Annotated in this window: 59 protein-coding genes and 1 pseudogene (2 of these 60 only partly in view); 13 read left to right on the top strand and 47 right to left on the bottom strand. The window is 59.8% G+C overall.

All coding sequences use genetic code 11. The annotated features are described in order from the left end of the window. On the bottom strand, positions 1-408 hold the start of the coding sequence (locus ACQ4V8_RS09825) for a diacylglycerol/lipid kinase family protein (protein ID WP_010396353.1). Its footprint begins 507 nt before the window's first position; only the first 408 of its 915 coding nucleotides appear in the window; its start codon is at positions 406-408; its stop codon lies off the left edge, out of view. Between the two features lie 5 nt (positions 409-413). Then, positions 414-1,148: a phosphatase PAP2 family protein gene (locus tag ACQ4V8_RS09820; RefSeq protein WP_010396350.1), complete on the bottom strand. Its 735-nt coding sequence runs from the start codon at positions 1,146-1,148 to the stop codon at positions 414-416. A gap of 165 nt (positions 1,149-1,313) precedes the next feature. On the opposite strand from ACQ4V8_RS09820, the gene ACQ4V8_RS09815 reads away from it, so the two are divergent. Then, positions 1,314-1,538: a hypothetical protein gene (locus ACQ4V8_RS09815; RefSeq protein ID WP_010396348.1), complete on the top strand. Its 225-nt coding sequence runs from the start codon at positions 1,314-1,316 to the stop codon at positions 1,536-1,538. Between the two features lie 312 nt (positions 1,539-1,850). Here ACQ4V8_RS09815 and ACQ4V8_RS09810 read toward each other — a convergent pair whose 3' ends face one another. The 3 genes from ACQ4V8_RS09810 to ACQ4V8_RS09800 all read right to left on the bottom strand — a co-directional run bounded on the left by ACQ4V8_RS09810 (position 1,851) and on the right by ACQ4V8_RS09800 (position 5,621). Beyond that, positions 1,851-3,041 carry a DUF1501 domain-containing protein gene (locus ACQ4V8_RS09810; protein ID WP_010396346.1) on the bottom strand — a complete coding sequence of 397 codons (1,191 nt, stop codon included), beginning with the start codon at positions 3,039-3,041 and terminating at the stop codon, positions 1,851-1,853. A 21-nt stretch (positions 3,042-3,062) separates the two neighbouring features. Beyond that, on the bottom strand, positions 3,063-4,607 hold the full coding sequence (locus ACQ4V8_RS09805; protein ID WP_436571373.1) for a DUF1800 domain-containing protein: 1,545 nt from the start codon (positions 4,605-4,607) through the stop codon (positions 3,063-3,065). Between the two features lie 117 nt (positions 4,608-4,724). Beyond that, a complete protein-coding gene (locus tag ACQ4V8_RS09800) occupies positions 4,725-5,621 on the bottom strand; it encodes a LysR family transcriptional regulator (RefSeq protein ID WP_436571372.1) in 897 nt (298 codons plus the stop codon). A gap of 105 nt (positions 5,622-5,726) precedes the next feature. Here ACQ4V8_RS09800 and ACQ4V8_RS09795 point away from each other — a divergent pair, with 105 nt between their 5' ends. Further along, positions 5,727-6,740 carry a zinc-binding alcohol dehydrogenase family protein gene (locus ACQ4V8_RS09795; RefSeq protein ID WP_010396343.1) on the top strand — a complete coding sequence of 338 codons (1,014 nt, stop codon included), beginning with the start codon at positions 5,727-5,729 and terminating at the stop codon, positions 6,738-6,740. A 2-nt stretch (positions 6,741-6,742) separates the two neighbouring features. Here the strand turns inward: ACQ4V8_RS09795 and ACQ4V8_RS09790 are convergent, their stop codons facing one another. Beyond that, a complete protein-coding gene (locus ACQ4V8_RS09790) occupies positions 6,743-8,011 on the bottom strand; it encodes a glycerate kinase type-2 family protein (protein WP_010396342.1) in 1,269 nt (422 codons plus the stop codon). A gap of 141 nt (positions 8,012-8,152) precedes the next feature. Between ACQ4V8_RS09790 and ACQ4V8_RS09785 the strand changes: the two genes are divergently transcribed. Beyond that, positions 8,153-8,506, top strand: coding sequence for a YnfA family protein (locus ACQ4V8_RS09785; protein ID WP_070345455.1), 354 nt, complete (start codon positions 8,153-8,155; stop codon positions 8,504-8,506). Between the two features lie 6 nt (positions 8,507-8,512). Here the strand turns inward: ACQ4V8_RS09785 and ACQ4V8_RS09780 are convergent, their stop codons facing one another. Both ACQ4V8_RS09780 and ACQ4V8_RS09775 read right to left on the bottom strand, forming a co-directional pair. Continuing rightward, positions 8,513-8,914 (bottom strand): tellurite resistance TerB family protein, encoded by a 402-nt coding sequence (locus ACQ4V8_RS09780; RefSeq protein WP_029496258.1) that lies wholly within the window; start codon positions 8,912-8,914, stop codon positions 8,513-8,515. Between the two features lie 66 nt (positions 8,915-8,980). Continuing rightward, positions 8,981-9,943, bottom strand: a complete 963-nt coding sequence (locus ACQ4V8_RS09775; protein ID WP_070345456.1) for a TerC family protein — start codon at positions 9,941-9,943, stop codon at positions 8,981-8,983. 158 nt (positions 9,944-10,101) lie between these two features. Between ACQ4V8_RS09775 and nhaR the strand changes: the two genes are divergently transcribed. Continuing rightward, complete coding sequence (gene nhaR / locus ACQ4V8_RS09770; protein ID WP_010396338.1) at positions 10,102-11,001, top strand: transcriptional activator NhaR; 900 nt, start codon at positions 10,102-10,104, stop codon at positions 10,999-11,001. A gap of 52 nt (positions 11,002-11,053) precedes the next feature. On the opposite strand, the gene ACQ4V8_RS09765 is transcribed toward nhaR, so the two are convergent. From ACQ4V8_RS09765 to ACQ4V8_RS09755, 3 genes are all read right to left on the bottom strand, one after another. After that, a complete protein-coding gene (locus ACQ4V8_RS09765; RefSeq protein WP_010396336.1) occupies positions 11,054-11,548 on the bottom strand; it encodes a MarR family winged helix-turn-helix transcriptional regulator in 495 nt (164 codons plus the stop codon). A 197-nt stretch (positions 11,549-11,745) separates the two neighbouring features. Beyond that, on the bottom strand, positions 11,746-13,581 hold the full coding sequence (gene msbA, locus ACQ4V8_RS09760; protein WP_010396334.1) for a lipid A export permease/ATP-binding protein MsbA: 1,836 nt from the start codon (positions 13,579-13,581) through the stop codon (positions 11,746-11,748). 118 nt (positions 13,582-13,699) lie between these two features. Next, on the bottom strand, positions 13,700-14,083 hold the full coding sequence (locus tag ACQ4V8_RS09755) for a hypothetical protein (RefSeq protein WP_010396333.1): 384 nt from the start codon (positions 14,081-14,083) through the stop codon (positions 13,700-13,702). Between the two features lie 377 nt (positions 14,084-14,460). On the opposite strand from ACQ4V8_RS09755, the gene ACQ4V8_RS09750 reads away from it, so the two are divergent. Beyond that, complete coding sequence (locus tag ACQ4V8_RS09750; protein ID WP_436571371.1) at positions 14,461-15,426, top strand: ribonuclease Z; 966 nt, start codon at positions 14,461-14,463, stop codon at positions 15,424-15,426. After that, entirely contained in the window at positions 15,423-15,893 is a 471-nt protein-coding gene (locus ACQ4V8_RS09745; RefSeq protein ID WP_436571370.1) for a GNAT family N-acetyltransferase, read from the top strand. The genes ACQ4V8_RS09750 and ACQ4V8_RS09745 overlap by 4 nt, the downstream gene beginning before the upstream one ends. Before the next feature lie 88 nt (positions 15,894-15,981). On the opposite strand, the gene ACQ4V8_RS09740 is transcribed toward ACQ4V8_RS09745, so the two are convergent. Further along, complete coding sequence (locus ACQ4V8_RS09740) at positions 15,982-16,227, bottom strand: hypothetical protein (protein ID WP_010396329.1); 246 nt, start codon at positions 16,225-16,227, stop codon at positions 15,982-15,984. 299 nt (positions 16,228-16,526) lie between these two features. Here ACQ4V8_RS09740 and ACQ4V8_RS09735 point away from each other — a divergent pair, with 299 nt between their 5' ends. Then, a complete protein-coding gene (locus ACQ4V8_RS09735) occupies positions 16,527-17,909 on the top strand; it encodes an aminotransferase-like domain-containing protein (protein WP_436571412.1) in 1,383 nt (460 codons plus the stop codon). Positions 17,910-18,279: 370 nt separating this feature from the next. On the opposite strand, the gene ACQ4V8_RS09730 is transcribed toward ACQ4V8_RS09735, so the two are convergent. Continuing rightward, entirely contained in the window at positions 18,280-18,693 is a 414-nt protein-coding gene (locus tag ACQ4V8_RS09730; protein ID WP_070345461.1) for a BLUF domain-containing protein, read from the bottom strand. A 767-nt stretch (positions 18,694-19,460) separates the two neighbouring features. Between ACQ4V8_RS09730 and ACQ4V8_RS09725 the strand changes: the two are divergent. Then, positions 19,461-20,024 (top strand): annotated as a pseudogene (locus ACQ4V8_RS09725) (transposase family protein); the annotation flags it as partial. 418 nt (positions 20,025-20,442) lie between these two features. Beyond that, the gene (locus ACQ4V8_RS09720; protein ID WP_436571369.1) at positions 20,443-21,678 is read left to right on the top strand and encodes a tyrosine-type recombinase/integrase; all 1,236 of its coding nucleotides are present in this window, start codon (positions 20,443-20,445) and stop codon (positions 21,676-21,678) included. A 270-nt stretch (positions 21,679-21,948) separates the two neighbouring features. Here ACQ4V8_RS09720 and ACQ4V8_RS09715 read toward each other — a convergent pair whose 3' ends face one another. The 16 genes from ACQ4V8_RS09715 to ACQ4V8_RS09640 all read right to left on the bottom strand — a co-directional run bounded on the left by ACQ4V8_RS09715 (position 21,949) and on the right by ACQ4V8_RS09640 (position 37,435). Further along, positions 21,949-22,344 (bottom strand): hypothetical protein, encoded by a 396-nt coding sequence (locus tag ACQ4V8_RS09715; RefSeq protein WP_436571368.1) that lies wholly within the window; start codon positions 22,342-22,344, stop codon positions 21,949-21,951. Then, complete coding sequence (locus ACQ4V8_RS09710; RefSeq protein ID WP_436571367.1) at positions 22,341-22,676, bottom strand: ubiquitination-like system serine protease family protein; 336 nt, start codon at positions 22,674-22,676, stop codon at positions 22,341-22,343. The genes ACQ4V8_RS09715 and ACQ4V8_RS09710 overlap by 4 nt, the downstream gene beginning before the upstream one ends. After that, entirely contained in the window at positions 22,673-23,137 is a 465-nt protein-coding gene (locus tag ACQ4V8_RS09705; RefSeq protein ID WP_436571366.1) for a D-Ala-D-Ala carboxypeptidase family metallohydrolase, read from the bottom strand. Before ACQ4V8_RS09705 ends, ACQ4V8_RS09710 begins: the two co-directional genes overlap by 4 nt. After that, entirely contained in the window at positions 23,134-23,463 is a 330-nt protein-coding gene (locus ACQ4V8_RS09700; RefSeq protein ID WP_334686053.1) for a hypothetical protein, read from the bottom strand. The genes ACQ4V8_RS09705 and ACQ4V8_RS09700 overlap by 4 nt, the downstream gene beginning before the upstream one ends. Positions 23,464-23,771: 308 nt before the next feature. Beyond that, positions 23,772-23,927 carry a hypothetical protein gene (locus ACQ4V8_RS09695; protein ID WP_436571365.1) on the bottom strand — a complete coding sequence of 52 codons (156 nt, stop codon included), beginning with the start codon at positions 23,925-23,927 and terminating at the stop codon, positions 23,772-23,774. Between the two features lie 12 nt (positions 23,928-23,939). Continuing rightward, on the bottom strand, positions 23,940-25,169 hold the full coding sequence (locus ACQ4V8_RS09690) for a hypothetical protein (RefSeq protein ID WP_436571364.1): 1,230 nt from the start codon (positions 25,167-25,169) through the stop codon (positions 23,940-23,942). Beyond that, positions 25,169-25,999: a hypothetical protein gene (locus ACQ4V8_RS09685; protein ID WP_436571363.1), complete on the bottom strand. Its 831-nt coding sequence runs from the start codon at positions 25,997-25,999 to the stop codon at positions 25,169-25,171. The genes ACQ4V8_RS09690 and ACQ4V8_RS09685 overlap by 1 nt, the downstream gene beginning before the upstream one ends. A 4-nt stretch (positions 26,000-26,003) precedes the next feature. Continuing rightward, a complete protein-coding gene (locus ACQ4V8_RS09680) occupies positions 26,004-26,336 on the bottom strand; it encodes a hypothetical protein (RefSeq protein ID WP_436571362.1) in 333 nt (110 codons plus the stop codon). Next, entirely contained in the window at positions 26,333-27,973 is a 1,641-nt protein-coding gene (locus tag ACQ4V8_RS09675; protein WP_436571361.1) for a tail fiber domain-containing protein, read from the bottom strand. Before ACQ4V8_RS09675 ends, ACQ4V8_RS09680 begins: the two co-directional genes overlap by 4 nt. A 32-nt stretch (positions 27,974-28,005) precedes the next feature. Continuing rightward, positions 28,006-29,490 carry a hypothetical protein gene (locus ACQ4V8_RS09670; RefSeq protein WP_436571360.1) on the bottom strand — a complete coding sequence of 495 codons (1,485 nt, stop codon included), beginning with the start codon at positions 29,488-29,490 and terminating at the stop codon, positions 28,006-28,008. Continuing rightward, complete coding sequence (locus ACQ4V8_RS09665) at positions 29,487-34,658, bottom strand: tape measure protein (protein WP_436571359.1); 5,172 nt, start codon at positions 34,656-34,658, stop codon at positions 29,487-29,489. The genes ACQ4V8_RS09670 and ACQ4V8_RS09665 overlap by 4 nt, the downstream gene beginning before the upstream one ends. A 91-nt stretch (positions 34,659-34,749) precedes the next feature. Then, complete coding sequence (locus ACQ4V8_RS09660) at positions 34,750-35,115, bottom strand: hypothetical protein (protein ID WP_436571358.1); 366 nt, start codon at positions 35,113-35,115, stop codon at positions 34,750-34,752. Between the two features lie 79 nt (positions 35,116-35,194). Continuing rightward, the gene (locus ACQ4V8_RS09655) at positions 35,195-35,794 is read right to left on the bottom strand and encodes a KilA-N domain-containing protein (protein WP_436571357.1); all 600 of its coding nucleotides are present in this window, start codon (positions 35,792-35,794) and stop codon (positions 35,195-35,197) included. 125 nt (positions 35,795-35,919) lie between these two features. Next, positions 35,920-36,318, bottom strand: coding sequence for a hypothetical protein (locus ACQ4V8_RS09650; RefSeq protein ID WP_436571356.1), 399 nt, complete (start codon positions 36,316-36,318; stop codon positions 35,920-35,922). Next, on the bottom strand, positions 36,315-37,217 hold the full coding sequence (locus ACQ4V8_RS09645; RefSeq protein ID WP_436571355.1) for a Rha family transcriptional regulator: 903 nt from the start codon (positions 37,215-37,217) through the stop codon (positions 36,315-36,317). Before ACQ4V8_RS09645 ends, ACQ4V8_RS09650 begins: the two co-directional genes overlap by 4 nt. 41 nt (positions 37,218-37,258) lie before the next feature. After that, positions 37,259-37,435, bottom strand: a complete 177-nt coding sequence (locus ACQ4V8_RS09640) for a hypothetical protein (protein ID WP_436571354.1) — start codon at positions 37,433-37,435, stop codon at positions 37,259-37,261. A 129-nt stretch (positions 37,436-37,564) separates the two neighbouring features. Here ACQ4V8_RS09640 and ACQ4V8_RS09635 point away from each other — a divergent pair, with 129 nt between their 5' ends. The 4 genes from ACQ4V8_RS09635 (at position 37,565) to ACQ4V8_RS09620 (ending at position 39,754) form a co-directional block, all read left to right on the top strand. Next, positions 37,565-37,864 (top strand): Arc family DNA-binding protein, encoded by a 300-nt coding sequence (locus tag ACQ4V8_RS09635; RefSeq protein WP_436571353.1) that lies wholly within the window; start codon positions 37,565-37,567, stop codon positions 37,862-37,864. A 371-nt stretch (positions 37,865-38,235) separates the two neighbouring features. Continuing rightward, entirely contained in the window at positions 38,236-38,652 is a 417-nt protein-coding gene (locus tag ACQ4V8_RS09630) for a DNA-directed RNA polymerase subunit alpha C-terminal domain-containing protein (RefSeq protein WP_436571352.1), read from the top strand. A 418-nt stretch (positions 38,653-39,070) separates the two neighbouring features. Continuing rightward, positions 39,071-39,370, top strand: a complete 300-nt coding sequence (locus ACQ4V8_RS09625; protein ID WP_436571351.1) for a type II toxin-antitoxin system HigB family toxin — start codon at positions 39,071-39,073, stop codon at positions 39,368-39,370. A gap of 9 nt (positions 39,371-39,379) precedes the next feature. Beyond that, entirely contained in the window at positions 39,380-39,754 is a 375-nt protein-coding gene (locus tag ACQ4V8_RS09620) for a helix-turn-helix domain-containing protein (RefSeq protein WP_436571350.1), read from the top strand. Between the two features lie 73 nt (positions 39,755-39,827). On the opposite strand, the gene ACQ4V8_RS09615 is transcribed toward ACQ4V8_RS09620, so the two are convergent. The 18 genes from ACQ4V8_RS09615 to ACQ4V8_RS09530 form a co-directional block, all read right to left on the bottom strand. Further along, positions 39,828-40,085, bottom strand: a complete 258-nt coding sequence (locus ACQ4V8_RS09615) for a phage tail assembly chaperone (RefSeq protein ID WP_436571349.1) — start codon at positions 40,083-40,085, stop codon at positions 39,828-39,830. Between the two features lie 89 nt (positions 40,086-40,174). Beyond that, positions 40,175-40,627, bottom strand: coding sequence for a hypothetical protein (locus ACQ4V8_RS09610; RefSeq protein WP_436571348.1), 453 nt, complete (start codon positions 40,625-40,627; stop codon positions 40,175-40,177). Positions 40,628-40,734: 107 nt separating this feature from the next. Further along, the gene (locus ACQ4V8_RS09605; RefSeq protein ID WP_436571347.1) at positions 40,735-41,913 is read right to left on the bottom strand and encodes a phage tail tube protein; all 1,179 of its coding nucleotides are present in this window, start codon (positions 41,911-41,913) and stop codon (positions 40,735-40,737) included. Positions 41,914-41,971: 58 nt separating this feature from the next. Then, positions 41,972-42,394, bottom strand: a complete 423-nt coding sequence (locus ACQ4V8_RS09600; RefSeq protein WP_436571346.1) for a DUF4128 domain-containing protein — start codon at positions 42,392-42,394, stop codon at positions 41,972-41,974. Continuing rightward, complete coding sequence (locus ACQ4V8_RS09595; RefSeq protein WP_436571345.1) at positions 42,391-42,795, bottom strand: HK97 gp10 family phage protein; 405 nt, start codon at positions 42,793-42,795, stop codon at positions 42,391-42,393. The genes ACQ4V8_RS09600 and ACQ4V8_RS09595 overlap by 4 nt, the downstream gene beginning before the upstream one ends. Beyond that, positions 42,795-43,169, bottom strand: a complete 375-nt coding sequence (locus tag ACQ4V8_RS09590) for a hypothetical protein (RefSeq protein WP_436571344.1) — start codon at positions 43,167-43,169, stop codon at positions 42,795-42,797. Before ACQ4V8_RS09590 ends, ACQ4V8_RS09595 begins: the two co-directional genes overlap by 1 nt. A 9-nt stretch (positions 43,170-43,178) precedes the next feature. Next, positions 43,179-43,694: a DnaT-like ssDNA-binding protein gene (locus ACQ4V8_RS09585; RefSeq protein ID WP_436571343.1), complete on the bottom strand. Its 516-nt coding sequence runs from the start codon at positions 43,692-43,694 to the stop codon at positions 43,179-43,181. Position 43,695: 1 nt separating this feature from the next. Continuing rightward, positions 43,696-45,261, bottom strand: coding sequence for an SGNH/GDSL hydrolase family protein (locus ACQ4V8_RS09580; RefSeq protein ID WP_436571342.1), 1,566 nt, complete (start codon positions 45,259-45,261; stop codon positions 43,696-43,698). 96 nt (positions 45,262-45,357) lie between these two features. Then, positions 45,358-45,831 carry a HeH/LEM domain-containing protein gene (locus ACQ4V8_RS09575; RefSeq protein ID WP_436571341.1) on the bottom strand — a complete coding sequence of 158 codons (474 nt, stop codon included), beginning with the start codon at positions 45,829-45,831 and terminating at the stop codon, positions 45,358-45,360. Between the two features lie 61 nt (positions 45,832-45,892). After that, positions 45,893-47,038 (bottom strand): major capsid protein, encoded by a 1,146-nt coding sequence (locus ACQ4V8_RS09570; protein WP_436571340.1) that lies wholly within the window; start codon positions 47,036-47,038, stop codon positions 45,893-45,895. 171 nt (positions 47,039-47,209) lie between these two features. Next, positions 47,210-48,004 (bottom strand): DUF6651 domain-containing protein, encoded by a 795-nt coding sequence (locus ACQ4V8_RS09565; protein ID WP_436571339.1) that lies wholly within the window; start codon positions 48,002-48,004, stop codon positions 47,210-47,212. A gap of 96 nt (positions 48,005-48,100) precedes the next feature. Beyond that, positions 48,101-48,601 carry a BRO family protein gene (locus ACQ4V8_RS09560; protein ID WP_436571338.1) on the bottom strand — a complete coding sequence of 167 codons (501 nt, stop codon included), beginning with the start codon at positions 48,599-48,601 and terminating at the stop codon, positions 48,101-48,103. A gap of 369 nt (positions 48,602-48,970) precedes the next feature. Further along, positions 48,971-50,029, bottom strand: coding sequence for a putative phage head morphogenesis protein (locus tag ACQ4V8_RS09555; RefSeq protein WP_436571337.1), 1,059 nt, complete (start codon positions 50,027-50,029; stop codon positions 48,971-48,973). Then, positions 50,026-50,805, bottom strand: a complete 780-nt coding sequence (locus ACQ4V8_RS09550) for a GIY-YIG nuclease family protein (protein ID WP_436571336.1) — start codon at positions 50,803-50,805, stop codon at positions 50,026-50,028. The genes ACQ4V8_RS09555 and ACQ4V8_RS09550 overlap by 4 nt, the downstream gene beginning before the upstream one ends. A gap of 117 nt (positions 50,806-50,922) precedes the next feature. Continuing rightward, a complete protein-coding gene (locus ACQ4V8_RS09545; RefSeq protein WP_436571335.1) occupies positions 50,923-52,287 on the bottom strand; it encodes a DUF4055 domain-containing protein in 1,365 nt (454 codons plus the stop codon). 16 nt (positions 52,288-52,303) lie between these two features. Then, the gene (locus ACQ4V8_RS09540) at positions 52,304-53,623 is read right to left on the bottom strand and encodes a terminase large subunit domain-containing protein (RefSeq protein ID WP_436571334.1); all 1,320 of its coding nucleotides are present in this window, start codon (positions 53,621-53,623) and stop codon (positions 52,304-52,306) included. Then, complete coding sequence (locus ACQ4V8_RS09535; RefSeq protein WP_436571333.1) at positions 53,620-54,135, bottom strand: DUF2280 domain-containing protein; 516 nt, start codon at positions 54,133-54,135, stop codon at positions 53,620-53,622. The genes ACQ4V8_RS09540 and ACQ4V8_RS09535 overlap by 4 nt, the downstream gene beginning before the upstream one ends. A 30-nt stretch (positions 54,136-54,165) precedes the next feature. Beyond that, on the bottom strand, positions 54,166-54,783 hold the 3' portion of the coding sequence (locus ACQ4V8_RS09530; RefSeq protein WP_436571332.1) for a putative metallopeptidase. 21 nt of this gene lie beyond the right edge of the window; the window shows 618 of its 639 coding nt (coding positions 22-639); its start codon lies beyond the right edge, outside the window; it ends in the stop codon at positions 54,166-54,168.

The raw sequence follows: 54,783 nt of genomic DNA, 5'->3' as shown, positions 1-54,783 counted from the left end.
GGAGTTGTTCAGGAAAATGCGGCCATTCACTTCGCCCACGTCGACTTGCTGCAGCACGCCCTGCGCCACATTGGCGATGGCCGCGTCTAGCGCCAAGGGAATGTTCAAATCCTTGGCAAAATGGTTCAAGGTACCCAAGGGCAAGACGCCAAACGGCGTGCCGCTGCCCACGACGACAGAGGCGACGGCATTGATGGTGCCGTCGCCGCCACCGGCGACGACGATGGGCGCGCCATCGCGCAGGGCCTGCTCGGCCGTGGCGATCATCTCGGACCCGCTTTGCGCCAGGGTGATGGCGGCGTCGAGGCCGACGGCCTGGAACTGTGCTTCGAGCTGCTGCGCCCAGTCGGGCGCATAGCCGCAGCCGGCGGCGCCGTTGATAATGACGACAATTTTACTCAGGATCATTCCCCTTATTTGGATAGACGGATATGTCGGCGGCGGCGCAGGGTCGACACACCGGCAATACAGATGGCCAGCCAGCCATAACTTTCCGCCATGGCCGCCAGCACGTCGCTCAAGTAATGCGCGCCCAGGTAGATGCGGCTGAAACCCACGAGCGCCGCCATCAGGAAGGCGCCCAGCGCGATGGCGATGCGCTTGCCCCAGGCGCCTGGCGCCGTCTGGCAAATCAGGTAGGCGGCCAGCAAGCCGTACAGGGCCGTCGAGGTAGCCGTATGACCACTGGGGAAGCTGTAGGTGCTCAAGGCCGTCTGCAAGATGGGCTCGTCAAAACTGGGCCGCGCGCGGACAAAAATATACTTTAGCAGCACGTTCAAAAACATGACGCCCGGCATGGTGATGAGCAGAGTAAACAACCAGTAGGTGGCGCCCTTGCGGTGCAGATACCAGCCCAGCAAGGTGGCCAGGGTGATGGCGCCGATCACGCCATGCATGTGCGTAATGAGCAGCAGGCAACGGGTGACCCACGGCACGGCATGCTGGTTGAACCACTGCGCCACCTGCAAGTCGATCACCGTGATCTGGGCCATCCCCATGACGGCTTCGGCGATCTCGTGGAAGACCACGATGGCCACCAGCATCAAGGCCACGCCCACCGTCATGTGCAGGCCCAGTTCACCCTCGGGCGATAGGCGCGCTTCGACAAAGCGGCGCAGTTTCGTGCTCCAGCCCGCGCTCATGGGCATATCATTCTTCTCTTGCAAACTGCTCTCCCTTTCCTGTTGATGGTGCTGGTCAAAAAAACCACACCGGCAAAAAAATACTGTTTATTCATACAGTAACTGTGTTTTTATACAGTAGTTATGCTATTCTGATGACTCGTTCAACACATCTCCCTCAAAGGAATTGTCATGGCAACATTGAATAGCGGTTTTGGCTCACGCTTCGGCCTGGAATACGCCCCAAGCTCTTTCCTCGTCCGCATGGGCAAACGCGAAATCCTCGTCTGCCGCGACTTCCGCAAGCGCTACTACACCGTCAATCCCTTGATCGAGTGCGGTACGGGCATCGAGCCGGGCTATGTTGAAGTGCTGCTGATGCGCCGTTGGTTGCTTATCTTATCCAAGGCGCATTAAATACGCCGTAAAAATCTGCTGCGCGGCGCGATTTGCGGCCTGCGATGCTCGCTGTACTTCAGTACAACTACGCTTCTTGAGCACGACTCGCTGCCGCTCGCCACGATTTTTCTCGGCGTATTCCCGGGCTTTCGACGACCTTGCTTGAAAGCCTGGCCCGGCCATGCCGGAAGCGCGCCAGTAGCGGCCAGCGGCAACGCTGGCCGCCCCCTCATTACTGTGTGCGTTCCGGTGCGGCCGGGCTGGCAGGTGTTGCAGCATAAAAAATATTTGCCTCATACCAAACCCACCTCCCACCTCCCACCTCCCAACTTATAGCAGCCCCAGTTCCAGCGGTTTCACGCCGGCAAACACGTAATCGAGTTGCGCCGGCGTCAAGCCGAACGTGCGGCGCAGCAAGCCACCCAGCACGGCGCGGTATTCATTGAGCACCGGCATGTCGCGGTTCTGGAACAGCGTCGCCTGCGAAATCGCCACTTGCTCGCCTGCCACCTGCTTGCCCTTGACCGCGCCGCCCAGCACCCAAAACACGCTGCCATGACCATGGTCCGTGCCGCGGTTGCCGTTTTCGCGCAAGGTGCGGCCAAATTCACTCAGTACCACCACCACGGTATTGCGCCACTCGCTGCCCATTTCCTGCGAAAACGCGGCCAGGCCACGTCCCAGTTCATCGAAGCGCCCCGCCAGGTAACCGTTGGCCCCGCCCTGCCCCACATGCGTATCCCAGCCGCCCACGTCGACGAAGCCGATATTGTATTTGTCCTTCATCAAGCGGGCGATGCGCTGCGCCTCCAGTGCAAAGCCGCCGGTACTGATGGCGTTGCGGTTGGCCGCCTGCATTTCTCCCGTCAATTCCTTCCTCACATCGTCGCGCACGGCAAAGCCCGCGCTGACCGCTTGCTGCAAGGGCATACCCTTGTACATGGCGGCGATCAGCTCGCTTTGACGCGCATCAATGCCCGACTTGCCCACCGAACGCAACCCCATGTTCGGCACTTGCGCGCGGCCCTCGAAGATCAGCGGCAGTTGCTCGGTGAAGGAAAACGCGTGATGGCCCTGATCGCTGTTGAGGCTTTGCGCCAGCCGGTTCAAAAAGCCCGAGCGCACATCGCGGCGTGCGCCGATCTCCTGCCCCAGTTCGATGCTGTCCTGCGTCTCGAAATGGCTGCGCGTCAAATCCGTCGTGCCGGCAAACGCAATGAAAGCCGCCTCGCCGGCGTTGAACATCGGGTAGATCGTCTCGCGCAAGGCCGGATGCAGCGCCCAGTCAGCATTCAATGCCAGAGCGCCGTTGTCCGCACCGGGTTTCGCAATGGCGATATTGGGTCGTGATGCATAGTAAAAATCGCTGCCGAGCGGCACCAGCAGGTTGTTGGCGTCATAGCCGCCGCGCAAAAAGACCAACAACAGTCTGGCATGCGTGGCGGGCGCGGCCAGCAAGCTGCCTGCATGCGACAACAGGGGTGCGGCAGCCAGGGCTTTCAACAGATCACGACGGTGCATGGCGATTCCTTCAGTGTCAACTTAGCGGTGCATCATTTCGGGCGAGGACAATAGGAAAATATTCCATTCCTGCGGCGAAGCGGCCTGCTCCAGGGCTTGGCGCGTGGCCAGGCTCAAGGTCGGCTGCAACGACTGGTAAAACAAGGCGCTGGCCAACTGCGGAAACGCGGCCTTTTCCTGCGGCTGCGGTCCCTCCGTCTTGAACAGGCCGGCGCTGCCCGCGCCGATGGTGCGGGCGATATCGAAGCGCGTCGTCATCTGCCCAGGGCTGGCCCACGACGCATCGTTCAAGGGGTAACCGTCCGGCGTCTGGCGTCCGTACAGCGGCTGGCCCATGCGCGCGAGCCAGTTCAGCATGGGGCCGGCGTTGAGGATGGGCTTATCGTCATAGCTGAGGCGCACGGCCGACACCACGTAGTGCATGGGGTCCTTGAATTTCTTGCCCAGCGATAGCCGGAACTCCGGGCTGCTGAACATGGTCTGCAGCACGTCGGCGATCATGCCATCGCTTTTCTGGAAGGTGGCCGCCATGCGCACTAGCAGCGCTTCGGGCGGATGGTCGCCAACGAAATACTGGGCCAGCTTGCCGCTGATGAAACGCGCGGTGGCGGGACTGCGGCTGAGGCGATCCAGCGCTTCATCGAGCTCAGCCAACCCTCTGCCCTTCAGCGTTTGCCCAAGGAATTGCTTATCGCCGTAATCATGGCGATTCGGATTAAATTCGAACAAGCCCCGGCGCACATACTGTGATTGCAGCGCCGGCTTCACCTTTGGCGTGTCCGCTCCCAGGTTGACGCCCACGCCCGTCAGGATGCGCGCCAGCTCCTGCACGTCAGCCTGGCTGTAGCCGCCGTTGACGCCCAGGGTGTGCAATTCCATCAGCTCGCGCGCATAGTTTTCATTGATGCGCTTGACGGCATTGGCTTCATTGTCCAGATAGCGCAGCATGGCCGGATGGTGGGCGGTAGCGCCCAGCAAGTCTCGAAATTTCCCCAAGGCATGCGGCGCGATGGCGTTCGCCTCGTAATCGCCCACCATGGCGCGCAAGTTGTGCTTACCCTGGTGCACGCTGAAGTGATTGAGCCAGAACCAGCTCAACTGCTGCTGCAACTGATTGGTCGAATACACGTCCAGCAGCAAGGAACGCGTGGCCGCCTCGCGCGCCAGGCGATTGAGTTCCTGCTGATAATCTTTTTGCGCCTGCTGCTTTGCCATGTCGTCCATGCCACCGGCCGACTCCTTGCGCTTTTGCTCCATAGAAATCACCAATTGATCCAGCGGCACCTGACTGATAGTCATGGCGTCGATCTGCGCAGCGATGGCCGCTGGCAAGGCTGCCTTTCGTGGATGCAACTGCGCCTGCAGGTAAGCGTTCCAGCCTTGCGCCTGCACCTGGCGCACGCTGCCCGCATTGACGCCCCAACTGACCCTTTGCAGCATGGCGATGTCCTGCGCGGGACTGGTCTGTACGCGATGCTCGGCCTGCAAGGCAGGCTCGGCAGTACCACAGCCGGCCAGCAACAGCAGGGACATCAAGGTCGTCGGCAACAGTCGGCTGGGGCGCATGGCTATCCTTGGGGCAGTTTTTAGGGCGGTGGCATGCACACTAGCTGAGGGTACGCTCAGCTTGAGCTGCACATGATTACCATTTGCAACGATTTGTAATCACCGACGTCATGTTGATCATTGCGCACACTTATCGCGCAGGAAATCGCGCAATTGCAGCACCAGCGGCGTCACTTGCGCCCGGTGCATGCATACCAGTTGCAAGGGCGCGGCCTCACCCGCGACCTCGGGCAGCAGCACGTGCAGGCGGCCGGCGGCGACGTCGCCAGCCACATCGAGCCGCGATTTATAAGCGATGCCCAGGCCCGCCACGGCCCAACGGCGCACCAGGTCGGCATCATCGGCGCTGCGGTTGCCACTCACTTGCACGCTCACTTGCTCGCGCTGAGGCAGGCGGTAAAAGGTCCAGCGGTCGTGCATGCCATCTTCCAGTGCAAAGCGTAGGCAATTGCGCTGCGACAATTCTTCCAGCGCCAGCAGAGGGCCATGCGCGCGCAGGTAATCGGGCGAGGCCACCAGCACTCTGTCGTTGGCGGGCGCGATCGGCATGGCGACCATGCCCGAATCGTCCTGCTGCCCGTAACGCAGGGCAATATCGACTTGCTGGCGCACCATGTCGGCCACCCGGTCGCTGACGCTGAACTGGTATTGCAGCTTCGGGTGGCGCGACTGGAACTCGTCCAGCCAGCCCAGCATCAGGTTACGGCCCAAGTCGGAAGGCATGGCAATTTTCAAAGTTCCGCCGAAACTGTCCTTGCCGGCCAGCAGTGCATCGTGGCCTGCGCGCAGCAGGCGCAGCGCTTCGCGCGCAGGCTCGATGTATTGCGTGCCTTCCGCCGTCAAGCTCAGCGAACGCGTCGTGCGCGCCAGCAGGCGCAAGCCCAGCTCGGCTTCCAGGCGCTTGACGGCGGCGCTGGCCAGCGCGGGCGAAATGCCGAGCTCGCGCGCGGCCGCCGACAGGCTGCCCCGGTCGGCCGTGCACACAAACACCTGCAAGTCATCGAGTCGCAGCAATTTTCAGTATTCCTTTGAAAGTGTTTCGGCACGCGCCCTCTTTTTCCTGGACGCGAAAGTCACCATCATACGTCATCGCCACCCCACTCTTGACCCAGGATTAGCATGAAAGCCATCGCCTACCACCACAGCCTGCCCATCACGGATGCGCACGCCCTGCTCGACATCGAACTGCCCACGCCCGCCGCCACGGGGCGCGACCTGCTCGTCGCCGTGAAGGCCATCTCCGTCAATCCCGTCGATACCAAGATACGCAAGAACCGCGCGCCAAAAGAAGACCAGCCCGAAGTGCTGGGCTGGGACGCGGCCGGCGTCGTCACCGCCGTCGGCCCCGACGTCACCCTGTTCCAGGTGGGCGATAAAGTCTGGTACGCGGGCGCCATCAACCGCCCCGGCAGCAACAGCGAGTTCCAGCTGGTGGACGAACGCATTGTCGGCCACATGCCGGCCAGCCTCGATTTCGCTGCGGCCGCCGCCCTGCCCCTCACCAGCATTACGGCCTGGGAATTGCTGTTCGAGCGCCTGCAACTGAGTCGCGACAAAAATCTTACGGGCAAGTCCCTGCTGGTGATCGGCGCGGCCGGCGGCGTTGGCTCCGTGCTGGTGCAGCTGGCGCGGCAATTGACAGGCGTCACCATCATCGGCACGGCCTCGCGCGCGGAAACGGCCGACTGGGTCAAGCAACTGGGCGCCCACCATGTGATCGACCACAGCTTGCCACTGGCGGGGGAAATGACGCGCCTGGGCTTGCCGCCTGTCGACTACGTGATCAGCCTGAACCAGACCGACAAGCATTTCGACCAAATCGTGGAATTGATCGCCCCGCAAGGCAAGTTCGCCCTGATCGACGACCCCGAGCACATCGACGTGCGCAAATTCAAGGGCAAGAGCGTATCGCTGCACTGGGAGCTGATGTTTACCCGTTCGCTGTTCCAGACGGAAGATATGCTCGAGCAACACGTATTGCTCGATGAAATGGCACAGCTGGTGGACGCCGGCGTCATCAAGACCACCATGAGCGAGCGCTTTGGCACGATCAATGCAGACAATTTGAAACGCGCGCATGCGCTGCTGGAGAGCAATACGGCGAAGGGCAAGATTGTGCTCGAAGGCTTTTAAACTCAGCTAATCAAAATGGCCCGGAAGTCATTCACGTTGGTCAAGGTCGGGCCAGTGATCACACTGTCTCCCAGCGCCTGAAAGAAACCGTGGCCATCGTTGTTGTCCAGGCTATCGCGTGGCTTGATGCCCAGCGCCCAGGCGCGCTGCACGGTGTCCGGCGCCAGCCACGCCCCGGCGATATCTTCCTGGCCGTCGACGCCATCGGTATCGCCGGCCAGCGCATGGATGCCCGGCGCACCGTCGAGCGCGATGCCCAGCGCCAGCAAAAATTCCACATTGCGCCCACCCCGGCCATGGCCGCGTATCGTCACCGTCGTTTCGCCGCCCGACAGCAGCACGCACGGGGCGGCAAACGGCTGGCCCCGCACGGCCGTTTGCAGTGCAATGCCGGCCATGACTTTGCCTACCTCCCGCGCTTCGCCCTCCAGGCTGTCGCCTAATATATACGGCGTGACGCCAGCTGCGCGTGCCACGCTAGCGGCCGCTTCGAGCGCCAGTTGCGGCGTGGCGATCAGGGTCGTATGCGTGCGCGCCAGCCGCGCATCATCGGGTTTCACGGATTCCCCGCGCCCGCTTTCCAACGTTGCTCGTATGCTGTCCGGCAAGTCCATGCCATAGCGGCGCACGATGGCGAGCGCGTCTTCGCACGTGCTGGCGTCGCCCACCGTGGGACCGGAAGCGATATCGCCGAGCTTGTCACCGGGCACGTCGGAAATGGCCAGGGTGATGACTTGCGCCGGATGGCAGGCCGCCGCCAGGCGCCCGCCCTTGATGGCGGACAAATGGCGGCGCACGCAATTGATTTCGCCGATGCTGGCGCCCGAGGCCAGCAATGCACGGTTCAAGGCTTGCTTGTCTGCCAGGCTGATGCCCTCGAGCGGCAAGGCCAGCAGGGACGAGCCGCCCCCCGAAATCAAACACAGCACAGTGTCGTCAGCGTGCAAGTTGGCGACCAGGTCGAGCATGCGCTGCGCGGCCTGCATGCCGGCTGCATCCGGCACGGGATGCGATGCTTCCACGATGTCGATGCGTTCACACGCCACGGCGTAACCATAGCGTGTGACGACCAGCCCAGACAACGGCCCCGGCCAGTGCTGCTCCACGGCTTGCGCCATGGCCGCCGACGCCTTGCCGGCGCCGATGACGATCAAGCGCCCCTTGGGGGCAGGCGGCAGATGGGGCGGCACGCAGTGCGATGGCTGCGCCGCAGCGATGGCGGCGTGGAACATGGCTTGCAGCAAGGCGCGCGGCGCTGGGGTCGTGGTCATCGTGTTTCCTCCGGTATCGGACCCCGATCATAGCAGGGCCGACGCCGCCCGCGCCATCGGTAGCAGCGGTGCCAGCGGTGCCAGCGGGTGCCAAATTACCTGGCAGCTAGAATGGCATCTTGCACACATCATAGGAACAGCATGAGCGACGCCATCGAATGGACCAGTCTTGCCCGCACTTTCGGGCTGTTTACCGTCACGGCCGTGGCTGAACTACTGGGCTGCTATCTGCCCATGCTGTGGCTCAGCAACAAGGGCAGCGCCTGGCTGCTGGTGCCGGCCGCCATCAGCCTCTTGCTCTTCGTCTGGCTGCTGAGCCTGCATCCAGCCGCCAGCGGCAGGGTATATGCCACGTATGGCGCCATCTACATCGCCACGGCGCTGGGATGGCTATGGCTGGTGGACGGCATCACGCCGGCCTGGACGGACATCGCCGGCGTGAGCCTGGCCCTGGCTGGTGCCGCCGTCATTGCCCTGGGACACAAGGCGGCTTGATTTATATCAAGCGCCATGCGCGCGGAAGTTCGTCTCCGCCGACCACACGGCGCTGGCGCGGGCCAGCAAGACCGCTTCGCCATCGGCCAGCCAGTCGTCGGCATCGGCGATCTTCCACATGGCTTGCAGCAGCTTGCGGCGCAAGTCCGGGTCATCGATTTCATCGAGCAGGCTGTCGATCACGCCATTGGCCAGCTGCACGGCGCCATGCACGGTCGAGGTCAGCATGTCATCGCACAAGTCTTGCAGCAGTTGCTGAAAGGCAGCCGGCGCCAGGTCGATATGTTCGAGAATTTTGCTGCGATGCATGGCTTGCAGCTCGGCGCCGGCCAGGTTGCCGTCGACCACCATCATCAAGGCCAAAATACGTCCAGCTGCCTGGGGACTGTTCATTGCATAGGTACGCATGATTTTCTACTTTCTTAGTTGATTAAAAGGCACGCCACCGCCCTGCGGGGCGCGCCGTACTACACTTTATTTCTTGTCGCTGCGGGTGATGAAGACGCTCGCCACGCAGCTCGACACGATCAGCACCGCCACTACCAGCAACGACGCTTCCACCGGCACGTGGTACCACGGCATGATCAGCATCTTGGCGCCGATGAACACCAGCACCATCGCCAGGCCATACTTGAGCATGTGGAAGCGATCCGCCACGTCCACCAGCAGGAAGTACAGAGCGCGCAAGCCCATGATGGCGAACAGGTTCGACGTGAAGACGATGAACGGGTCGGTCGTGATGGCAAAAATCGCCGGGATCGAATCGACCGCAAAGATCAGGTCCGTCACCTCGATCAGGATCAGCACCAGGAACAGCGGCGTGACATAGCGCAAGCCACCTTTTGTCACGAAGAAACGCTCGCCATGGTCGCCGTCGGCGACCCGCAAATGGCGGCGGGCAAAACGCAGCACGGGATTGTTCGCCACGTCTGGCTCCGCATCGGCCGCCACCAGCATGCGCATACCGGTAATCAAGAGGAAGGCGCCAAACAGGTACAACACCCAGCTGAACTCGCTCACCACCCAGGCACCAGCCAATATCATCACGGCACGCATAACAATCGCGCCCAGCACGCCGTAAATCAAGACACGGCGCTGGTACTGCAGCGGCACCTGGAAGGCGCTGAAGATCAGCAGGAAGACGAAGACGTTGTCGACCGACAGGGCTTTCTCGATCAGGTAGCCGGAGAAAAACTCCAGCGCCTTCTGGTTGGCGATCTCGGGTCCGGCCGTGCCGTTCAGATACCACCACAGGCCGCCGTTGAACAGCAGGGCCAGGCTGACCCACACCAGCGACCACGTCGCCGCCTCCTTGACACCCACCTTGTGCGCCTTGTTGCCGCCGAAGACGAACAAGTCCAGCGCCAGCATGAACAGAACGAATACGATGAAGCCGGCCCACATGGGTGCCGTCGCAATGCTTTCCAGGCCGTTCATTGGTAGCCTCCGCAACTGTTTGTCTCTATCCTGATAGCCATGGCTGTCTCCTTGCATGAATGGAGCAATCATCATAGTCCGAATACAAACATCGAACAAATCGAATATAATTTACAAATACATCGTAAATTTCGATGTATTAAATTTCCGGGAAGCCCATGTCTACACTCAACTTCAAGCACTTGCGCTATTTCTGGATGGTCGCCAAGACAGGCAGCATCGCGCGCGCGGCCGAGCAGTTGCACCTGACGCCGCAATCGATCTCCGGGCAGCTCAGCGAGTTTGCCGATACCCTGGGCGTGGAATTGTTCCGCCGCAGCGGGCGCCAGCTGGAATTGACGGACACCGGCAGGCGCATCCTCAGCCATGCCGAATCGATTTTCAGCACCGGCGATGAATTACTGGAAATCGTGCGCGACCAGTCACGCACCGTGACGACAACTTTTCGCGTGGGCTGCGCCGATTCCGTCTCGAAACTGATCGCCTGCCGCCTGGTCGCGCCCGCGCTGGGCCTGGCCGAGCCGCTGCGCATCATTTGCCGCGAAGGACGGCTGGCCAGCCTGCTGGCGGACCTGGCCGTGCACCGGCTGGACCTGATCATGGCAGACCGCCCCATCCCGGCCCATTTGAGCGTGCGCGGTTTTAACCATTTACTCGGTGAAAGCGGCATGACCCTGTTCGGCACGCCCGCCCTGGCCGCCACCCTGACAGGGGGCTTTCCGCACTGTCTGGATGGCGCGCCGCTGCTGCTGCCGGGCGAAGACTTCGCCATTTACGGACGCTTGCTGCAGTGGCTAGGCGACAACCATCTGCACCCGCGCATCGTCGGCGAGTTCGACGACAGCGCCATGATGAACGCCTTCGGCCAGTCCGGCGCCGGCCTGTTCTTTGCACCCACCGTGATCGCACCCCAGGTTTGCGAACAATACGCCGTGGTGGCGCTGGGGCGGGTCGACAGCCTGGTCGAGCAAGTGTATGCGATCACCACGGAGCGGCGCTTGAGCCACCCGGCCACCGTTGCCATCAGCCAGAGCGCGCGGCACGAGCTGTTCGTCTAAGCGCTGACGACAAAAGCACGCGGGGCGGTGCAGCCACACGCTTGCCCGAACATTACAAATTAAACGGAAACGGCTGCATGCCCGCCTGCCTGTCATCGGGGGCGACCACGGCCAGCAAGGCGCTCAAGCCCTGGTTCAAGTGCGCCAGGCTGTCGGGGTCCAACTGGGCCAGCGCACTGGGCAACAAGCCGCGCGCCGGCTGCGGCGCGACGGCGATCACGGCCTGCCCTTCCAGCGTCAGGGTCAGCGTGACTACACGCTGGTCGGGCTGGTCGCGCGCCTTGCGCACATAGGCTTTTTTCACCAGCGCATCGACCAGGTTGCTGGCCGTCGTCTGGTGGATCGACATCTTGCCAGCCAGCTCGCCCATGCGCAGGCCTGGCTGCTCCAGCAATTCCTGCATCGCCCACAATTGCGCGCCCGATACGCCGCATTGCTTCTCGATCTGCGCCGAGTGCCGCTGCGCCGCGCGCATGACGACGCGCATGTTTTGCAAGGCCAAGCCTTGCGCCCTGACCAACGCCGAAACTTCCGCTTCCACCACCATTGCCTCCAATTATAAGATCCGGCTTCGCACCTGCTGGTGGGCCGCAATCGCTGCATGATACCTGCAAAGACAGGCGTGTTCATAGAACAAGCAAGCGCCGGTCGGCAGCTTGCTCCGGATAAGGAACAGCAACGGCTTTACCCGCCGCGCAAGCGATGCTGGAGCCAGCGGGGGCAGGAGCAGGCTGGGGTAGAGGCTCAGCCCGCGCCACCCTTGACGGGCGACAACTGGCTCGCATGCAGCCGTGCATACGCGCCGCCCTGCTGCAGCAAGGCGGCATGGCTACCCGACTCCACCAGGCGCCCGCCCTGCATGACGACGATGCGGTCGGCGCTTTCGATGGTCGACAACCGGTGCGCGATAACGATGGTGGTGCGGTTGCGCATCAGCACTTCCAGCGCCGCCTGCACCTGTCGCTCCGACTCCGTGTCCAGCGCGCTGGTCGCTTCGTCGAGCAAGAGAATCGGCGCATCCTTGTACAGCGCGCGCGCAATGGCCAGGCGCTGGCGTTGCCCGCCCGACAGGCGCGAACCGTTCTGGCCAGCCTGCGTTGCGTAGCCTTGCGGCAACTGCGTGATGAAATCGTGGGCGTAGGCGGCGCGCGCCGACGCTACGATACGGGCCATGTCCGGCGCCGGGTCGCCATACGCGATATTTGCCGCCATGGTGTCGTTGAACAAGATCACATCCTGGCTGACGAGGGCGAACTGGCGCCGCAGGTCCAGCAAGGCGTAGTCGCGCACATCGACGCCGTCGAGCAGGATCTGGCCGCCGCTGACGTCATAGAAGCGCGGCAGTAAACCCAGCAAGGTGGTCTTGCCGCCACCCGAGCCACCCACCAGGGCCACCGTTTCGCCGGCGCGGATGTCGAGCGTGATATCGCGCAAGGCCGTGGGCGCATCGGGATCGTCGCTGTTGTAGCGGAAGTGAACGTTTTGCAAGGACAAATTACCGTGCACCGCCGATGGCGCAATGCTGCCCGGGTCCGGTTCCAGCGGCGTATCGATCAAGCCAAACACGGACTCGGCCGCCGCCAGGCCCCGTTGCAATGGCTCATTGATTTTCGTCAAATTCTTGATCGGCGATTGCATCGCCATCAGCGCGCCCATGAAGGCGACGAAGGCGCCCGGCGTGATGGCACCGCTTTGCGCGCGCAGCATGGCAAAATAAATCACGGACGACAGGGTAATGCCGACGAGCATCATGATGAAGCCGGAATTCATGGCCGAGGTGGCCGCGTGCTTGACGGCCAACTGGCGATTGCGCTTGACGACGTCGACGAAGCGCGCCTGTTCATAATCTTGCCCACCGAAGATTTTCACCACGCGCTGGCCGGCGATGCTTTCATCCAGCACCGACGTCAGCTCGCCCACTGCTTGCTGGGAACTCTTGCTCAGGTGGCGCATGCGGCGTCCCGCCAGGGTCACGACGATGGCCACGATGGGCATCGAGGTCATGCAGAACAGGGCCAGTTTCACGTCGATGCTGAACAATAAAACCAGGTAGCCGATGGTGGCGACGGAATCGCGCACCATCACGTTGAGCACGTTCAAGCCCGCTTGCGACACCTGGCTGGCGTCGAAGGCTACGCGCGACTGCGTCAGGCTGGTGGTGGTGGTATCGAAAAAACGGCTGGGCAGGCGCATGATGGTGGCAAACATCTTTTCACGCAGGTCCGCCTGCACCCGGCTCGATAGCCATACGGAACCATAATCGCCGGAAAAACTGGAGACCATGCGCAGGACGGCCAGGCCCAGGATGGTGGCGGGAATCACCCACAAATCGACTTGTCCTGCGTGTGCCGGCAAGAAACGATCGACCCAGCCCTGCAGCATGCCCATCATGCCGGAGGCGGGCGCGACCTGTGTGCTGGCCGTCGCGCGCATGGCATCGACGACGTTTTGCAACTGTCGGATTAACAATACATCGGTGGCGGACGCCACGCCGACAGCCAGCAAAGTGGCTGCAACGATGGCGCCATAGCGGCGAAACTGGCCGGCCAGGCGAAAAAACAGGAGGCGACTTTGCTGCATGCAGGTGGGAAAAGTGAGGGTAAAGCGTGATTCTAACGCGTGGATTGCTTACCAATGAGAAAATCATTGCCCTGCCGGCACTGATCGCCGGCAGGGGCAGTCCTGCGGAGGCAGGAAATCAGGACTTCGCCACTTTCCACGCTGCATCGCCAGCCTGGCAGACCTTCAGTTTGAGGGTCTGTTCCTGGCCTTTGGCGCTCAAGGCGACCTGCACCTTGCGGCAGGTGCGCGCATCCGTCTTTTCCGTGTCGCTGGCAGTGATCTCGGCAGCGATGCGCACGGAATTGCGCAAGCCTTCATTGCTCCATCGCACAGTTTCGCCATCCTTCTTGTCAGCGAGCACGTCGGTGACGGCTTGCACGAAGACCGGCTTGTCGTTCTTGTTCAGGTAGGTCATCGGTGTATCGGCCAAGAATCCCAGGCCAACGGCGCCTGCAGAAGCGCTACAGACGACGCTGCCGAAGATCAGGGTGGACAGCAATGTGGCGGGACGAATACGCATGAAAAACTCCTTGTAAAGTAATTAGCAGGAACTACCAGGATGGTCCTAGGCCGGCAAACACCGACGCAATACCGATTGCCAGCAATACATCGATGCTCGATACAACCTACATCGCCGACGATAGCGCCGTGGAAAATTGCGCGGCCTGTCCGTTTTGCTGACGTCATCATAGCCTACGCCATCCATTTGCCACAGCATGCCCATGCCCAGCGTGATAACGCGGCAAAAGCCGGCAACCATGACGCCCGCCTCGCAGGCATCGGCGTCTTGGCATGGCGGCGCAAGCTGTCGACTTCCCCGCCAGCGCGCCTGCACTGTTTGCGCCCCCGGCAGAGCGGAACATTGGCAAGCCGAAACGGCTGCCGCATAATGCAGGCATGTTCAAACTGACTTTTCTCGGCACGTCTTCCGGCGTGCCCACGCGCCACCGCAACGTCACGTCGCTGGCCCTGCAAACCACGCACAACCGCGACTGGTGGATGATCGATTGCGGCGAAGCCACGCAGCATCGGCTGCAGCGCCTACCCTTGTCCGTGCACGACCTGGTGGGCATCTGTATCACCCACGTGCATGGCGACCACAGCTACGGCCTGCCGGGCTTGCTGGCCAGCGCCTCCATGACGGGGCGCAAGAAGCCCTTGCTGCTGATCGCCCCGGCCGCCATCAAGGCCTGGATCGACGCGACCCTGCTGCACACGCAGCTATTCCTGACGTATCCGCTGATCCATATCGACGTCGACAGCGCGCAAGTCGTCCATCAGGAAGCGGGCTTGAGCATCGAGCGCCACGCGCTATCGCACCGCGCACCGAGCGTCGGCTATCGCTTCGCGCTGGAAATAAGCCGCTGGAAGCTGGACAAAGCGGCCCTGCAGGCGGCTGGCGCGCCACCGGGCCCCGCCTGGGGATTATTGCAAGCTGGCCAGGATGCGCTGCTCGACGATGGCACGCTCTTGCGCGCCGCTGCTTTTCGCCAGGTGGAAACGCAACGCGCCACGGTGGTGATCGGCGGCGACAACGACACGCCAGCGTTGCTGGCGGACGCCTGCAACGGGGCGCAGTTGCTCGTGCATGAAGCCACTTACACGGAAGCGATGCTGCAGAAGGTCGGCCCCGGTCCCACGCACAGTTCCGTGCAGCGCGTGGCGCAGTTCGCCGAGTCTGTCCGCTTGCCGAACCTGATCCTCACCCACTTCAGCGCCCGCTATCACAATGCGGACGGCATGGCCGAGCTGGCAGCGGAAGCACGCCTGCATTACTCGGGAGAGCTGTTCCTGGCGCGCGATTTCGACAGCTATGAACTCGACGCGGCCGGCGCACTGACCAAGCTGCCAACAAAAACATGACGATACATCGCGCCAGCATCACCTTCCATGCCGCCAATGCGGACGATACCGCCGCCTTCATCGCATTGCGCGGCAAGACGCGGCAAAACGCCGTTTCCAAGGAACGCCTGGCGGAAGTGGGCATCACGGCCGAGTCCTGGGCCCAGATGATGCACTCGGGCAGCCTATCTGGCCAGGTCTGCCACCACGACGGCAAACTGGTCGGCTACTGCTTTGGCGAGCGCGACACGGGCGAAATCATCGTCCTGGCGCTGCTGCCGGAATTCGAAGGCTTGGGCATCGGCAAGAGCATGCTGGAACATATCATGGCGCAACTGCGCGCACACGGCCATGCACGGCTATTTCTTGGCTGCTCCAGCGACCCCGCCTCGCGCTCCTACGGTTTTTACCGCCATTTGGGCTGGACTGCAACGGGTGCCGTCGACAAGTACGGCGATGACGTGCTGGAGTTTCACTTTACAGCCTGAAGGCCTTGGCCAGCAGCGCCAGGGGAAAGCTGTAGCGGCGGCGTCAATCGCTGCGGCGGGCAATTGAGGGGCCGACGATGCTTTGCCATCATAAGAAGGTCATTTCCAAACCGGCCATCCTGACAGCGAAAAAGGTGACGATCCCCAAGGCCAGCAGCAATAGCGTGAACAGTGCGACCACCTTGCCGCTCGCGCTTAGCAGCGCGCGATTCTGCTTTGCCTTGTCCTTATCCTTCTTGCCTTGATCGTAATGCCACTTGATGGCAAAAAACATGCCCGTGCCGAGCACGAGCGCCTTGAACGTCACGAACACTATCGGGGTCCAGTCCATCATTTTGAGTCTTTCCAGGTTATTACTTGACACTATCGACCGTGAGCAGCACTGCCTCAAACGCCGCTTGCGCAGCTTCTGTTACTACCACTCCACCACTCCACCAGGCATCGTGCTCGCCTCTTTCATTATATCTATCGATGCGATCACGATGGCATCGAGCGCAGTGATTTTCCAAATGCAGGTGAAAGGTGCGAAAGCATCAGCGACTGCCATGCAAAGATGGTGTTGCTGCACGCTCTGATGCATACTACTTGAAAACAATTTCCATACATTGAGACAAAATGTCCCAGTTGAAAACCATGCAAGATGACAATTTGCCCATCTGGTTGCCGCGCTTGGCCCGCAACAAGGGGCCACGTTTTTTGCAAATTGCCGATGCATTGCAAGCGGCTGTGGCAGATGGATCGTTGACGCCGGGCGAGCGTCTGCCTACGCAGCGCCAGTTGGCGGCACAGCTGGATGTCGACCTGACGACGATCACGCGCGCCTACGACGAAGCCCGACGCCGCAACTTGCTGGAGGGCCGCGGCGCGCGAGGCACTTATGTGGCGGCGCCGAAAGTCGAATTGACCGCGGTCCTCGACCTGAGCATGAATACCCCGCCGCCACCGGATGGCGTGGACTTCGACGACATGTTGAAGCAAGGCTTGTCGCAAGTATTGATGAGGGCAGACAATGAATTGCTGATGACTTACCACTTGGGCGGCGGAAGCGAGTCCGACCGCAAGGCTGGCGCCGCATGGCTGGCACCAATGTTTGGACCTCTGGATGACGCGCAGCTTGTTGTCTGTCCCGGTGCGCAAGCGGCGATCGCCGCATTGATCCTGGCGCTGACGCAGCCTGGCGATGTCATCCTGGCAGAGCCCACGAGTTATCCCGGCTTGCGTGCGGCAGCGGCGCAATTCGGCCGACACCTCATCGCGGTGCCAGCGGACAAGCACGGGATGGTGCCTGAGATGCTAGAGCAAGCATGCCGCCAGCACAAGCCCGCACTGGTCTACCTCAATCCGACATTACAGAACCCGACTGCCATCACCATGCCGGAACGCCGGCGCAAGGAGCTCGCCAGCATCGCGAAGCGCTGCAAGGTGCGCATCATCGAAGACGATCCCTATTGGCTTCTTGCCGATGCCGCGCCACCGCCTATTGCCACGCTTGCCCCGCAACAGGTGTACTACATCTCCACCCTGTCGAAATGCCTGACGCCCGGCTTGCGCGTCGCCTTCGTGCTGATACGCGACGCGTACGAACGCGAGCGTTTCCTGGTCGCGCTCAGATCATTTGCGCTGATGGTCGCACCCCTGACGGCGGCACTGGCCACCCAGTGGATACTCGACGGTTCGGCTGACAGATTGATGCAAGGCGTGCGTAAGGAGGCGCGCCTGCGCCACCGGATGGCGCGCGACATCCTGGCGGGGCGCTACAGCGGCTTGGGTGACGGCCTGCATGTCTGGCTCGAGTTGCCGGCGTACTGGAACTGCTCACAGCTTGCGCATGCCGCCGCCAGCTCCGGCATCGCAGTCACGCCTGCGCAGGCATTCGCCACTGGCAGCGTATCGGTAAATGCCATTCGGATCTCTTTGGGTTGCATCCGGGACCGCGGACGCTTGCAAGCGGGTCTTCAACGACTGTCGCATCTGCTTGCACAGCGGCCCGAGTCGTTCAGCGCTGCGGTGGTTTAACGGTTCAGGAAACACTGTACTTCGTGCAGCAGTACTGTCCATGCGCTTGCAGATTGCTTGGGTGTGTACTGCCAACGGCGGGCGCCAGGATGGCAAGCCGCCCCTGATTGTTGGCTGAGTTTTTCAGCGAGCAACGCACATCTGGCCAAGCGCGGCGATCGCTTCAAACTCGATCACCGCGGCCCAAGGTGAAGGGCCAAGCCAGGCCGGCTTCAAAGGCCCATGGGTAAGTAATGACCAGCGCCACCGCTACGTGATTGCCAACGGTTACTGATATAAAAGTGCCGTCAAAACGCACTGTTTCCGTATCAAAAGCAGGCACGGAAAAAACAACTTTTCCTACGCGCACTATAACCCGGACAGATGTTTCTCAGCCTTTAAACATCTTCAGCAATGCCACTGCCGGGGACGTTGACCCGATCTTGCGATTTGTTTGAGCCGCATCGAGCACTTCGACAAGTTCATCATATTTGTCGGCTTGCCTGTCGTTCAAGTTAGTCATATTCATATTCCAGCGGGGGAAAGTACGAAAGCTTGCCGGCTCGTTGTACAGTACCCGCGAATTTTTGTGTCGCGGATCGAGTTCGATTTTTTTATACAGCTTATCGAGTGCAGCTATCGGACCTTCCAATACTTGCAAAAACCAACCACCGTTGTAAAACAGACTACCTGTTACATCGATTGGTCCATTATTTGTCTTGGCTTTTTCTTGTATCGAAGAGAGGTCTTCTGGAGACATCTTACGTGTGGCTTGACTTATGTAAATGAGTTGATTAATTGACACTGTAACATCCTATCTTCTGGGACCCTAGGTCGTATTTGACTAGGCCAGCGGACATACTAACCGAGAAAATGATGTGCCGTTTGAAGTGCGGGGAAACGCTCAGCCGGACTAGCGCCCTGGGTAGTAGTGCGGATCGTCGTTGTCCTCAGGCGCGAGGGTCAGTTCCGGCATTCAGACACGGACTGAGGCGGGCGATGCGGTGCAAGCAGGCGCCGTCGAAAAGCAAATTAGGACCACAAACGCGCACCTGCGGCACCGCTGACCAGCTCCGTCTGGGCCTGGCCGACCAGCTGCGCCGCCGCCAGATCACGCTTCGCTGCGCTCAAGCCGCAGGACAGGTCAATGACATTCAGGTCCGAGCTGGCTCAGTCGAAAGGCAAATTAGGAGCGCAAACGCGCGCATGCGGCGAGCCGAGCTGCAGCGCAGCGGCAACAGTTGGCGGATTCGGAGTGGGCTACCGGTAGGCATAGCCCTTCGAATTTCACACGCAGGGCGCAAAGGCGTCTTGCTCGCTTCCTTCAGGCAAAGCGGTTTCTATATTGTTTGACGGAAGCGGTGTAATGCGAATAGTTAAGTTTAATGAGGCTTACACACCCTCCCACAACCACCGTACCTACCCAACTACCTACATGCTTAGTTTCGTGCGATCATATTCCTCGTCGCAGCATGGCCCTGTTCCGGGCCAAAGCTGTGCTTGACGAATTGATCGGCGGTTTGCCACCGAGATCGTCCCACCGGTTACAGCACATCGCATAAACTTCAGTCCATGAGCTCACGCATTCATCCCCAAGCCCGCACCACCCCGAAGATCCGGCAGGAAATCAAGGACTCCGGACTGTCCGACCGCGAAGCCGCCAAGGTCTTCAACATCACCCGTGCCACGGCTGCCAAGTGGCTCAAGCGGGACGATGTGCAAGACCGTTCGCACCGCGCCCATACGCTGCATACGACCCTGAGCGCAACACAGGAGGCCGTCGTGCTGTCACTGCGCCAATCGCTCTATCTTCCGCTTGACGACCTGCTGTACATTACCCGGCAATACATCAATCCCGACGTCTCGCGCTCGGGCATTGCGCGTTTGCTCAAGCGCGAAGGCATGGCCCGCCTGGAAGATGTGATTCCCAAGGCCGAGGGAGAAACGATCTCGGCCAAGAAGACCTTCAAGGACTACGAACCCGGCTTTGTTCACGTCGACATCAAATACTTGCCGCAGATGCCAGACGAAACCTCGCGCCGCTATCTGTTCGTGGCCATCGACCGCGCCACGCGTTGGGTGTTCCTGCATATCTACGGTGACATGACAGACAAAAGCAGCGTCGACTTCCTACGGGGAGCGGGGTCAGTTCCGGCATTCAGACACGGACTGAGGCGGGCGATGCGGTGCAAGCAGGCGCAGCCGAAAAGCAAATTAGGACCACGAACGCGCGCCTTCGGCGCGCGGGGCTGCCGCGCAGCGGCAGCAGTTGGAGGATTCGGGGCGGGCTGGGCCGATAGGCCCAGCCCTTCGAATCTCACACGCAGGGCGCGAAGGCGCCCTGCTCGCTTCCGCCAGGCAATAAAAAACCGCCCGAAGGCGGTTTCTTTATTTCCTGGCGGAAGCGGTGTCCGCATAACTGCTGTGCGTCAACATTCTTCTTTGTGCGCTATGCCCTTGAATTTATTGATATTTTTTAGATGCTAGTGCATACATGTGCGCCTCAATGCGCTAGAATGCGCCTATCTAATGTGGGTAGGAATGGGGGTAGGATATGGCGCGCACGGTCGAAAAGCTCAGCGCATTGGCGGTAAGTAAGGCAAAAACACCTGGGTATCTCGGCGACGGCGCCGGGCTGTACCTGCAAATATCTAAGTCCGGCACAAAGAGCTGGATTTTCCGCTTCACCTTCTCCGGCAAGCAGCGTGAAATGGGACTGGGTGCAGCCCATACGATAGGCTTAGGCGATGCGCGCGTCAAGGCGCGCGAGTGCCGAGCGCTGCTGCTAACTGGCAAAGACCCCCTGGAGGCGCGCAACGCGGAAAAGCTTGCCGATGCGCTTGAGCGCGCAAAGATGATCACGTTTGACCAGTGCGCCGCCGCGTACATTGCAGCACACCGAAGCGGCTGGAAAAATATCAAACACGCAAGCCAATGGGAAAACACACTTGCCACATATGCCGGACCAATCATTGGTGCGCTGCCAGTGGCCGCCGTTGATACCGGGCTGGTGGTCAAGGTGCTGAGCCCCATTTGGCAGGAAAAGACGGAGACGGCCACCAGGTTACGCGGCCGTATCGAGAGCATTCTGGACTGGGCGACCGTCAGCAAGTACCGCGTGGGCGAAAATCCGGCAAGATGGCGCGGCCACCTGGATAACCTGCTGGCAGATCCCGGCAAGCTTGGGAGGGTGAAGCACCACCCTGCCCTGCCGTGGCAGGATGTGGGTGGATTCATGAAAGAGCTTCGCCAGCGCGACGGCATGTCGGCGCGCGCCGTGGAATTCGCGATCCTGACTGCGGCCAGGTCGGGCGAGGTCCGAGGCGCGGTATGGGAGGAAATCGACTTGGACTGCGCCCTGTGGACAATCCCGGCCGTCCGGATGAAGGCCGGTCGAGAGCACCGCATTCCGCTGTCGGCCGAGGCGGTGGCGTTGCTCAAGCAAATGCCACGCGTGGAAAAGCATGTTTTCCCTGGGAGTAAAAGGGCCACGCCGCTATCTGATATGAGCCTGACGGCAGTGCTGCGCAGGATGGATCGGAACGATATCACCGTGCACGGCTTCCGGTCGACGTTCCGCGACTGGTGCTCGGAATCGGTTGCGAACTCGTTCCCGCGCGAGGTGTGCGAGCATGCGCTGGCGCACAGCTTGCCGGATAAGGTCGAGGCAGCGTATCGCCGCGGCGACCTGTTGGAGAAACGTATTTTGCTGATGCAGGTATGGTCGAACTACTGCAACTCGGTCCCTGTCGTGGCCAGCGTGACGGCCATACACGGGGCAGCAGTGTAGGAAACTATCTGCACCCTGCCACAACCGCCTCCAGTTCGCCCTCATATTTCCGCCCTCGCGGCCAGTCCCGCGCCAGCGCCAGGACAACCTCACCATCCGTTGCCGTCGGCGCCAGCTGGTCGAACTCGTAGGCCGGGCGCTGCGGCGCCACCTTTACACATGGCGTAAAGACGGGAACTTCGACCCGCTGTACTACGGGCGGCGCGCTGGCGCAGCCGGCCAGCAACGCGGCTAGGGCGAGTTGTAAAGCAATCCTTGACAACTGAATGTTCATCGCACGCCCTCCAGCAGCAGCCTGACGGCCGGCATAGCCTCGTCACAGGTATTGGCGCGCACACCAGCGACCTGCGCCAGCGCCGCGTCGTACCTCTTGCCCTTGGTGACCACGGCCGCCTGTGCCGCCGCGCCGCGCTCCTGCGCTGCCAGAGTGGTCCTGGCCATGCCATCGATGGCGCGGTTCTGCTCGGCAATCGAAGTGCGCAGTGCAGCGCTGACGCCCTGCTCCTGCACCAGCGCGGCGCGCGCGGCGTCACGGTCGCCAGCGGCCAACCACCAGCCGGTACCGGCAGAACTGGCCACCAGCAGTAGCACGGCAGCCAGCACGATGGCGGCAGCCTTCCAGATTCCGCCGACGGCGCTAGCCGCCAGCGTGCTGATGGCGCTCAAGATGCCCGCCAATCTGGCATTTCGACGGTCTGGCTGGCCAGCTCATGGTCGCAATCGCCGAGAAACTGGATCTGACCATCGGTGACGAATGAATGGCACACCTCCGGCGGATCGCCCTCTTCTTTCACAAATGAAGAATCGACCGCACGACCTGTAGTCATCAGTATAGAGGGCGAAAAAGTTGGTTTATCGCCGTTGCCATTGAATGACCAAGTGGGGCCGGACCAGCCCTGCCCGGCTTCGCGGACGACGTGATCATAGCCGCAACCGGGGCAATGAAACATCAGTCCGCCCAACTGGCTGCGCCACAACTTGCTGCCCAGCGCGCTCACGGCCGCACCTGCAAGATGCCAGCGCGCGTGCCGTGGCGGTCAATGGTGATGATGCGGTTGATCGGCTTGGCCACCATCTTCGTGCTGACGTGCACCCAGGTCAGTTCGTTGATGATCTGGCCGATGCCGAACTCATCCAACTTGGGCAGTAGTGCCTGGCATACCTGGTAGGGCGTCATGCGCAGCGCCTTGAAGTCGGCAGCCATGCCGCGCACATGATCGCTACCATCGCTGCTGCCAATGCCGCGATTCACCGGAATCGAGCGGTAACCGCTGATATTGGTCAGCGGCGTGTCGATGCCCGTGCACGCCGTCAAGTAGTTGCGGATGCGCTGCAGCAGCTCGGCCGTGCGCTGCAGCTCGGCCAGCACGGCGGCTGGCGGCGTGTTGTCGACGTCATGGCGCGCAGCCCAGTCGGAGTCGGTCAGTTCCTGCAGGGTGAAATTCTTGGTCAGGTTCACAGGCCACCCCGCACGTCCTTGAAGTCGGCGGCAGCATCGCGCGCCAGCTCGCCGATATCCTTGTCGCGGCGCTTGTCGAACCAGCGCACTGTGGCGCCCAGTATCCACCAGGCAGGCAAGCCAGCGGCGACCATCAGCGGCGCAGCGATGAACAGGAAGCCAAAGGCCGGATCACTGCCGTACAGCACGGCCACGGCGCGCGCGCTGTCGAACAGGCCCGGCATCCAGTTGCGCACGACCACGACCAGGGCTGGGCCCATCAGGGCGGAAAACAGAATGGTGACGAAGAAGCGCACGAAGGCTTCCTTGGCAGATTTAGGCCACATGAACATGAATCCCAGTGAGGTTGCGGCAGCGCCGGCTAAGACCGGGATGCCAAAAATTTTAATCAGTGCGCCGCCAGCGGCGGTCGTTTCGATGGCCATGTAGTGCCTTTCAGGTGGTGGAAATGAAAAAACCGCCCGAAGGCGGTTAGATTGCTGCAATTGAACTGCGTGATGTTACGGAGCTGTGCTTTCCAGGGCGGCAAGCCGGGCCTTGATCGCGGTCTGGCGAGCAGACCTTGCCCTTCAAGTCATTGCGGAACTGCATGAGTACGGCGCAAAATCCGCCACAGACTACTCGGCAGGCATTTTTAGATCTCCACGATTTCGGCGGTGTTCCCGGCTTGCACCCATTCCAGATATTTCATGTAATCTCGGTTTTGGATGTCGGGCGGTATCCATGCGTTGTCTGCTACGCGCAAGATCGTGAAGCTACCTTGCCGCAGAAAATTGTAGCGTTTATACATTATGTGCTCCTGTTAAAGTTCGGCGCTGGCTTCCCACCTACCTTCGCCGCACCAACCATTCCAACTGATAAGACCAAGACCCCGATAATCAAAGTTCCCGACATTACTTGAGCTAACGACTGGTGTGAATCCGGTATTGACTCCTGCAGAAAAGTACTGCCAGCTGATACATTTGACAAGGGGGCTTGCTCGTTTCGTCACCTTGTAATTTACGCGGTCATACGCCGCAAATGAAGAGACACCAGCAATATACATGCAAGGCGCATTACCCGTTTCAAAATACCGCTGGCACATAGCGAGTTCTTCCGATATGGAGCGGTAAGAAAACGATGTGGCTGTGCCTACTTCAAACTGCACTCCAGTAAAACCAAACGAAGCATTGGAGCCTAGAACCGACAGACTACCAGTGACGCCCGCCATGTTTCCTGCCACCCATGTACCCGCTGGCCCCAGAAAATTGCTGCCTGATCCTAGATTAAATCGCACATACAGGCCCGCTAACGCGCCTGCGGTGATGGCACTCCCCTTGTTGCCCGGAATGCTGATCTTAATAAGAGTCCACGTATGTACTACCGGAATCTGAAAAGTAAAGGGGAATGATGCAGTAGCTGCATGGTTGTACACCGCCCCTGAATGAGTCCCCGCCACACTAGACCTCACCCAAGCCGTCAGGGCGCAGTCTTTTGCAGCGGGGGTGCCGTACAACAAGTCCATCAAGTTGTCCCCTTCAATGGGCTGCTGAACAACATAGGCATGATCGTTTGGCGCTGAGTACGCCCCCTGCGCCCCAAAAGCTAAGTAGTGCGGGAACCCCGGCGCGGTGTCCCACGTATACAAGTTGGCACCTACTGCAAAGCGGCCTGGGCTAGAGGCATCATAGCCCCAGCGGTCTACAGTGTATCCGTTTGTGGCGATAATCGAAGCGGGGAGCCCCCGTTGATTTACGCGCATATCTCCGTTGATAATACGATTTTTGAATCCGGTAGCTATCTCCGCAATGGCGGCGGCGGTTGCGGTGCTGATCGGCTTTTCCGCATCACTGGTATTGTTCACTTTGGAAAGGCCCACGTCAGCCTTGCTGCCCGATGTGGCCACGGCCGCCAAAGTGGGCTTGTTGGCAATTGCCTTCAGGCTATTCGGCGCGGCGTTCCAGTCGGGCTGAATTGGCAACAGCTGCCCCTCGGCCAGGTTATTAAGCTCATCGAGCCAGTTCTCCATTCCGGGAGTAAAAATATCTGCCATTACAGTTCCTCGATATCAAGCGATGTTGCATAGGTTTGAAAGTACGGCGCCGAAATGGCGGCCAGTTCGCTGAGGCGGCCATATAACTGGTGGGTTTGCTCCAGCTCAGGATCGGTATCATCGGGAAACAGGCTGACCAGAATCGGCAGGCGCTTGCCGCTGCCGCGCACCAAGTGCCAGACTGCGGCGCGATCTGTCGGCGTCATGTGATCGAGCGGCAACGACAGCTTGCGGTAGCTGCAGCCGGCCTCGACGCCCTGCTCGCCGGAAGCCTTGCGGTACTGGGTCGACGTGTCGACGGGCGTCACGCTGGCGCCGTAGCTGGCGTTGTTATCAGGCTCCCAGTAATTCCCCATCACCAGGCGCGAGCACTCGATGTAACCGGCGGGGTTGGCAGAATCAGTGAGGTCGATCACAAAATAGCGTGCGGTCTGGCGCGAGAACCAGGCGCGCGCATAGCTGCCACCACCAAATGAAAAGGCATTGACCGCCAGCGCCGTAGTGCCCCAGTCCCGCGTGCCAAGCGGCGCATAGGCGCATGCCAGCACCAAGCCGGTATCGATCACCGGCACGGCATCCCCGGGCGCGGTATAGCCGCGCACGCGGATTTTGGCATTCGCAGTCAGGTTGCAGAACGGCAGGACCACGCCGCCGATGATCTCGCCCAGCGGCAGCGTGGCGGTAATGGTCAGCGCCACGCCGACAGAGCGCAGCACGGCTGACTTGCGTTCGCGCTGCAGGTTGGCAGGGCCAAGTGCGCCGGCCTGGCTGGATGCTGTCAGCACGGCCCGGTCGGCGGCGTTGTCGTAAATGATGCGTAGATTGGTCATCGCCTCAATCCTCCGACGGCTTGAGCAGAGCAGTCGCCTGAGCATGGGTGATATCGATGCCGTAGCACATGAGCAATGCGGCGGCACGCTCCAGAGAAATGCCGCCGGCAGCCAGCTGCGCGCGGTAGCCCCGCACCTCGGCTGCCATCCGGAAACGTGCCGATACCGCGTAAAGTAGAAGCCACGGCAATACCCCACAATTACGCTGCTCGCGGTAATGCACCATCTCGTGCAAGAGTAGTGCGTCGTCGCCGCGCGCCTCGGGGCGAATCAGAATGAACGGCCAGACAGTGATGGCGTCGAATCTTGCTGGTATTAGTTTAGATGAAATAATCATTGGCTGGCTTTCAACTTCTGCTTTAGATCCGCAACTTCCGTCCTTAAACTTTGGACCGTAGTGTTCAACTGCTGTACTGCGCTTACGATTGGTGCCAGTAGCTCTTCATAGCGCAGGGCTTGCTGAGATTCTGGGTCGGATGGGTCGTGTTGAACCCAAATGGCCGAGTCACTGTTTCCTAGAGACTTCCTCACCTCCTGGGCAATGAACCCGTAGTGATTTCGCACACCTTGCACCGGGGTGCTTATTTCCTCGTGCATCACAGGATCAGCGAAAGGGCGATATGGCCCTGGTATCTCCGCCCCTTTTGAGAATAAAGTGTTTGCGATTTTCATTCGATAGCGAACAGGTCGAAGAGAAAGAATAAAATCAAGACCAAGATCGGAGTCTTGGATTTCTTCTTTGTCCCTTTCATCTGAAATAATAGTAACGGCCGTCTGACTGTATATATTTTTCCACGCGGTGGAAATGCCATTACTGTCGCCGAGATTAGCGCTGCTATTTCCTGGAACTATATTGTAAGCACGAGTATTTTTTGGAATTTCTAGGCCAATAATAGAGGTAGAATATATTGTTACGGTGCCTATGCCAGCATTGAAGAAGCACCCCCCGATGGCGCGTATAGCTTCCAAGCCCTGCCCCCCTGATGCGTCAATTTGCATTGCCCCGCCACCAGTACGCTCGCCTAAAGTTACAACCTCGTCGCCACTAGCAGAGTAGGCTTTAAGTAGATTACTGCCAGAAGAAAGGGTGATCCGTCGGCCAGAAGCAGACGTCTGCAACAGGCCTATCGTGCCGCTGGCAGCGCTCAGGGTGCCGCTGAATGTGGCGCTCCCGTCGACAATAGAAAATCCGGGGGCGTAAAAATTGCCCGCAGCATCGATCTGCACATACTTCCCCTGTGCAGGATTGCCTATCAACAGACCGGCAGGGCTCAGGTGGAAGCCGCCGAGGCCGTTGGTGGGCCAGGCATAGTCCTTGGTCAGATACCCAGGGCCGCCATAAATCGTGACCGCCCTCAAGGTGCCGGCCGTAATCTCGCCGATATCTGCGCTGATCGCGCTCAGCCTTCCCACTTTCAACGCGTTCAGGTACGGCGCGCTCCACAGGGTCGTGCCGCTGGCCGGGTTGAAAATTCCATCAGACCGGTACAGTGATTCGCCTGCAGTAAATTCTTGCGGTGAGCCCTCCCACACGGTGCCTGCGCCCCAAGTGTTGAGCGGCGGGTACGATGTGGCGCCCTCCGTGCTGAGCGTCGCCGGCGCGCTGGCCAGCGAGGACAAGCTCGTCTTGCTGTAGCAGACGCGCGAGGAATTGCCAGTCACACCATCGTAAATCTTGCTGATCGTCTGGCTGGCGGTGTAGGTCAGGCCATCGACCACAATGCTGGCCGTGATCGTCACGCTGTCGCCGACCATGCCGCCAGAGGTCAGGCTGACCACGTTGCCGACGCGTGTAAGCACGCTGGTATTACTGGCTGCAAACGCCACTTGGCCCTCCATATTGACAAAGCCGGCCGTGAAGTCGATACGCGCCGGCGTGGCAATCGTCGTCGCCGCCACCTTGAAGTGCTGCGCCGTGGCCGCCAGCAGCAGCACGCGGTCGGTCGCCGGCGCGAAGCGCGGCACGGTATTCATGATGATGTTGTCGCGCTCTCCCGCAATGGGCCTCATACCAGCACCCCCACGGTGACGCGGCCGGTCAGCCAATAGCGCGACAGCAGCACCACCACACCCGGCAAACCATCCTGCAGGCCGAAGCGCGCATCGCGCAGCAGCACAGGCTGCCCCAGTTCAAGCATCATCAATTCAGGCTCCCCGTCCAGTTCGTAAATGGTGCGCGGCACCTTGTTCATCGCCAGGCGCCGCGCCGCCTCGGCCTGCGCATCGGCGCGCGATTTGATGCACGTCTCGATCTGCACCGGGTCATCGGTCAGGCGGTAGCGCGCACGCACCGCCTCGTCGACTACTGTTTCGGTCAGCCATTCGGCGGCATACAGTTCGGCATGCGCCGGCGGCAGCGAGGTGACAAGGCCGGCCTGCACCGTGTAGTTGCGGTCAAAGGCGATCTTGACGGCGGCTGCCACCGGCAAGCGCTGTACCGGGCGCAGTAAGCCTTCCTTTTTCCCTGTCATCTGGTCTGGCCCAATCAGCACCGGCACGCCAGCAGCTGGCAACGCGATCTGCACCAAGCGCAGCTTGCCAGTGCGCGACATGATCGCCTGGGCGCCAACGCTGGCGGCCAGCTGCTGGATGGCCTGGGCCTGATTTGTCCGGTCGGCAACGTACAAGCCCACCTTTTGCGGGTGAGCAGCGTCGAAGGCGGCCAGGTTGTCCAGGTCCAGGTCATCCAGAGTGAAGCGGTCAGCTGCCTTGCCGTAGCCGGTGGCGATGCGCTGCACCAGCGGCGCGATGCGCGGAGCGTAGCCGCCAACGTTGTCGCCCTGCACGCTGACGGTGACAGCGTTGGCCAGCGGGTTGATCGGCAACGTGAAGCGCCCCCTACTGGCATCGGTCACGGTCGGCGCTGGCTTGCCACTGGTGCGCGCCTCGTCATTGATAAACCACTCGACCGGCCCCAAAAATCCATATTCCAGGGTATTCGGGTTGATCAGCAACGGCGTCACGTTGTGGCATTCGCCGAACGGAATCGGCAAGATTGCGTCCTTGTTCGGCGACGTGCCGCCCAGCTTGGCCTCGGTGATGGGCGTATTCAAGCGCTGCATCTTGTCGCGCAACACCAGGTTGATCGTCTCGCGGCTGGAACTGCCGACGTCATCAATGATGCCGTCAAATACCAGGCGGAAGTCGGCGCGCGGCCAGCTTGGGTCGCCAGCCCATGCCTTGATGGCACGGTTGCGCCACACATCGAGCAACCAGCCATCAAGCGCGCCATCGCCGTTGTCCAGCTCGATGTCGCCGCCCGACAGGCCAGCTTCACCCGTCAAGCTGACCTGTTCCGTGAAGGCAAGGCCACCGGTGGCCAGTGGCAGATACTCGGTGTTGGCCGGCACCTCGGCCGGGCCGGTGACGTACGGCCGCGAGGCGATAAAACGCGTCACCTCGCTGCCTGCCACGTTCACCTGAGCCTCGACCAGCACCATGCGGGTGGCCGACGGGCTTTGCAGCCATTGAAGAAATTGCTCATCGGTCATGCGTATTCACCTTTCACTGTATTGGCCCAGGCTGAGCCCTTGGCTGATTTATCGACACCAGCCACAACCGTTTTCGCCGCTTTGTCGTTCGATTCGACGGTGGCCTGGATGGTGGCGCCAGTCTGCTTGTCCTGATCGGCGCGCAAGCCTTTGATCTCGGCTGTTTGAGCATCCAGCCTGACGTTCAAGGCGCGGATTTCAGCTACCAATGCATCGGAACCAACATTCGAGCCAGCCGAATAGCGCATGGCGTCGAACACTACGGGCGCAGGCTCACCAGAAAACGCGACCGGCGCAGCAATAGCTGGCGCATTGGAGAATTGAACGCCCAGGCCTGTCGCCTTACCCATCGCCGCCTGCAAGTTGGCGATGCCTTGCGCCACCGTCAGCACGCTGTCGTTGATGGTGATCAGGCCCGACACTTGGGCCTTGAGGGCATCCAGGCTGGCCTGCTGCACGTCGACCTGGGCCGAGGCCCATTTCAACGCCTCGTCATTGGCCGCCAGAACGCGGGCGTAATCTGCCGCGTAGCGCGCGTCCGAGGCGTTGACCACCTGTGAGGCAGCCAAAAAGGCTTGCTCGACACTATCCAGCTTTGATCTCGCTGTCGTGTCGCCCGCGTTTGCCGCGGCCAAAGTCTTCTCGAGCTGGACCCGCGCTTCGTCATATTTTTGCTGAGGCGTCAGGATGGACTGGCTGCCCAGGGCCAGGCTCGGGTTCAGGCCGTTGAGCGTAGTCACCCACGATTTCGACTTGTCCAGCGCCGTCTGGGCCGCTGCCGCCTCTTTTTCATAGGCCTTGCCCAGCGCGTCCTTGGCCGAGACTACGGCCTTGGCCGCTTGCACCTGATCGAACAGCGCGCGGTTGACGGCGGCGATGCCGTCGCGCTGAATTGCCAGCAGATCCGTTTCGCTTTTGGTCAACTCATTCAGCTGCTTTTGCAGATCCATGCGCTCGCTGGCGATTTCGCTGGCCGATTTGACTACGGCCGCATAGTTGCCAGTCGCAGCAGCCAGTTGATTGCTATAGTCACTGGCGGCCTTGAATGCCGGCGCCAAGGCAAGCAGCTTGATATACAGCTCCTGATCCGCCGTACTGGCAAGGTTCAGGCTCAGCACCTTCTTCTTGTAATCCTCCATGCTCGTATTGCCAGCCATGCCCAACTGGCCCAGCGTGTCGGCCACGGTCGACAGCACGGGCGCCATCTGCTCGGCTTCCGTCAGGAAGTTTTGCGCGAAGAAGCTAGTCCCACTGCTGAGCGAGTCCAGGCTACCCGCCAGCTTGATCAAATTTTCGCGCGCGCCAATGGTGGCCACGCCTACGGCGCCAAAGGCGTCTTGCGACGTGCGCCCGATCATTTGCAGCGCCGCGTCGACGCCGGCGTAATTCCCGGCCACGCGCTGCAAGGTCGTGCTCAGTTCCTCGTTGCCTTGCTTGAACTGGCCGACATTCGGCAGCAGCTCGACTGCAATGGCATTACCAACGCCTTCGAAGAACTTGGTAACGGCGCCCAACCTGTCAGCTTCCGTGGTGAGGCCGGTCAGGTTGATATTGAGCGCCTGGACGCGGGTGGCCAGGCTAGCTGTATCGATGCCAAGCGTGTTGGCCAAGGTGGCGGACACTTGGCGGATCGCCGCATAGGTATCGACGAATGCCTTGGACGTAGTGGCTGTCACTGCATTCTGCTCTGTGCCTGCCTTATCGCTGCGGAACCACCCGCCGTTTTGCGTCCATTTCGCATATTCATTACCGCTGAAGCTCGTACCGGATAGCGTGCCGGTAATGCCGGTCTCGGAGACTTTTTTATCGCCCATGCCGAAAGCACGGTTTGCAATGCCGCCGATAACGCCCCCGATAGCGCCGCCGATAGCCGCACCGAACGGGCCGCCGAAGATTGCGCCCGCTACAGTGCCGATACCCGTGCCGACGTTTACCGTGGCATTACTGCCATATTGACCGGAAATGAGCTTGCCGCCCATCAGACCAGCCGCGATACCCGCTGCAGCGGCAACGATAGGCGCGGCGGCAGCACCAGCTGTCAGTGCCGAGCCCGTACCGGCCATGCCTGCCGAACCGTAAGCAGCTGACGCGGTAGCAGCCTGCGCACCGGTAAGACCCATGCCTGTACCAAACGCCGATACCGCAGACGAGCCGAAGAGATTGCCGAGTGTGGCAATGCTCCCGCCAATTCCTGCCGCCACGCCGGAGAATCCCTGTGTGGCAATGGTGTAGGCAGTCTTCGCGCCTTGGGCCAGGCTGGCGATGCCGCCAATTCCACCACCGGCCGTGCCGCCAGTCATACCAAGGCCACTGGCCGATGCCAAGCCAGCAGCGCCGCCACCCGACACCGATGCACCGATGTTCAAGATCCACTTCTTGATCGTCATCTGGTACAGCAGGTCGAGTAGGCCGTTTTTCAGCGTGTCCCGCAGGCGGTCGAAGGCTGACTTTCCGGAATCGAAGATCGATACGAAGGTGTCGTGCGCCGTCGTGTCGATCGAATCCCACATTTTCTTATTGGCTTCGAGTTCAGGCTTGGCCAACTGATTGCTGTACCAGGTCGAGTATTCTTCCTGCAAGCGTTTTTGTGCATCCGTTCCGGTGCCTGCCAGGGCAATTCGCTCTTGCCACATGGCGGCGTCGATCTTTAGGAGTGCTCTCGCACGGTCCTTTTCATCAAACAAAGACTCAGCGGCGAAGCGTTTATTCTCGGCGGACAGTTGCGCCGCATAGCTCAAGGCCTTGGTCTGGGCCAGGGTGGCCTGCTCGACACTTACACGCATTGCAGCCTCTTCCTTGAGTCTGACCAACTCTTCGGCATCTACGGGCCTTTTCGCCAATTTTTGCGCGAGCAAGAATTTCTCCAGGTTCGCCTGCTCTTTTACCTCGATCATGGCCAATTCACGGGCATCGCTGGACTTGCCTGCCATCCTGTATTCGGCCTCCAGTGAGATGACGGAATCCCGGCGCGCAAGCGCGCTTTCCTCGATGTACTTTTTTACTTCTTTTTCGGTGAGACGAGCCTTGGCAAGCCTCTCCACCGCGTCGAGTTCGTCCAGCGCGCCGCGCGCTGCGGTCTGGTGGGCAGCGGACAATTTGAGCTTACCGTCGGTCAGAACCTGCTCAAATTTTATGCGCAGCTTCTGGCCTTCGGTCGCGTCAAGGTCAGTCGCATTCTCGAGTTTGCCAGTTTCGATTTTCTCGTGAATGCTCGCGATCAGCGACACATAGGCTTGTTGCTCCTTCTTGATTGCGCCTTCGGCTTTATTGTCCGCGTACTTATCATTTATTCGCGCGACGAGATCATCGTATTCAGTCGTCTTGCCCTTCAAGTCCTCGATGGCTTTCAGCTCTGCAGCCCGCTTTTCCTCGCGCGTGGCCATTTCCAGCTTGAGCGCCTTGACGCGCTCGCCCACTGTTAGCTTCTCGACAGCGGCGGCGCCTTCGTTAGCCTGCCCTTGCTTCTCTACCAATTCGGTGATTTTCTTGCCCAGCTCGATGCGCTTGAGGATGGCGTCGTCGTTGCTGATGCTTGCAAAATCCCCGGCGCGAGCATTCAGCTCCTGCATTTGTTTAGATGCTGCCGCGAGCTGCTTGACGATAGGCAATTGCTTCTCGGCCTGCTGGGTGGTCATCCCTGCGTTTTTCAATTGCAACAGGTTCTTTTGCTTTTCGATCTGCTCGTCCAGCTGCTTGACGATGCGGGCATGGGCTTCATCAAACGACTCGGCGGCCTGCTCGTTTGACTCTTTGGCTTTCTTGCCGAATAGCTGCCATGCGAGCGTCAAGGCGCCGATCAGCAAAATCGCTGCCCCGATGGAGCCGCCAAGCAACGCGGTGGCCGCATTGAGTCCGCGCATGGCCCATGCCAGCACCCCAGTGGACGCGGCAAGGCTCCCTTTTGCCGCAGCCTGCGCGGCATCCGCTGCGGTGATCTGCGCGCTGACGCGGGCCTGCTGCTGGCCCAGAATAGCCAGTTCAGCCAGCATCGCCACGCGAGCAGCTTCGGCCACGGCCAGCTCGGCGGTGGCGGTGCGCAGCATCATCAAAGCATAGCTTTGTGCGCCGGCCGCTTCGGCGGCGACTATCGCGGCCTGCGCCGCACGGATATTTGAATTCGCCTGCCCGAGGCGTGCGATAGCTTCTGCTCGCGCTTCAACTATCGCCGCCTGCGTAGTGGCCAGCAGCGCCACCTGGGCCTCAGCTGCTGCAACATCGGCCTGCATCTGCGCCACTGTGGCTGCGCGCAAGGCCATTGTTGCCGTGATCTGCTCATAGATCCTCGCCGTCCAAGCCGCTAGCCATGTGCCGATCTGGTACGCCATGGCGGTTCTGATAACCGTCACCAGTGCATCAAGGTGCTCGGCCAAATAGCCGATGGATGTGGTGATAATGGATACCGTGCCGTTCGCCTGCGCCTGCATACCGAAGAATTCCAGTGCCTCATTTTTCAGGCCAGTGAAAGACCCCGAGATCGTCTGTATTTTCTTATTCTCCTCTTCCAGCCCACCCAGGGCTTTAGGTAGTACTTCAGCCATTACCTTAGACGCGATCTCGCCTTCGCTTGCCATTTTCTTGAGCGCGCCGATAGGCACCCCCATGCCATCGGCCAAGGCTTTCATTAAGCGCGGCGCGGCCTCGTTGACGGCATTGAACTCTTCGCCGCGCAGGGCGCCAGAGGCAAAGGCCTGGGAGAGCTGCAACTGGGCGGACGCGGATTCCTGCGCGGTAGCGCCGCTGACGCGCAGCGCCAGATTGATAGTTTTGGTGATATCCGCCACTTGCTTTTGGGTGGTGCCAAGCTCCCGCGTGCCATTGGCGATGCGGGCGTACAGCACTCCGGTGCTAGCAAGGTCTTGCTGGGATTCTTTTGCAATGGCTTTTACGGAGGCGTATGCCTTGGCAAAATCTGACTGCGACGCGGTTGCCAGGCGCAACTGCGCCGTGAACTTGGCGTACTCGTCTGCCATTTTGATAATGGCGCCCACTCCAGTGCCGATACCAAGGAAGGCCAATGCGCCCTGCAGCTTTCGCGTGGCAGCCTCAAGGCCTGATGTCGATTGCTCGGCGCGACTGCCAGCATCACGGAGGTTGTTCAGGTCGCGCGCAGCATTGCGCGCCTCCAGTGAATCAATACGGATAGCAAGGGTTGCAATGTCAACGGTCATTTATCGTTCGCTCATAAAAAAACCACCCGAAGGTGGCTATGCAATAAAAAAGGCCAGCGCTTAGGCTGGCCTGGTGGGAATTTGTGCGGCTCTAGAAAACTAGAGCCTGCATTCCAGTAAAGGTCTTGGAGTCAGTGGTGGCAAGCATTTTCTTTCCATCCTTAAAATGCGCAATAAAGGTCACGTCTTTTCCTTTGCCACCCAGTAACAGTCCGGCGAGCAGACCGACCGGACCTAGGAGCGCGGCACCGGCAGCGCCCCATCCCAGCGCCCCACCAACTCGCTTCACCTCATCCTCGGAGGCGACAGTAATTGATTCAAGAGATCCCGTCAGCGGTATGGACTTCCCGACACCACTAAATCCATCACCCATTTGCCATTTCAGAAACAGCAATGGAAGCCTCACATCCCCCTCGCCGAGCGTGAAATCGCCTGCATGAATAATAATTTTTGCCACAACTATCTCCCGAAATGATTATAGGAAATAATACACTATTGGCAATCGAACTGGAAAAGCGCCATTGCTGGGGCTGCGGCTAATCCTTCGCTGGCAAATCACTAAACCCGAGCTTCAGCTGAATATCTGCACGCAAGCGAGCCATCTCGCCACTGAGTTCCGGCTTCTTTTTTTGCCAGGCCCGCATGTTTCTGGCGCTCGCGCTTACTTTGCTTTTTTCGTTGGCGTACTGGACTTCGACCTCGAAGAACTGCTTGATCAGCCCGAGTTCTTGTGGGGCATGGATGATCTCGTCGATCTTGGCATCTGCCCACACGGCAAAATCAATATTCAGCCAACGAGCGAAGGCTACCGCCAACTTCGGATGCAGCCAAGTTCCTTGCGTCGTTCGATCGCCACCACGACTCGCTTTTACGAAGTCCATTTTATGGACTTCGTGCCGGCGGGCGAGTGCCTCGATATAACGCTTTGTCTCGACAAGTCTTAACCATTTCGCAGGCTTTTTGCCGTAGCGCTCCGCAGCCAGCGTCGCATTGAACCAGCCATCCGCACGGAAGGAATAGCCCCGCCCCTCATACTCGGCCATGATTACCGCTCCCGCACCCGCGTTGGCGATGGCTTCGCTGGCATGACGTCCAGCGGCCTCAGCCAGCAACTCTTCCGATACTCGATCATTCATTTCGGCACCTTTATGATTCGCGGCTCAAAATTGAGCCACCAACAAGGTGTCGGGAAAATTTCCGACACCCCCGATAGACGCCCGAAAATTTTTGGGCGTCAAGTCAATCGCGTGGACGTCTGCGATCACGCCTTCTTCGATTGTTTAGTGAAGTACATGCCGGAAACAATATCGAGCGCGTGCGCGGGGTAGGCATTCACCTCGCCGAACAACTCGTCATTGGCGCGGCCAATGTCCAGGCCTTGCACGCGGCAATACTTGGCGGCGGCCTTGCCCAGGCTTTGCATCTGCGACAGCGTGAGTGTGGCGCCGTGAGTTGCGCAAAACTGGGCGACGGTGAATTCTGACTGCCCCGGCGTCACCGCAGTGCGACGCGCTTCAATTTGCGCAATCTGCACTTCTAGCTCACTCTTGGCCATGTCCGTGCCGCCGACCAGGCGCAGCTTCGGGGCTGTCGGCCGCACGATGACTTCGGTCACATCGAAGCCGGTGGCGCTGGGAATTGCCAGCATCAGGGCGATCATGCTGGCACCTCGCCGCGTTGCGACTGGCTTGCCACGCCCATGCGACTCCGGTAGTGCCGCCTTTCGCTATCATCACCCTTCCATGGGTAATTTTTCATAAATTCCTCGGGCGGCGCCTCACCGATGGTGTACGCAACATTGCGCGCTACGCTGGCACCATCAACGAAGTGGTCACGTACGGCGCGTGCCGTTTGCCCATTCATCGCCTCGATGGCCGGCCCATGCGCCATCCACCAACTGTGCAACCACAGCATGTGATTCGCCATCGCGCCAATGTTGTTGCGCAAACCTTCGCTCAACTCGTTTTTGACTGGCGCCGCCAGCAATTCAGGCTCGACCAGTTCCCACTGCGCAATCAGCTTGTGGACGTATTCCACAGCCAGCGGCACCTGGTCGTCCGAAAACTCCTCGACCGTCTCAATGCCGAAGCGCTGATGCACCATCTTGTATGCATCCGAGTAGTTCAGGTGCTTGCTGCGGGCCACCAGCATGTTGATGGCGTCTTTCAGTGGTACGCGGGTGTGCTTGTCGGATTGCTTGGATGCTTCGCCAATACGGCGCAGTTCCGAATCCATCAGGTTGAAGGCGTTGATGTACGCCTCCTTCCATTTTGTAGCTTCCTTCCCGGTAAAGCCCATGGCCAGCATGCTGAATCCATCCTTGGTCACGATGTAGGACGGAAGTTTCCTCCCTGTCGAGTCGAAATATTCACTGGGCACAAAATTGCGCCCAGTGAATTCAGCGGAGCATTCCAAGCTCTTGATGGCGCGCAGCACGACCTTGTGAAGCTTGCCAAAGGTGGCTGCAATCACATTGCTGGTGGTGGCTATTTTGCCGCCGATCATGGACACCAGGGAGTGATCTGCTTGATCTTTAGTGCGCAGAGTAGTAGTATTCATTTTGTTAATCCTCTTTGTTGGTGGTTGACACAAAACCCTGATCAGTGCTTCCCGGCGGCGATCAGGGTTTTTTCTTTTTGGGCCGCTTGCGCCGCCCTCTTTTCTTTCAAAATCGAGACAAGCATCCAGTTCATGGAGCGCTCCTCTTTCTTCGCTTCGTCTGCAAGCCAATCCCTCAAATCTACCGGCAGTCGCGACATCAGCCCTATGATTTCCATTTCCCTTCCTTTTTTATAGTGTCACCGTGACACAAATTCATATTACAGGACCGTGGAGCGCCCCGCAAGCTTTTTTTGCGTCACGGTGACACTATTTAACATGTGTCACGATACTAGTATCCTGCACGCATGAGCAAAGATTCCAAAACCGCCACACGAGACTCCGATAAATTCATGCTTCGCTTTCCGGAGGGCATGCGCTCGCACGTTGCAGATGCCGCCGAGCGCAACCATCGATCAATGAACTCGGAAATTCTGGCCAGGCTGGAGCGGACATTCCGATGGGATGAGGTGGACCACCCACACCCATCTGAACTGTCCGCCGAAATTCAAAGTGCTGCCACCAAACTTCAAGAGCTAATCCGAGAATTTCGCATGCTGCAGGTTGACCCGGACGCGCAGCCCGTCGGCGCCTCAAAAAAAACGTAATCGGTCATTATTTAATGCGCCAAGAAGCCCTGGCCAGCCATCGAAGGAAATACATGTCAGGCCTCCTAAAATTCCTGAACGCAGCATTCGGCGTTAAGCCGCAAACTCGCGCAAAGAAGCCTCGCACCCCCAAGCCCGCCGCTGTACCGGCACCACGAACAAACGTTATGCGAAGTGCGACATATGACGACAATGAAAGCATCCTCGGCGACTTTCTCTTCTGTGCCACGATGCAACTCCGCACTCCGCTGCGCGTCCTGTCCCGCCACGGAGAGACTCGCCCGAGTGGTCGTAAGCCGCCGGCCATCGCACAGGCGCACGAAGGCGGGTGGACTCAGCTCCTACGCGGCCAAAGGACCGTAATCGGTGGAATGCCATCCGATGTTGGTCGCATACCCGCCGACGGTGGTGAGTACCTGCATTTCCTGCTCGCCGTCCGCCAGATCGTGGAGCCGGTCACGCCCATCAATGAGCGTGTCGCCGAACTACGTGCCGAACTGACCAAGCCGCGATGGCAAGACTTCGTGACTCGCCTGGAAGATAACGTCGGCTGCATAGTGAATCACCTATTCCCGCCTGCCATCAGCACCATCCCGGGCCTGCCGGAAGCATCCAGAGGCGCGCTCAAGGCGGAAGGCATCAACACGGCCGCCAAGATCGCGGCCATGACAGACGCTGACCTACTCGCCATAAAGGGCATCGGCAAAGCGAAGCTGAAAGCCATCCGAGACTGGGAGGCAACTATTCAGGATCGGGATGCTGTCCGACTTGAGAATATTTGTCGCTGACCAGCTACTTTTCCTTTGACCCCGCACCCGCCCCTCAAAAAAACCCTAGCCGTCATTATTTAATGCACTTCTGCTGCAAAAGCCCCTCCAGTTCGATGGACATCGGCATGTAAAGGCGCCCCTGCCCCGGGGGCTCCTTAGCAATCGAGCCTTGCATTCCCCCTCACCACCCAGCAACAATACACACCCGACACGGCAAAGTCATGCGGAACAGTTCGCACGACTTTTGCCCGCATTTGTGCTATGTGCGACACCATCCTATCGCCGCCGTACCAGCCTGTCACCCACAGGAAATGCAAATTCCCTGTGGGTGACAGGCCAGCAGTTTTGTGCTGGCCAGCGCCCGTGACCTCCCCTCATCTCCCGGACAAATCTGCAAAGTTTGACATTAGTCCCAAAATGGGACTAAGATGTGGCTATGCGAATCCTATCCAAGCCGACCCTTATAGACTTCTACGAACAGCCGATCTACGCAGACTCAAAAGCGCCGCTACTGTCTTGGCACGGCCATGTGCTTAAGGCTTCATGGCCCGACCCCGCTGCCGTGAAGGCTGACTTTGGCACCGCGAGTATCCTGAAGGAGGGCCGGGTCGTGTTTAATATTGGAGGCAACAAGTACCGGATCGTGACATCGATCAACTACCCGTACGGCATCGTCTTCATCAAGTTCATCGGTACACACCGGCAATACGACGCAATAGACGCACAGGCAATTTAAGGAGTAATCATGGACATCAAACCAATTCGCACTGAAGACGACTACCGTGCCGCGCTACGGGATGTTGAGTCGCTTATGTCTGCGGAATTCGGCACGCCAGATGGCGATCGACTGGATGTACTGGCAACTCTTGTGGAAGCCTACGAAGCGCGCCACTTTCCCATGGAATTGCCGAGTCCTATCGATGCCATCAAATTCAGCATGGAGCAGAAAGGTCTTGCGCCCAAGGATCTGGAACCATTGATCGGCCGCTTAAATCGTGTATACGAAATTCTCAATGGTAAGCGCCCTCTTACGCTGCCGATGATCGTACGCTTGAATGATGCGCTGGGCATCCCCGCGGAAGTGCTGATACGGCAACAGAGGGGGTTGGAAGCGGCCTAACTGGGCCAAGCGACTGCTGCATTGACGCCTGCCCACCTTTCACGTTAGGGGCCCGTCAATTTGACGGGCCTTTTTACTTGCTCGGCGCCTCACTCGCGCTTGCCAGAAACACCTCATCCAGCGCATCGATACACTCACCCTCAAACGGCGTCAGCGTGATGCGGTTGCGCCGCTCCCAGGCCAATATCTCCGAATCGGCCAACGGGCTGATACTCATGCCGCACTGGCGCTTGCGGTTCATATCGAGAAAATATTGCCAAACATGGATCAGCTCATGCGGCACCGGGGGGATGTCGAGCCCCGGAGGCACCTTGCCGGTCTGCTCCTGCACTCGTTCAAGATGCCACTGGAGCGACTTGCCGTCCTTCTGCCGGGCGCCGAGCTTGAGCGATCGCTCGGCAAACTCCAGCAGTTGGCGCTTTAGATCGCCAAAAAATTGGCGTCCGCTTCCAGCTCGGCCAGGATGCGATCTTGCCAGGTCGGGAACTTCGTGAATGCAGCGCGCAGGAATTCCGTCGTCACAGCGACAGGCTCCCCCTTGTCCATGAAACCAGGGGCGCCCACGATCACCGCGCAGGCGATCTTGAAATTGCGGTCTTCGCCCAGGTCGAACAGCGTGCCGGCGCCATCGTCCGTCTTCGCGTCGATCTGCTGTTTTTTCTGCTGGGAGCGCTTGATGGCCACGACCGACGTTTCGCGGATCACGGCGCGGTACTGCTCGCTGTTTTTGCCGACCATGTCGAAACCGGCGCGGTGATTGCCTTCGTCATCGAACAGGACGGATACGCGGTGCGTTTTCTCGACCGGCGCAGCGTCGCCGCTCAACAGGGAGATATCAAAGCCAGCGGTTGCAATTTTTTGTGCGATGTTCATTTTTTAACTTTCTATTTTGAGAATAAAAAAGGCCCACGTCTGAGGTGGGCCAGAGCACAGGCCCGGCGGGCCTGATCGGCGATGCGCGAGCTAGGCCCGCGCGGTGGTTAGGTCAGGCTAGTATCCTGAAGCAAAATTGTCGATTTGCCAGCGCCAACGCCTGCCGGGTTCGGCCCGGCCGCATAGTCGTACTGACGAATGATTTCCTTGTCGCCCGACTCGCCGCCGCCGGAGATTTTCACCACAGGCATGGCGAAGACGAATGCGCCGCCGATGCCGTCATCGAGGCGGTTGATCAGGGAAATGGTCTGCTCGTTGTCGAAGTAGGTGTCCATGATGCCGTCTTCGAAGTACACACTGACCTGGCCGCCCACGTCGAGCATGTCCATGAAAACGTCAGGCGTCACGTTCGAGCCAACGGTTTTGCCGACCGAGGCATTGCCGTTGATGTCCAGCGTGAAATTGGTGCACACCTTGGAGGCGACGCCATTGATCACGACCAGGCCGGAAGGCGTGACCAGCATATCGCCGCCGCCAGCTACTGCCGGCGCCGTGAAGTACTGCGTAACGTCCTTCTTGCGATCCTGACCCATGAAGGCAACGTCGGCCGAAACCTTGTCATCCGCATTCATGCCGAAGTTGATCGATCCCACGCGCTGACCGGTGAAGCGGTACGACTCATTGACCGCCGCATAGAATTTTTCAATCGTGTAGCTGTCGTTCGTGTGCGCCGTTTCCGGGATGTAGGTGATCTTGCCCGGGACGGTCAGACCGATGGCGGTCGAGCTGCCCACTGCGGTAACCTTTTCCGCCACGGTCATGTTGAGCGCATCGAGGGCGATGATCGTGAACAGCTTGCCGTTGTTCGGCGCGCCCGTGGTGGCGAAGCCGGAGAATTTCACCAGCATGCCCAGCGCCAGGCCATCCGTCAGCCAGGAGCCGGCCGAGCGCACGAAATTCGGCCCGGCTGCCGATGCGGTCACGGTCAGGCCAGTGAGCGGGGCCACTGCCGTCCATTCGCGGCGGACGACCGAGGCCAGAAAGTCCTCGATCAGGCCCAGCGAGAACTCGAAGCCGAAGCTGCCGTCGACCGTGCGCCCGCCGTGTCGCGGCAAGGGGCGCTGCGCATTAGTTTGAATGGCACCGGAGGCAATCGAATTCTTCTTCAACTGCAGGCTGTCGCTGACTTTGCGCATCTCGCGCGCGCCGGACGGCGCAGGCAATGTGCCGTAAGCCGACTCTTTCTTGCGGATAACCTTGGTCAGTACTTGGGTTTGGATTGTCATTTCATTGCCTTTGGACGTAAAAAAAGCACCCGAAGGCGCCTTGGTGGTGGATGGTCTTTTAACTGAAATCGTCCAGGTCGTACCAGATAGTGACCGGGACCATGTAGAAGCCGCTATCGTCCGGCATGCCAGGCCCGACCGATGGCGTGCGATTTATGTGCACGTTCAGGCCGCCGCTCTGGATCGTTGTCGGGCACTTGAACAGCACCTCGATGGCCTTGGTCAGCGCCCTGGATGGCCCGGTACCGCCATTCGCTGGCACATACACATCGACCTGATAAAACCCGTGATAGCGCTTGTGCTCACCGCCCTGGCTGGGGTTGAGCGTTCCGGCTGGCATCAGTGTGCCGCGCAGGTACCGCTGCCCTGTTGTGGGCTTGAAGCCCATATTTTCATAGGCGATCGGAATTGCTGGTGACTGCGCGCCCGCCCACGCGGCTAGGCGCACCTCGATGGCGGCCTGGATAATTGCATTGCTCATTGCAGATCCTGTACATAAGATTCGATGGCGGCCGGCAGGTTGGCCAGGGTGATGCGCACCATGCCTCTCGGCGCCTTCACGCGGCTGTGGCCATACTCGATGCGCCCGGCATACGGCAGGTTGTTCACGACCCAGCACTCTCCACCTGCCTTGAGGCTAGTGACCTGACCAGCAATGCGCGCGATGGCGGCGGCGCCGGACGTGTCGAGCAACGCGATCTCGCCCTGTGGCGGTAGCTCGCGCCCGAACTGCCAATTGCTACGCAGGCGCCCGGTGTCGACGGGCGTGTTCATGATGACGCCTTGGGATGCCAGCACTACCGCGTGGCGCACGGTCTTATCCATGTTGCCGCCGAAGTGTTCGAGGAACTTGGTCAAGTCTGCGCTAAATGAGCCTGCCATCAAAGCCCCCTGATCTGCAGCGTGAACAGCACGGCCACGTCGACCGGCGCCGTAGCTCCAACTGACTTGATCGTGTAGCTGGCGCCGCCGAACAGCACCAGGTCGGCTGTGGTCGGCTGCGGCATCGGCAAGCCGTTGCGTTGCAGCGGCGACAGCAGCAGCTTCTGATCGCCCGCTTGGATCAGCGTGCCGTCGATGTTTTCGGCATCGTAGGCGATCTTGACGCCCGTGCCTTCGTAATCGGTTGTCGTGCTGGGCGCTGCGCCCAGTTCTGGATCGTATGGCCCGATGACGACCTGGCGCAGCACCGCGATGCCGCCTTTACGGCGTAGGGACTGGTCGGCTCGGGCGGCGGTTTTGCTGTAGTCGGTCATATAAATCCTCTAGCCGCGCACCAACTTAATCGAATTGCCACCACCGGACGCCCCAAAGTAAGGAGCCAGTAGCGCATCCACGGCCACGAAGCGCTCGCGCGCGTCCGTGGTGTTCTGGAAATACTCATCTTCCAGCGGCCCCACCTTGGTCTTTTTGACCGAGTTCGAACCAGTATCGAGGTCAGGCAACAGTTCCGCGCCACTGCCAGCGCGCACGGCCAGGTCGATGCAGGCATTGACCACATCCACCGGCACGATATTGCTGGGCACGGGGAATCCGTCAACGACCACGTTGTAGCGAGGCCAGTCCAGCGCCTGCTCCTGATGTGCCCGGCGGCCGGCCCAGCGCGTGCGGTAGGTTGACATAAAGATCATCGCCTTGCGAAGGGCGATCTCCTTGTTTGCTTCGGTCAGCGCCGCCCAGGCGGTCAAGCCCAGGCTGGCGCAGCGCGCATCAGCTGCGGCAACGCTGGCGTAGGATTCGGCGGTGGGTAGGCCGGCGCCGGTTTCGAGGGTGAGGGTCATATCAGGGAACCATTGTTAAAAGTACAGGCTTGACCTTTTCACACAGGGCTTCGTGCCCCAGCGGTGAAGGGTGCGTCCCATCCAGGACGTGCGCGGGATTTGCCCAATGCCCAAGGGAGTCTGCAAGCGACTCAACATCGACATAAGGAAGGCCCGAATTTATTACCCTGTCACGCTGCTTTAGGCGCAAGGCATTCTGAGAAGGCGTGAAAGAATCGTTTGGCAGTGGCGTCAAGATAAGCACTTGATTCCCTGATTTTTTGTCAAGGTGGTACTGAATTAAGTCCATCATGAAATACCATTGACCATCCCAGTCAGCAGCATTCCCCGATAGCTGGGTGGGTGTCATTCCGTTGATGGTGTGGCTATGCACTACCATGATATCGAGCATGTTCAGGTCGACTATATCCCGCCCGTGCAGGTTAATTGCCTGCATAGACGAACCGGATATTGCGCCGTTGAAGTAAGACACCATTTTGCCGGTCGCGCGAACCCTGGCGGCGGCTTTAAAGATGTAAGGCGCCCCAATAACGCCAGACGAGTTAGGCGAGCCGACAAAAATCGAATCGCCAGCCCCGCCGATGGTCGTCATTTTCCTGTCGTAATGAAACAGCGCACCAACAATAGCCAATCCAGCAACGCCGGTTTCACGCGTTGACGTCACGACGCTGCCGGGATTGGCAACAGTGTCAACCCCAAACGTAGGATCGGCGGTGAGGATAGAAAAGCCTTCATTGACAGCATCCCACGCAGCCGGGAATCCTGTGCCAAGATCGCCAAAGGTAAATGTGTTGTTATTGCCAAGTCGGACGTTGCGCCAAAACAGCAACTCGTACTTTCCGTTATCCAACTCGCCAGCAGCGCGTGGCACGCTGCGGGCTGGCATCTTTGGCGATAATGCGATACCCGGCCTTCTGCGCATTGCTGTAGCATCTGCCCCGATTGCCGCAGGCACCGTCACGGGGCCGGTTGGCGCCCCAAAGCCCGACGAAGGCGCGGCGATATTAAACACCCCGCCAGGATAGGCAGTACTTGACGTAGCGACACAGGAATTATCAATTACGGCAGGGGTGGCAGTATGGTTGCCGAAAATCAACTGCACTGCGTGGAAAGGCCCCCAGGCACTAATCGCGCCCGCAAAGGACTTGGTGGCGGCGCCACTTGATACGGAATTCGTCGCGGCGGGCAATCCAGTTCCAGCAGCACGCATTGAGCCGACCAATTGATTGACTCGCAGAGGAATCTGGGTCGATCCATCGCCAACGGATGCCGCCACACCGGCGACATCCCTGCCGACGCGAGCAGCAGAGACGGCCGCATTTGCAGTTGTCGCAATCACACTCCCCGCCGAACACGTCACCAGCAAGCGCTGCTCGCCAGCATACGGCCCGATGGGCGCCAGCGCGCCACTGACAACCGCCCAGGACTGCAGCGAGTTCGTGCCGCCCAGTACCGGATCGAGCAGGTAGACGACGCCCGTGGCGCCTGGCGCGCCGGTGACGGTCAGGACCTGGCCCTCGGGCAGGGAAATGGTTTGCGGCAGGTCGCCGGCTTTAATGGTGGGCATGTCTGACCTTGTCTGGTTTAGATATGAAAAAGCCCGCGCGCGGCGGGCCTCGTGGTGCTGGGCGCTAGCCTCAATGCGGTGCCGCCGCTTTGATGGTTACTGGGTCAGCAGGGCCAGCAACTCAGCCTTGTCGGCGGCGGCCGGGAAGCTGATTCCCTTGGCGGTCAGCGCGGATTGCAGTTGGGCCTTGGTCATGCTGGCAGGGTCTGGCGCTGCGCCCTGGATGGCGGCCAGTGCTGCAGCCTCATCGCGCAGGCGCTGCGCCTCGGCCTCGTTGACGCGCTCCTGCTCTGCTAGGCGAGCAGCTTCGGCCGCTTGCGCCGCATCGCGCTCGATCAGCCGGTCACGCTCTGCGTCGAGTTCGCGTTCACGCTGCACCAGTGCGTCACGCGCAGCGATCAGCTCGGCCATGGTTGGCGCAGGCTGCAGCGGCACGGTCGGCTCGGGCGGGGTGTCGCCGCCGAACGCTTGATGCACTTCAGGGTCGAAGTCGGCCTTATTGATGATGATGAAGCCCTGCGGGTTGTCGCTCGACTCCGTGGAAACTACGCGGATGGTTTCGATGTTCATGGGGATTCCAGGTAACGCAGAGAGCCGAAGCCCTCCGCAGTTTCAAACGGCCGGGGCCGACTTAGCCTTTCAGCGTGGCGATGTTCTCGGTCTTCCAGGCCTTCATGCCGTAGACGCACGACACCATGAACATGGCCTTCTTGAAGCCCTTATAGGCATCGACCGCAAATACCAGACCGCTGCGTGGGTCCTGCACAACCATGCTATCGACTGCCGCGTCGCCGCCGGCCGGGTTGGCCATTGGGCGCATAGCGACTTCCAGCGCCGACTTGTGGAAGGCGATGTTGCCGGTGTAGCTGTTGGTGATGGTCATCGCCGTGGCTGATGCCGGGATCGCTTGACGCAGACCTGGCGCGGCCAGGGTGATGGTGCCGGGGGCCGAGGCGCCGGAGGCCACGACGTACTGGTTAGCATCGCCCGCGAAGGTGACAACGTCGCCCTGCAGCGAGGTGCCCGAGCCGGTGATCAGGGTAATTACCGTGGCGCCAACAGCATAGCCAGCAGCATTGGTGGTGTAGGCGGTGCCCGTGCCCTTCGTTACCAGCTGGATGCCGGCCGATTCCTTGATCATCAGGCCCTGCAGGTCCAGCAGCGTGCCTTGGCGCAGCAACTCGGTGCCACCCGCCGCGCTCGCGCTCTGCAGGCCAGTCAGGTTACGCAGCTTGGTGCCGGCGGTCGTGCTCAGTGCCAGCGTCACCTGGCCATCAATCGGGCAGCCGTTGTCGACCAGGATCTGGCGCATTTCCGCGACTTCGTTGAAGTTCGAGCCGAACGGGGTGGTGCCCGAGGTACCGAATGCGCGTGAGGCGTTCTTGTATAGTACGGCGGCGGCGGTCGCTTCCATCTGGTTGGCGATAGCACGGATGGCCTGAATGATCTGATCGCCGTAGATCGTCTCGAAGCCCGAGCCGTTGTTGACGTGCTTCATTTCCTCGCCAGTCCAAGGAATCTGGACACTGGCAGGCGTGTCGATGACCATGGTCTTGCTGTCGACCGTTTGATCGGTACCCTCCGGGATGGTCATGGATGGGGTGATACCCTGCACCACTGGTACGCGCGAGAAGTGCGATCGAACGGTATCGCCGAGGGCAGCGCCTTCAGTATTCATGTTCAGCGTGGCCGACGGCAAGATGCCGATCAGTTCGCGGCCGACCATATCGGCGGCCTTGTAGATGTCAGCCGCCAGGTTATTCAGTACGTTTGGCATAGTATTACCTTTCGTTGTGTCGAAAAAAGCCCGCGAAATTGCGGACCTATAGGTGATTTGAGTTTTTTGAATTGCAGGCTGTCCAGCCCAAAGCACCTCGTCGACATCCATCGAAGAGGCAAAGGCCCAGCGAATGCCGGGCCGGTGATGCGATACTGGTCTTGCGGTCACTTAATCGACGACAGTGGCGCCGGCGCGGAATGCCGCTGCGCGGTCGCCTTGGCTCATGCTGTCGAACTGGGCGCGGGGGATGGTCTTGCTGCCGCCGGCACCAGCGCCGCCGCCCTGAGCACCACCGCCGGATGCGCCGGAACCCTTGAGGATCATGTCTTTGTTGGCGTACTGGCCGACCATCACCTGGATGGCCTCATCGAAGTCGGCATGGTTGCCGTGGTTCGTGGAAGAGAAAATCGGGTTGCCCTGCTGGTCCAGCGGGACGAGCTTGCCGCCGTCGACCTTGAAGCGGCTGCCGAAGAAGGTTTGCGCCATGTCGGCCGGGATTGCCAATTTCTCGGCAATGAATTTGGAGCTGGCGAAGGAACCACCGATGATGTGGTTGTTCAGGTCGCCGGTGAGCTTGGCGTTCTGCTCGGTCAGCGCGCGCTGCTTTTCTTCGGCCGCGCGGGTTGCGGCGGCTACCGCTTCGTTCGCCGAGCGCGTTGCAGCGTCCTTGATCTCTTGCACCTTGGCGGCGGTGGTCAGGTCGCCAGAATTGATGTTAGCCATGGTCTGCAGTGCAGCAGCAGCGGCAGCGGCGTCCTCGATGCCGGCATCCTTGAATGGTTTCAGCGCAGCTTCGGCAGCCTCTTTTGCCTGGCGATGGCTCATTGCCTCGCCGTTCAGGCTGGAAATCTTCGCGACAGTAGCGGCAGCATCATGTGCGACCTCGCGGCCATCATCCAGCACATACACTGGCTTGCCATCTTGCAGTACCACATTGCCATTTGCGTCGAGTTTCAGTTTCATTTGAGAGCTTTCCGGGCATCCGCCCTATCAATGGCCTTCCGGCCGGTGCGCCGCGTCGCATCCGCTTGCGGCATAAAAAAACCGGCGCTAGGCCGGTCAGTTGAATTGCAGCGAGGGCTGCATTTTTTTGTCGATGTCCGCGAGCTTTACAACCAGCGGTGGCTTTCGTGTCTTGTGCTCGCTCAGCCCTTTGCCGCAGAGGCTGGCGAACTTGTCTTGTGCGTCGACGGCCGCCTTGGCTTCGAACCATGCGAACATCAGCGACCTAGCCGGCGCGACTTGCGCCTCCAACTGGTCGAGCACCCACGCTCGGAACTCGGCGCCCTTCTTGGTTCGCGCAAACATGCCGATCAGGTGCGCGCCCCGAAGGCTGAAAACGCGCGCTTCGGCCGTAATCCCCGAGAACCCCGAAACGGGGGTCACGATGAGATCGGTCATTGATGCCCGGAACTCTTTGTCGTGCAGTTGATAGAGGCGAGAAACTTTATCGCTCCGGCTGTAGCCGAGCGCGGCGGCAATATCGGCAGCCGTGAGCCACGATTGCCCGTTGCGCTCGATGACGCGGAGCTTGTGCCCATCGAAAATCAATTCATTCATTTGAAGCCTTTCGCTTGGTGCCCATCGGGCGTAAAAAAGGCCGCCTAGTTGCCCGGGCGGCCTGAAATGGTCGTAAAAAAAGCTCGTCGTAGCGAGCTTTAATAATTATTGGAATATTTTGTGGTCGATTTATGCGACAACAACCCTTTCGCCGCGCATGAGGCACAGCGTGCACAAGACTTGCTTCGTGCCGCCCGTCAACTTTCCACCCTTAAGCACCACGCCAATGGTCGAAACAATCACCTCGCGGCCGGCGCAGCGTGGGCACTGGAGCATATCGGGCGGCTTCGCGGCGTTTCGGGAGCGGCTATTCTTGCGCTCTGGCGGTGGCGGCGATTTGATGAGGTGAAGGGGCATTCCTGCATGGTATCACTTGCCGAATGCCGCCGCGTCCATTTCCGCCATGCGTTTGAGCGAAATCTCCAATCCCTTGTTGTTGACAAAGGCCGCGTCGCTCATGCCATCTTTGCGGTAGCGTTCGCCTTTCGCCTTACCAAGCACGTCATCCTGGACATTGGCTGGCTGCTGCTTGAGCCAATCGCGGTATGACGTATTAACATCGGCCGGGCCATCTGCTGCGGATCGCGTGCCAGTGAGCCGCTTCTGCCCTTTGAGCATCGCGATGCTGGAGCTTCGGCAATTCCAGTGCAGCCGGCCAGGTCCAGCCTCCCACGGTACGCTATGCCCAACTGGGGCATGCGACTGCGTATAGTGCAAGTGGTCGCGCGCCCTGCACGGCGAGCTGGTGCGCGAATCGAGCGTCGAAACCCAAACGATGTCCCCAAGGATATCTTCATTGTCATCATAGAACCGCGTGCGCACCATTTGGGCCGTGTGGCTGATCGAAGTTCGAACAATCGACTCCACCTCACGCCGACTCATGTCAAGCAATCCATCGGCATAGCCAGCAGCCTTCGTGCCACGAATCTCGCGAACGATCTCATCGGTCGTCTTGCCTGACGTGAAGCCGATGGCTATCGCATCCTTGATGCGCCGCAATCGATTCGATTCGAGTCCGGATGCCCACTCATTCAGCAATCGACCTTGCATCGGAGTCGACATCGCTGCAGCGTAAGCCTGTTCAGGGACAACTGCCGCGATGCTGAACGTAACCGGCGCCACGGATTTATACAGGTCGTACTGGAACTGGCCCTCGTAAGCCACGTAGGCCTGCAATTCAGCGGTCAGCCCAGTGTACAGCGCAGCATAGGCCTGTGCATTCAATTCGCGGACTGATGCAAGCAATTTATCCAGCCGCTGCACCTTGAAACTGACGGCATCGATGCCATCGAGCGCGATCAGCAGCGCTGCGGACATGTCGGTGTCGGTCTTGTTCAGCAGCGCGATCATGCGCCGGAGGACGTAGTTGCTGTAGTGCGTCAGGCTGATGCCGTGCCTTATTGACGCGTTGAGGATGGGATCAATCATAGCTCGTCTTTTTGCATTCGTGACTTTACCCACTGAGGGTTGCGCCCCATCGATTCAGCGGCTGCGGCAATGGACACGTATTTGACACCAAACAGGATCACTGGCTTCCGGTTTTTCGCCGGACGCCCCTTCTTTGCCGCACTCCACTGCGCCCTGAGCTCAGCCGGCGGGGAGTATGGGTCACGCGCTGCAATCGTGATCATCATCGCGGCTGCGCGCTTTGCTCGCGTGTCGGAGGACTGGGGTCGCCCCATACTTGATGCTGCAATCTTTTGCTTTGCCTCGGCCGTATGCCTTCGCCCCTTGCGTTCGACGGACATTCGCTGCTTTGCCTCTTCGGTGTGGCACGGAACACCGCGACGCAACTGCGATAACCTAGCCTTCGATTCCGGGGTGTGTCGAATGGTCCCACGCTGCGAAGCCGACATTTTTGCGCGGGTCTCTGGACTCGCTTTGAGGCCTTGATTGCTAGTTGCTATGCGCCGAATGTTGTAGCCGGCATCGACTGAGTTCAGTGCATCAATCCAGTGCTGCTCCCTCGCCGCCAATTCACCTTTATCCTCGACCGCTTCCATAATGCTGAACTCAAACCCGTCGGCGCCGTATCGATCCCACGCGCGCTGTAGTTTTGAGTTGGCGTGCTTCCCTCGTCGCAGGAAGCTGCGGTGATAGTTTAGCCTGGTGGTAAGCTTGGTGGCGCTGCCAATATAAGCTTTGCCGTTGATTTTGTTGCGGATAGCGTAGATACCGCTGGATGCTAAAATAGCGTCAGCCATGAGACTCCTAGATAGTCGATCGGTTAGAGCCGGACCGGTGTTTCAGCACCCGTTCGGCTCATCTATTTTACCGCGAAATACTGTATATTTATACAGTGCAATTAGACTCGCGAGACCCTATAGCACACCCAGATCCGGCCCCTGCAATTGCAATCTGTCTTGCTCGTCCTCCCAACTAACATCTGGCGAAAGGAATGCTCGACGCTGCATTTCTTCATGGAATGTTTCCTTCGAAATAAAGCCCCCTTGGACCGCCTTCAGCAAAACATCTGCGCTAGCTTGTGCCAAGTTAAACGTACCGAATTCTTTGTAAATGCCGATATGCCCGCCCTCAGGCTCGCCCACCCACTGCGCCATGAACTGCATCGCCTGGTCAGCTGCATCCTCGACGTTTTGAATAATTTTCTGAAGCGCGCATGTCCCTTGCTCATTATCAGATACGGTTTGGGCAACAGATGTGCCGCCCGGTTTGACGATTAACAACTCGGCACCCGCCTGACGCATTTGATCTTCCAGATCTAGTAAGGCTTTCCTGCCGGCCTCTACGGCAGCGCCAGAAATCTCCACGTATTTCATATCGGCATCGGGCGATTCCGACTTGACGGCGAAGCCGGCGCCGACCGTGATAGCGTTATCTCCAAGCATCTTGGTGAATAAGATCGGAACACTTAAAACATGAAGTGCATTTTGGCGATCACTTTTTGTCTGCCAGTGCTCCACGTTGCTGTGCGCCAGTTCCAGAAGCGGCGGCGTGGCCTGCATGTAGCCCAGGCGCTTGCCGTAGATGGGCACGAAGGGGATGATTTTCAGGCTGGTGACGCCCTCTTCATGCAGCGTCCACTCCTTTTTGCTGCCGGTTTCGCTCTGGCGCCAGGTCTGCCAAGTGCCCCGCCCCAGTACGCGGACCTGCTCGATTTCCTTGGTGTCGAAGTCGCCATTCGGCTCGGACACACTTTCCAGCAACCGCAGCTGGGTCAGCCCATCAAGGCTGGTCGCATTCTTCGGCAGCCAGCCCAGCACGTTCTGCACATGCACCTGGACGAAGTACGGGCGCACGCCAGCGGCCTGCTCGTCGGCCTTCGTGACCAAGTTGCCGGCCTTGGGGAAGTCGACCAGGATGCCAGCGAAGCCGTAGCCCATCGCCTCCTGAGTAATTTCCGACAGGAAACTATGCAGGTCCCGGCCGGACAAGTCGACGTTTTGCAGCCAAGGCTTGAGCCGTTCCGGCACGTCTTCGCCCAGCGTCACCGGCTTGCTGAACGGCTTGGCCGACAGCACGTCGATGGTGCGGGCGTAGGCCGGGAACAGCGTGGCCACAGCTAGGCGAAGGGTATAGCTCGCATCGTCCTCGCCTGGCCACTGCGGCAAATACCTCTTGCCAGCGGCCCGCATGGTCTTGGTGCCGCCCAGCAGCGCAGCGATCAGCGCGCAATCTTCGTTCAGCTTGGCCGCTTCGGCTGATTGTGTGCGTACATCGGTCATGGAAATCCTTGTTTTTTTACATGCGCAGCGGCGCGACGGTGGTGCCATTTTTCACAGACGGCCATTCGACGTCGATGCAGTATCCAATCGCCGTCGTGATGTGTTGGTACTTATTTTTCTGGTCTTCCTGAAAGGTCGACCCTTTTTCAAACTGAACGGTACTCAGCCCTTTGTCGCACCACTTTGCGGTGGCCGGGTTGATGAACAAGCTCAGTGCGCCGTCAGCGGATCGGATCTTGGCGCGCACCGCGTTCTGCCGATCTTTGATTGCTGGCGCCGCCGGCTTCACCTTGCGGGTGTAGCTCCACCCATTCGCCTTCAGCACTCCCTCGATGTCGGTGTAGTCCGATGCGTGGCCGTGCTTCTCACCAGCCCGCCCAGCCGGATCGCCGTAGATCAGCACATGTTTATTCTTGTGATCCTTGTACTTTTCCACGAACTCCAAGGCTGATTGCTTCGAAACCGCACTGGTCAGCACAATCTCATCCAACAGGTAGATGCTCGCGTCACGGCGGACGCCGATGGCGGAGGACAGCGGCGTGAAGTTTTGATCGTGCATCCACATCAACTGCTCGTGGGGCAGGATTAGCTCGCCGGTGTGGTTTGCCTTGCTGTAGTCCTCGTAAATACGGCCGGATGCCGTTTCGAACGAGGCCTCGAATTCTTGCTTGAACTGCTTGTCCGACATCGCGCGCTTCATCGCGGTGATCACATCCGGCGGCAGGATTTCGGCAGACTTCCAGTGGAAGACCCGGAAGTTCGGATCGGTGCCGCTCTCCGCCTGGGCGCACAGGTCGTAATAGTGGTTCAGACCGTCAGGCACACCAAGCAGCCAGCACCAGGCGCGATAGTCCGGCATGGTCGGGTTGACAGTGTTCAGCGCTGGAAGGATGTTCGCCTCCCAGGCGTCGGATTTAATATCGGCAAATTCATCGATTCCACCGCCAGTCCAAGGGATGCCCTCGATACGCTGCGGCTTGTCCAGGCCGATCACGTGAATCTCGCTGCCGTTGTCCAGATAGATGATTAGGTCCGACTCCGACGGCCGGCGACTGTGCATGCACGACAGCGTGAACGCCTTTAGATCGTCCCAGAAGATCTTCTTGGCCTGCGCATGTGTCGGCGCGGCAGCGAAATACATGCCCGCATAGGCAAATGCCTGTTTCACCAGAAAGCGCTTGAAACGCTCAGTCTTGCCGCTTCGGCGACCTGCCGGAACAAGCGGGAAGCGAATACCTTGCAGCACGGCGGCGATCAGCGCGAGCTGCACCGGGTGATCTTTCAGAGGATACCAGCGTGCTAGCTGACGGTCGAATAGCAGATTTCCGGTGCTCATGAGGGCAGCTTCGCAATAAGATCGGCAAGCAGTTGGGCGTTCGAATTGCCGCCACCCTTCTCGATTTGCTTGAGCTCGGCCTTGCGCCGCTCAATCTCCAGGCGCTTAATCTCCTCGTCCAGACTCTTGTCGGGGTCGACCTTGCGATTGACGTAGGCGTCGCCCACTTCCTTGGCCGCCTGCTCGATCACCGATACGGCCAGCGCGATGTTGCGCATGCCCTCGGCCTGCTGCGCCATTCTGGCTAGAGCGCGAAGGCGAAAGGCCCGGCTGGCGATGGGAATCTCTGCGACTTCGTTGCGGAACTTGGCCCGAGTGTCGTTGAATACTGTGCGCCATTTCAGGCTGAGGTTGCGCCCTACGTAGCAATTCGGGTCGTAAGCGGCCACCTGCTGCCGCATCACATCAAGCCCGAACTCCTCTTTTACTGCCTTCGAAACCTGCGTCGGCGTGTCAAAACAGGCCAGCGCTTGGACGATGAACAGCTTCACCTCGTCTCGTAGTGCTGCCATAAGTTGCCATCCGGTAAAAGTCGCGTAAAACTATGCGACCTTGAGCAGACAGGTTCCGCAAGCCCTCGCGATGTTGATTCTCGCCACTTCGGGCGGTGTCTTTGCTGCATCGATCATCCGCTGCACGTCCTGGCTGGCACCGTAGCGCCGGACCACGCCGATGAACTCCTCGACGTCGTGAGCGCGCATGCACAGCTTCGGCAATCCGTCCTTGGTGAATGCGGGCGCGCCGAATTCATCGTGCTCTTGGCCGATATGGAAAAGTTCGTGTTCGACCAGTGCGCAGAACTCAAGGTCGCTGCATGCTAGGCAATACGACGCGTCCAGGGTAATGAGGAAGTCCGGCACCATGCCGAACCAGTCGGCCATCTGCTGTTGCTGGCGACCTTTTTGCCACGGCCCGCAGCGGAACGTGACTTCTTCGCACTGGCCCAGCACGGTGCGGCCTGCCTTCACGAAGCCTTCCGGCGCCCACAGGAAGTGCACATCGGCATATTCCAGGTGGGCGTGGTCCTCGTTATAGAGTGCGCCGCCTTCGGTGAGGATGGTTGCGCGCGCCCACTTGAGCACCTCGGGTGCGGGCAGGTATCGGTTGTTCAGCGGATCGGTGAATTCGGGTGGCGGCACCGGGCGGCCGGAGCCTGGCGC

It is taken from the genome of Janthinobacterium paucivorans (genome assembly GCF_051380805.1).
GTDB classification, from domain to species: Bacteria; Pseudomonadota; Gammaproteobacteria; order Burkholderiales; family Burkholderiaceae_D; genus Janthinobacterium; species Janthinobacterium lividum_D.
This window is presented reverse-complemented; position numbering and strand designations above follow the sequence as displayed.

What these genes read in the sequence shown, in the direction of transcription:
- ACQ4V8_RS09540 (WP_436571334.1), bottom strand. Translation starts at nt 53,623, where the DNA reads ATGAGCACCGGAAATCTGCTATTCGACCGTCAGCTAGCACGCTGGTAT.
- ACQ4V8_RS09820 (WP_010396350.1), bottom strand. Translation starts at nt 1,148, where the DNA reads ATGCCCATGAGCGCGGGCTGGAGCACGAAACTGCGCCGCTTTGTCGAA.
- ACQ4V8_RS09590 (WP_436571344.1), bottom strand. Translation starts at nt 43,169, where the DNA reads ATGACCGACTACAGCAAAACCGCCGCCCGAGCCGACCAGTCCCTACGC.
- ACQ4V8_RS09585 (WP_436571343.1), bottom strand. Translation starts at nt 43,694, where the DNA reads ATGACCCTCACCCTCGAAACCGGCGCCGGCCTACCCACCGCCGAATCC.
- ACQ4V8_RS09535 (WP_436571333.1), bottom strand. Translation starts at nt 54,135, where the DNA reads ATGGCAGCACTACGAGACGAGGTGAAGCTGTTCATCGTCCAAGCGCTG.
- ACQ4V8_RS09570 (WP_436571340.1), bottom strand. Translation starts at nt 47,038, where the DNA reads ATGCCAAACGTACTGAATAACCTGGCGGCTGACATCTACAAGGCCGCC.
- ACQ4V8_RS09685 (WP_436571363.1), bottom strand. Translation starts at nt 25,999, where the DNA reads ATGACCAATCTACGCATCATTTACGACAACGCCGCCGACCGGGCCGTG.
- ACQ4V8_RS09610 (WP_436571348.1), bottom strand. Translation starts at nt 40,627, where the DNA reads ATGAACATCGCACAAAAAATTGCAACCGCTGGCTTTGATATCTCCCTG.
- ACQ4V8_RS09780 (WP_029496258.1), bottom strand. Translation starts at nt 8,914, where the DNA reads ATGCGTACCTATGCAATGAACAGTCCCCAGGCAGCTGGACGTATTTTG.
- ACQ4V8_RS09815 (WP_010396348.1), top strand. Translation starts at nt 1,314, where the DNA reads ATGGCAACATTGAATAGCGGTTTTGGCTCACGCTTCGGCCTGGAATAC.
- ACQ4V8_RS09755 (WP_010396333.1), bottom strand. Translation starts at nt 14,083, where the DNA reads ATGCGTATTCGTCCCGCCACATTGCTGTCCACCCTGATCTTCGGCAGC.
- ACQ4V8_RS09625 (WP_436571351.1), top strand. Translation starts at nt 39,071, where the DNA reads ATGCGAATCCTATCCAAGCCGACCCTTATAGACTTCTACGAACAGCCG.
- ACQ4V8_RS09655 (WP_436571357.1), bottom strand. Translation starts at nt 35,794, where the DNA reads ATGAATGATCGAGTATCGGAAGAGTTGCTGGCTGAGGCCGCTGGACGT.
- ACQ4V8_RS09675 (WP_436571361.1), bottom strand. Translation starts at nt 27,973, where the DNA reads ATGAATACCGTGCCGCGCTTCGCGCCGGCGACCGACCGCGTGCTGCTG.
- ACQ4V8_RS09795 (WP_010396343.1), top strand. Translation starts at nt 5,727, where the DNA reads ATGAAAGCCATCGCCTACCACCACAGCCTGCCCATCACGGATGCGCAC.
- ACQ4V8_RS09785 (WP_070345455.1), top strand. Translation starts at nt 8,153, where the DNA reads ATGAGCGACGCCATCGAATGGACCAGTCTTGCCCGCACTTTCGGGCTG.
- ACQ4V8_RS09545 (WP_436571335.1), bottom strand. Translation starts at nt 52,287, where the DNA reads ATGACCGATGTACGCACACAATCAGCCGAAGCGGCCAAGCTGAACGAA.
- ACQ4V8_RS09680 (WP_436571362.1), bottom strand. Translation starts at nt 26,336, where the DNA reads ATGATTATTTCATCTAAACTAATACCAGCAAGATTCGACGCCATCACT.
- ACQ4V8_RS09565 (WP_436571339.1), bottom strand. Translation starts at nt 48,004, where the DNA reads ATGAAACTGAAACTCGACGCAAATGGCAATGTGGTACTGCAAGATGGC.
- ACQ4V8_RS09775 (WP_070345456.1), bottom strand. Translation starts at nt 9,943, where the DNA reads ATGAACGGCCTGGAAAGCATTGCGACGGCACCCATGTGGGCCGGCTTC.
- ACQ4V8_RS09720 (WP_436571369.1), top strand. Translation starts at nt 20,443, where the DNA reads ATGGCGCGCACGGTCGAAAAGCTCAGCGCATTGGCGGTAAGTAAGGCA.
- ACQ4V8_RS09750 (WP_436571371.1), top strand. Translation starts at nt 14,461, where the DNA reads ATGTTCAAACTGACTTTTCTCGGCACGTCTTCCGGCGTGCCCACGCGC.
- ACQ4V8_RS09580 (WP_436571342.1), bottom strand. Translation starts at nt 45,261, where the DNA reads ATGCCCACCATTAAAGCCGGCGACCTGCCGCAAACCATTTCCCTGCCC.
- ACQ4V8_RS09700 (WP_334686053.1), bottom strand. Translation starts at nt 23,463, where the DNA reads ATGTGGCCTAAATCTGCCAAGGAAGCCTTCGTGCGCTTCTTCGTCACC.
- ACQ4V8_RS09635 (WP_436571353.1), top strand. Translation starts at nt 37,565, where the DNA reads ATGAGCAAAGATTCCAAAACCGCCACACGAGACTCCGATAAATTCATG.
- ACQ4V8_RS09555 (WP_436571337.1), bottom strand. Translation starts at nt 50,029, where the DNA reads ATGATTGATCCCATCCTCAACGCGTCAATAAGGCACGGCATCAGCCTG.
- nhaR (WP_010396338.1), top strand. Translation starts at nt 10,102, where the DNA reads ATGTCTACACTCAACTTCAAGCACTTGCGCTATTTCTGGATGGTCGCC.
- ACQ4V8_RS09595 (WP_436571345.1), bottom strand. Translation starts at nt 42,795, where the DNA reads ATGGCAGGCTCATTTAGCGCAGACTTGACCAAGTTCCTCGAACACTTC.
- ACQ4V8_RS09735 (WP_436571412.1), top strand. Translation starts at nt 16,527, where the DNA reads ATGCAAGATGACAATTTGCCCATCTGGTTGCCGCGCTTGGCCCGCAAC.
- ACQ4V8_RS09810 (WP_010396346.1), bottom strand. Translation starts at nt 3,041, where the DNA reads ATGCACCGTCGTGATCTGTTGAAAGCCCTGGCTGCCGCACCCCTGTTG.
- ACQ4V8_RS09690 (WP_436571364.1), bottom strand. Translation starts at nt 25,169, where the DNA reads ATGGCAGATATTTTTACTCCCGGAATGGAGAACTGGCTCGATGAGCTT.
- ACQ4V8_RS09745 (WP_436571370.1), top strand. Translation starts at nt 15,423, where the DNA reads ATGACGATACATCGCGCCAGCATCACCTTCCATGCCGCCAATGCGGAC.
- ACQ4V8_RS09560 (WP_436571338.1), bottom strand. Translation starts at nt 48,601, where the DNA reads ATGAATGAATTGATTTTCGATGGGCACAAGCTCCGCGTCATCGAGCGC.
- ACQ4V8_RS09650 (WP_436571356.1), bottom strand. Translation starts at nt 36,318, where the DNA reads ATGATCGCCCTGATGCTGGCAATTCCCAGCGCCACCGGCTTCGATGTG.
- ACQ4V8_RS09605 (WP_436571347.1), bottom strand. Translation starts at nt 41,913, where the DNA reads ATGACAATCCAAACCCAAGTACTGACCAAGGTTATCCGCAAGAAAGAG.
- ACQ4V8_RS09665 (WP_436571359.1), bottom strand. Translation starts at nt 34,658, where the DNA reads ATGACCGTTGACATTGCAACCCTTGCTATCCGTATTGATTCACTGGAG.
- ACQ4V8_RS09790 (WP_010396342.1), bottom strand. Translation starts at nt 8,011, where the DNA reads ATGACCACGACCCCAGCGCCGCGCGCCTTGCTGCAAGCCATGTTCCAC.
- msbA (WP_010396334.1), bottom strand. Translation starts at nt 13,581, where the DNA reads ATGCAGCAAAGTCGCCTCCTGTTTTTTCGCCTGGCCGGCCAGTTTCGC.
- ACQ4V8_RS09640 (WP_436571354.1), bottom strand. Translation starts at nt 37,435, where the DNA reads ATGGAAATCATAGGGCTGATGTCGCGACTGCCGGTAGATTTGAGGGAT.
- ACQ4V8_RS09645 (WP_436571355.1), bottom strand. Translation starts at nt 37,217, where the DNA reads ATGAATACTACTACTCTGCGCACTAAAGATCAAGCAGATCACTCCCTG.
- ACQ4V8_RS09600 (WP_436571346.1), bottom strand. Translation starts at nt 42,394, where the DNA reads ATGAGCAATGCAATTATCCAGGCCGCCATCGAGGTGCGCCTAGCCGCG.
- ACQ4V8_RS09805 (WP_436571373.1), bottom strand. Translation starts at nt 4,607, where the DNA reads ATGCGCCCCAGCCGACTGTTGCCGACGACCTTGATGTCCCTGCTGTTG.
- ACQ4V8_RS09765 (WP_010396336.1), bottom strand. Translation starts at nt 11,548, where the DNA reads ATGGTGGTGGAAGCGGAAGTTTCGGCGTTGGTCAGGGCGCAAGGCTTG.
- ACQ4V8_RS09620 (WP_436571350.1), top strand. Translation starts at nt 39,380, where the DNA reads ATGGACATCAAACCAATTCGCACTGAAGACGACTACCGTGCCGCGCTA.
- ACQ4V8_RS09695 (WP_436571365.1), bottom strand. Translation starts at nt 23,927, where the DNA reads ATGTATAAACGCTACAATTTTCTGCGGCAAGGTAGCTTCACGATCTTG.
- ACQ4V8_RS09550 (WP_436571336.1), bottom strand. Translation starts at nt 50,805, where the DNA reads ATGGCTGACGCTATTTTAGCATCCAGCGGTATCTACGCTATCCGCAAC.
- ACQ4V8_RS09630 (WP_436571352.1), top strand. Translation starts at nt 38,236, where the DNA reads ATGCCATCCGATGTTGGTCGCATACCCGCCGACGGTGGTGAGTACCTG.
- ACQ4V8_RS09670 (WP_436571360.1), bottom strand. Translation starts at nt 29,490, where the DNA reads ATGACCGATGAGCAATTTCTTCAATGGCTGCAAAGCCCGTCGGCCACC.
- ACQ4V8_RS09575 (WP_436571341.1), bottom strand. Translation starts at nt 45,831, where the DNA reads ATGAACATCGAAACCATCCGCGTAGTTTCCACGGAGTCGAGCGACAAC.
- ACQ4V8_RS09740 (WP_010396329.1), bottom strand. Translation starts at nt 16,227, where the DNA reads ATGATGGACTGGACCCCGATAGTGTTCGTGACGTTCAAGGCGCTCGTG.